This window comes from Rhodococcus sp. NPDC003383 (genome assembly GCF_053589115.1).
On sequence record NZ_JBSFRG010000001.1, the window covers coordinates 57,672 to 115,202 of the forward strand.

The 57,531-nt window shown below is 70.2% G+C and carries 54 protein-coding genes (2 of these 54 running past the window's edge); 22 read left to right on the forward strand and 32 right to left on the reverse strand.

The features are described from left to right. Positions 1–553: the 5' portion of an MFS transporter gene (locus tag ACWDTS_RS00210; protein WP_450117283.1), read on the reverse strand. 923 nt of this gene lie to the left of the window's left edge; the window shows 553 of its 1,476 coding nt (coding positions 1–553); the start codon lies at positions 551–553; its stop codon lies beyond the left edge, outside the window. A 37-nt stretch (positions 554–590) separates the two neighbouring features. On the opposite strand from ACWDTS_RS00210, the gene ACWDTS_RS00215 reads away from it, so the two are divergent. Continuing rightward, entirely contained in the window at positions 591–1,271 is a 681-nt protein-coding gene (locus tag ACWDTS_RS00215) for a GNAT family N-acetyltransferase (protein ID WP_450117284.1), read from the forward strand. A 32-nt stretch (positions 1,272–1,303) separates the two neighbouring features. Next, on the forward strand, positions 1,304–2,347 hold the full coding sequence (locus tag ACWDTS_RS00220) for a glutathione S-transferase family protein (protein ID WP_450110047.1): 1,044 nt from the start codon (positions 1,304–1,306) through the stop codon (positions 2,345–2,347). On the opposite strand, the gene ACWDTS_RS00225 is transcribed toward ACWDTS_RS00220, so the two are convergent. After that, positions 2,317–2,736, reverse strand: a complete 420-nt coding sequence (locus tag ACWDTS_RS00225) for a VOC family protein (protein ID WP_450110069.1) — start codon at positions 2,734–2,736, stop codon at positions 2,317–2,319. The two genes, ACWDTS_RS00220 and ACWDTS_RS00225, sit on opposite strands and share 31 nt — an antisense overlap. 11 nt (positions 2,737–2,747) lie before the next feature. After that, a complete protein-coding gene (locus ACWDTS_RS00230; protein ID WP_450117285.1) occupies positions 2,748–3,605 on the reverse strand; it encodes a helix-turn-helix domain-containing protein in 858 nt (285 codons plus the stop codon). Positions 3,606–3,744: 139 nt separating this feature from the next. Here ACWDTS_RS00230 and ACWDTS_RS00235 point away from each other — a divergent pair, with 139 nt between their 5' ends. The 6 genes from ACWDTS_RS00235 (at position 3,745) to ACWDTS_RS00260 (ending at position 15,131) form a co-directional block, all read left to right on the forward strand. Next, complete coding sequence (locus ACWDTS_RS00235) at positions 3,745–4,473, forward strand: hypothetical protein (protein WP_450117286.1); 729 nt, start codon at positions 3,745–3,747, stop codon at positions 4,471–4,473. 1 nt (position 4,474) lies between these two features. After that, positions 4,475–5,314: an alpha/beta fold hydrolase gene (locus ACWDTS_RS00240; RefSeq protein WP_197256035.1), complete on the forward strand. Its 840-nt coding sequence runs from the start codon at positions 4,475–4,477 to the stop codon at positions 5,312–5,314. Positions 5,315–5,355: 41 nt separating this feature from the next. Then, positions 5,356–6,573 (forward strand): ATP-binding cassette domain-containing protein, encoded by a 1,218-nt coding sequence (locus tag ACWDTS_RS00245; RefSeq protein ID WP_450117287.1) that lies wholly within the window; start codon positions 5,356–5,358, stop codon positions 6,571–6,573. Then, complete coding sequence (locus ACWDTS_RS00250; protein WP_197256031.1) at positions 6,570–7,361, forward strand: ABC transporter permease; 792 nt, start codon at positions 6,570–6,572, stop codon at positions 7,359–7,361. The genes ACWDTS_RS00245 and ACWDTS_RS00250 overlap by 4 nt, the downstream gene beginning before the upstream one ends. 93 nt (positions 7,362–7,454) lie before the next feature. After that, positions 7,455–11,312, forward strand: a complete 3,858-nt coding sequence (locus ACWDTS_RS00255; RefSeq protein ID WP_450117288.1) for an ABC transporter ATP-binding protein — start codon at positions 7,455–7,457, stop codon at positions 11,310–11,312. Positions 11,313–11,420: 108 nt separating this feature from the next. Continuing rightward, positions 11,421–15,131 (forward strand): multifunctional oxoglutarate decarboxylase/oxoglutarate dehydrogenase thiamine pyrophosphate-binding subunit/dihydrolipoyllysine-residue succinyltransferase subunit, encoded by a 3,711-nt coding sequence (locus tag ACWDTS_RS00260; RefSeq protein ID WP_450117289.1) that lies wholly within the window; start codon positions 11,421–11,423, stop codon positions 15,129–15,131. A 226-nt stretch (positions 15,132–15,357) separates the two neighbouring features. On the opposite strand, the gene ACWDTS_RS00265 is transcribed toward ACWDTS_RS00260, so the two are convergent. Beyond that, the gene (locus tag ACWDTS_RS00265) at positions 15,358–15,984 is read right to left on the reverse strand and encodes a TetR/AcrR family transcriptional regulator (RefSeq protein ID WP_450110043.1); all 627 of its coding nucleotides are present in this window, start codon (positions 15,982–15,984) and stop codon (positions 15,358–15,360) included. Between the two features lie 72 nt (positions 15,985–16,056). On the opposite strand from ACWDTS_RS00265, the gene ACWDTS_RS00270 reads away from it, so the two are divergent. The 3 genes from ACWDTS_RS00270 to ACWDTS_RS00280 are packed head-to-tail and all read left to right on the forward strand — an operon-like array spanning position 16,057 to position 19,396. Continuing rightward, positions 16,057–17,646, forward strand: coding sequence for a flavin-containing monooxygenase (locus ACWDTS_RS00270; protein WP_197257397.1), 1,590 nt, complete (start codon positions 16,057–16,059; stop codon positions 17,644–17,646). Then, the gene (locus ACWDTS_RS00275; RefSeq protein WP_450110041.1) at positions 17,643–18,470 is read left to right on the forward strand and encodes an SDR family NAD(P)-dependent oxidoreductase; all 828 of its coding nucleotides are present in this window, start codon (positions 17,643–17,645) and stop codon (positions 18,468–18,470) included. The genes ACWDTS_RS00270 and ACWDTS_RS00275 overlap by 4 nt, the downstream gene beginning before the upstream one ends. A gap of 8 nt (positions 18,471–18,478) precedes the next feature. Next, complete coding sequence (locus ACWDTS_RS00280) at positions 18,479–19,396, forward strand: alpha/beta hydrolase fold domain-containing protein (RefSeq protein ID WP_450117290.1); 918 nt, start codon at positions 18,479–18,481, stop codon at positions 19,394–19,396. Here ACWDTS_RS00280 and ACWDTS_RS00285 read toward each other — a convergent pair. The 4 genes from ACWDTS_RS00285 to ACWDTS_RS00300 all read right to left on the reverse strand — a co-directional run bounded on the left by ACWDTS_RS00285 (position 19,355) and on the right by ACWDTS_RS00300 (position 23,311). Then, positions 19,355–20,296: a glycine betaine ABC transporter substrate-binding protein gene (locus ACWDTS_RS00285; RefSeq protein ID WP_450117291.1), complete on the reverse strand. Its 942-nt coding sequence runs from the start codon at positions 20,294–20,296 to the stop codon at positions 19,355–19,357. The two genes, ACWDTS_RS00280 and ACWDTS_RS00285, sit on opposite strands and share 42 nt — an antisense overlap. 91 nt (positions 20,297–20,387) lie before the next feature. Then, on the reverse strand, positions 20,388–21,581 hold the full coding sequence (locus ACWDTS_RS00290; RefSeq protein WP_248674314.1) for an NAD(P)-dependent malic enzyme: 1,194 nt from the start codon (positions 21,579–21,581) through the stop codon (positions 20,388–20,390). Between the two features lie 414 nt (positions 21,582–21,995). Further along, entirely contained in the window at positions 21,996–22,460 is a 465-nt protein-coding gene (locus ACWDTS_RS00295) for a hypothetical protein (protein ID WP_450117292.1), read from the reverse strand. Continuing rightward, the gene (locus ACWDTS_RS00300) at positions 22,457–23,311 is read right to left on the reverse strand and encodes a PHP domain-containing protein (protein ID WP_197257407.1); all 855 of its coding nucleotides are present in this window, start codon (positions 23,309–23,311) and stop codon (positions 22,457–22,459) included. The genes ACWDTS_RS00295 and ACWDTS_RS00300 overlap by 4 nt, the downstream gene beginning before the upstream one ends. Positions 23,312–23,420: 109 nt before the next feature. On the opposite strand from ACWDTS_RS00300, the gene ACWDTS_RS00305 reads away from it, so the two are divergent. Continuing rightward, a complete protein-coding gene (locus ACWDTS_RS00305) occupies positions 23,421–24,476 on the forward strand; it encodes a magnesium and cobalt transport protein CorA (protein ID WP_450117293.1) in 1,056 nt (351 codons plus the stop codon). Continuing rightward, positions 24,467–26,272, forward strand: coding sequence for a hypothetical protein (locus tag ACWDTS_RS00310; RefSeq protein ID WP_450117294.1), 1,806 nt, complete (start codon positions 24,467–24,469; stop codon positions 26,270–26,272). Before ACWDTS_RS00305 ends, ACWDTS_RS00310 begins: the two co-directional genes overlap by 10 nt. Before the next feature lie 31 nt (positions 26,273–26,303). Here the strand turns inward: ACWDTS_RS00310 and ACWDTS_RS00315 are convergent, their stop codons facing one another. From ACWDTS_RS00315 to ACWDTS_RS00325, 3 genes are all read right to left on the reverse strand, one after another. After that, positions 26,304–27,131, reverse strand: a complete 828-nt coding sequence (locus ACWDTS_RS00315; RefSeq protein ID WP_197257413.1) for an SDR family oxidoreductase — start codon at positions 27,129–27,131, stop codon at positions 26,304–26,306. Positions 27,132–27,214: 83 nt separating this feature from the next. Next, a complete protein-coding gene (locus ACWDTS_RS00320; RefSeq protein WP_197257415.1) occupies positions 27,215–27,811 on the reverse strand; it encodes a suppressor of fused domain protein in 597 nt (198 codons plus the stop codon). A gap of 44 nt (positions 27,812–27,855) precedes the next feature. Next, entirely contained in the window at positions 27,856–28,968 is a 1,113-nt protein-coding gene (locus ACWDTS_RS00325) for a winged helix DNA-binding domain-containing protein (RefSeq protein ID WP_450117295.1), read from the reverse strand. Between the two features lie 79 nt (positions 28,969–29,047). Here ACWDTS_RS00325 and ACWDTS_RS00330 point away from each other — a divergent pair, with 79 nt between their 5' ends. Next, on the forward strand, positions 29,048–30,571 hold the full coding sequence (locus tag ACWDTS_RS00330; protein ID WP_450117296.1) for an MFS transporter: 1,524 nt from the start codon (positions 29,048–29,050) through the stop codon (positions 30,569–30,571). Positions 30,572–30,601: 30 nt separating this feature from the next. On the opposite strand, the gene ACWDTS_RS00335 is transcribed toward ACWDTS_RS00330, so the two are convergent. The 5 genes from ACWDTS_RS00335 to ACWDTS_RS00355 form a co-directional block, all read right to left on the reverse strand. Continuing rightward, complete coding sequence (locus tag ACWDTS_RS00335) at positions 30,602–30,967, reverse strand: DoxX family protein (protein WP_450110032.1); 366 nt, start codon at positions 30,965–30,967, stop codon at positions 30,602–30,604. 160 nt (positions 30,968–31,127) lie between these two features. Then, on the reverse strand, positions 31,128–31,988 hold the full coding sequence (locus tag ACWDTS_RS00340; RefSeq protein ID WP_450110031.1) for a hypothetical protein: 861 nt from the start codon (positions 31,986–31,988) through the stop codon (positions 31,128–31,130). A gap of 4 nt (positions 31,989–31,992) precedes the next feature. Further along, entirely contained in the window at positions 31,993–32,808 is an 816-nt protein-coding gene (locus ACWDTS_RS00345; protein WP_450117297.1) for an NAD(P)H-binding protein, read from the reverse strand. Positions 32,809–33,012: 204 nt separating this feature from the next. Continuing rightward, positions 33,013–33,501: a general stress protein gene (locus ACWDTS_RS00350; RefSeq protein WP_450110029.1), complete on the reverse strand. Its 489-nt coding sequence runs from the start codon at positions 33,499–33,501 to the stop codon at positions 33,013–33,015. Between the two features lie 115 nt (positions 33,502–33,616). Continuing rightward, on the reverse strand, positions 33,617–34,573 hold the full coding sequence (locus ACWDTS_RS00355; RefSeq protein ID WP_197250214.1) for an HpcH/HpaI aldolase/citrate lyase family protein: 957 nt from the start codon (positions 34,571–34,573) through the stop codon (positions 33,617–33,619). 205 nt (positions 34,574–34,778) lie between these two features. Here ACWDTS_RS00355 and ACWDTS_RS00360 point away from each other — a divergent pair, with 205 nt between their 5' ends. From ACWDTS_RS00360 to ACWDTS_RS00380, 5 genes are all read left to right on the forward strand, one after another. Then, positions 34,779–36,053 (forward strand): magnesium transporter MgtE N-terminal domain-containing protein, encoded by a 1,275-nt coding sequence (locus ACWDTS_RS00360; RefSeq protein WP_197250213.1) that lies wholly within the window; start codon positions 34,779–34,781, stop codon positions 36,051–36,053. Next, on the forward strand, positions 36,046–36,573 hold the full coding sequence (locus tag ACWDTS_RS00365) for a DUF1003 domain-containing protein (RefSeq protein ID WP_197250212.1): 528 nt from the start codon (positions 36,046–36,048) through the stop codon (positions 36,571–36,573). The genes ACWDTS_RS00360 and ACWDTS_RS00365 overlap by 8 nt, the downstream gene beginning before the upstream one ends. Before the next feature lie 187 nt (positions 36,574–36,760). After that, positions 36,761–37,711 (forward strand): hypothetical protein, encoded by a 951-nt coding sequence (locus ACWDTS_RS00370; RefSeq protein ID WP_450117298.1) that lies wholly within the window; start codon positions 36,761–36,763, stop codon positions 37,709–37,711. A gap of 162 nt (positions 37,712–37,873) precedes the next feature. Then, a complete protein-coding gene (locus ACWDTS_RS00375; RefSeq protein ID WP_450117299.1) occupies positions 37,874–38,749 on the forward strand; it encodes a lytic transglycosylase domain-containing protein in 876 nt (291 codons plus the stop codon). 25 nt (positions 38,750–38,774) lie between these two features. Further along, positions 38,775–39,908, forward strand: coding sequence for an Mrp/NBP35 family ATP-binding protein (locus tag ACWDTS_RS00380; RefSeq protein ID WP_450110025.1), 1,134 nt, complete (start codon positions 38,775–38,777; stop codon positions 39,906–39,908). A 28-nt stretch (positions 39,909–39,936) separates the two neighbouring features. Here the strand turns inward: ACWDTS_RS00380 and nhaA are convergent, their stop codons facing one another. The 5 genes from nhaA to sigE form a co-directional block, all read right to left on the reverse strand. Further along, positions 39,937–41,820 carry a Na+/H+ antiporter NhaA gene (gene nhaA, locus ACWDTS_RS00385; RefSeq protein WP_450117300.1) on the reverse strand — a complete coding sequence of 628 codons (1,884 nt, stop codon included), beginning with the start codon at positions 41,818–41,820 and terminating at the stop codon, positions 39,937–39,939. A gap of 25 nt (positions 41,821–41,845) precedes the next feature. After that, on the reverse strand, positions 41,846–42,217 hold the full coding sequence (tatB, locus tag ACWDTS_RS00390) for a Sec-independent protein translocase protein TatB (protein WP_197250207.1): 372 nt from the start codon (positions 42,215–42,217) through the stop codon (positions 41,846–41,848). Between the two features lie 82 nt (positions 42,218–42,299). Further along, the gene (locus ACWDTS_RS00395) at positions 42,300–43,841 is read right to left on the reverse strand and encodes a trypsin-like peptidase domain-containing protein (RefSeq protein WP_450117301.1); all 1,542 of its coding nucleotides are present in this window, start codon (positions 43,839–43,841) and stop codon (positions 42,300–42,302) included. 127 nt (positions 43,842–43,968) lie between these two features. Beyond that, positions 43,969–44,322, reverse strand: coding sequence for a zf-HC2 domain-containing protein (locus tag ACWDTS_RS00400; RefSeq protein ID WP_450117302.1), 354 nt, complete (start codon positions 44,320–44,322; stop codon positions 43,969–43,971). 16 nt (positions 44,323–44,338) lie between these two features. Beyond that, complete coding sequence (gene sigE, locus ACWDTS_RS00405; RefSeq protein ID WP_231609761.1) at positions 44,339–45,016, reverse strand: RNA polymerase sigma factor SigE; 678 nt, start codon at positions 45,014–45,016, stop codon at positions 44,339–44,341. Between the two features lie 275 nt (positions 45,017–45,291). Here sigE and ACWDTS_RS00410 point away from each other — a divergent pair, with 275 nt between their 5' ends. Beyond that, a complete protein-coding gene (locus tag ACWDTS_RS00410; RefSeq protein WP_197250096.1) occupies positions 45,292–45,927 on the forward strand; it encodes an O-methyltransferase in 636 nt (211 codons plus the stop codon). A 15-nt stretch (positions 45,928–45,942) separates the two neighbouring features. Here the strand turns inward: ACWDTS_RS00410 and glgC are convergent, their stop codons facing one another. Continuing rightward, positions 45,943–47,157, reverse strand: a complete 1,215-nt coding sequence (gene glgC / locus ACWDTS_RS00415) for a glucose-1-phosphate adenylyltransferase (RefSeq protein WP_197250097.1) — start codon at positions 47,155–47,157, stop codon at positions 45,943–45,945. A gap of 106 nt (positions 47,158–47,263) precedes the next feature. Here glgC and glgA point away from each other — a divergent pair, with 106 nt between their 5' ends. Next, complete coding sequence (gene glgA / locus ACWDTS_RS00420) at positions 47,264–48,433, forward strand: glycogen synthase (RefSeq protein WP_450117303.1); 1,170 nt, start codon at positions 47,264–47,266, stop codon at positions 48,431–48,433. Between the two features lie 90 nt (positions 48,434–48,523). On the opposite strand, the gene ACWDTS_RS00425 is transcribed toward glgA, so the two are convergent. The 10 genes from ACWDTS_RS00425 to dapE form a co-directional block, all read right to left on the reverse strand. Next, positions 48,524–49,378 carry a putative RNA methyltransferase gene (locus tag ACWDTS_RS00425; protein ID WP_450117304.1) on the reverse strand — a complete coding sequence of 285 codons (855 nt, stop codon included), beginning with the start codon at positions 49,376–49,378 and terminating at the stop codon, positions 48,524–48,526. Positions 49,379–49,466: 88 nt separating this feature from the next. Next, complete coding sequence (locus ACWDTS_RS00430) at positions 49,467–49,634, reverse strand: DUF3117 domain-containing protein (protein ID WP_006554284.1); 168 nt, start codon at positions 49,632–49,634, stop codon at positions 49,467–49,469. Positions 49,635–49,782: 148 nt separating this feature from the next. Then, on the reverse strand, positions 49,783–50,355 hold the full coding sequence (locus ACWDTS_RS00435; RefSeq protein WP_450117305.1) for a DNA-3-methyladenine glycosylase I: 573 nt from the start codon (positions 50,353–50,355) through the stop codon (positions 49,783–49,785). Then, positions 50,352–50,987, reverse strand: a complete 636-nt coding sequence (locus ACWDTS_RS00440; RefSeq protein ID WP_450117306.1) for a DivIVA domain-containing protein — start codon at positions 50,985–50,987, stop codon at positions 50,352–50,354. Before ACWDTS_RS00440 ends, ACWDTS_RS00435 begins: the two co-directional genes overlap by 4 nt. A gap of 28 nt (positions 50,988–51,015) precedes the next feature. Then, positions 51,016–51,969: a glucosyl-3-phosphoglycerate synthase gene (locus ACWDTS_RS00445; RefSeq protein ID WP_248676145.1), complete on the reverse strand. Its 954-nt coding sequence runs from the start codon at positions 51,967–51,969 to the stop codon at positions 51,016–51,018. Next, the gene (folP, locus tag ACWDTS_RS00450; protein WP_231609762.1) at positions 51,966–52,934 is read right to left on the reverse strand and encodes a dihydropteroate synthase; all 969 of its coding nucleotides are present in this window, start codon (positions 52,932–52,934) and stop codon (positions 51,966–51,968) included. The genes ACWDTS_RS00445 and folP overlap by 4 nt, the downstream gene beginning before the upstream one ends. Positions 52,935–53,023: 89 nt before the next feature. Beyond that, the gene (locus tag ACWDTS_RS00455) at positions 53,024–54,802 is read right to left on the reverse strand and encodes a long-chain-acyl-CoA synthetase (protein WP_450117307.1); all 1,779 of its coding nucleotides are present in this window, start codon (positions 54,800–54,802) and stop codon (positions 53,024–53,026) included. A gap of 96 nt (positions 54,803–54,898) precedes the next feature. Beyond that, complete coding sequence (locus tag ACWDTS_RS00460) at positions 54,899–55,492, reverse strand: LOG family protein (RefSeq protein WP_374068486.1); 594 nt, start codon at positions 55,490–55,492, stop codon at positions 54,899–54,901. Beyond that, complete coding sequence (locus tag ACWDTS_RS00465; protein WP_197250103.1) at positions 55,486–56,286, reverse strand: LOG family protein; 801 nt, start codon at positions 56,284–56,286, stop codon at positions 55,486–55,488. The genes ACWDTS_RS00460 and ACWDTS_RS00465 overlap by 7 nt, the downstream gene beginning before the upstream one ends. A gap of 10 nt (positions 56,287–56,296) precedes the next feature. Beyond that, positions 56,297–57,373 (reverse strand): succinyl-diaminopimelate desuccinylase, encoded by a 1,077-nt coding sequence (gene dapE / locus ACWDTS_RS00470; protein ID WP_248676143.1) that lies wholly within the window; start codon positions 57,371–57,373, stop codon positions 56,297–56,299. A gap of 76 nt (positions 57,374–57,449) precedes the next feature. Between dapE and dapD the strand changes: the two genes are divergently transcribed. Continuing rightward, positions 57,450–57,531, forward strand: partial view of a 2,3,4,5-tetrahydropyridine-2,6-dicarboxylate N-succinyltransferase gene (gene dapD / locus ACWDTS_RS00475; protein WP_248676142.1) — the 5' portion only. Its footprint extends 872 nt past the window's final position; the window shows 82 of its 954 coding nt (coding positions 1–82); it begins with the start codon at positions 57,450–57,452; its stop codon lies beyond the right edge, outside the window.

Here is a 57,531-nt window from a genome sequence, read left to right on the forward strand (position 1 = left end):
GCACCAGCCGCACCGCCATCACGAACGCGAGGACGCCGACGGGGACGTTGACGAAGAAGATCCACTCCCAGCCCAGACCGTCGACCAGACCACCGCCGGCGAGCGGCCCGACGAGGCTCGCGACACCGGCCACGGCACCCCACATGCCCATCGCGGCGCCGCGCCGGTCCGGCGGGAAGATGCGGGTGATGATCGCCATCGTCTGCGGCGACATCAGTGCCGCACCGAGTCCCTGGAAGACCCGCGCCAGGATCAGGACCGCGATGGTGCCGGACAGACCGCACCACAACGACGCGGCGGTGAACAGCACCAGACCCGCCAGGTAGATGCGTTTGGGACCGAAGCGATCGCCGAGGCGGCCGGTGACGAGCAGCGGCACCGCGTACGCCAGCAGATACGCGCTCGTCACCCACACCACGGAGTTGATGTCCGCGTCGAGCTCTCGCATGATCACGGGGTTGGCGACGGCCACGATGGTGCCGTCGACCATGATCATGAAGAACCCGAGGCACAGCGCCCACAGCGCGGGCCATTCTCCGGATCTGGTGTTCACGAACGCTCCTTCCACTACGCGGGTCTACGGTAGCCGCGTGGAACGACATCTCCTGGACATCGTGCAGTTGGCGTGGTGCCGTGAACTCGCTCTCGACGACCACGCGCTCAACGCGGGTGGGCGTGTGGTGCGCGTGGACGATACCGCCGACCGGCTGCAGGTTCTGCGTCTGGGTGAGACGACGGCCGTCGTCGGTCCCGGTGACGCGGTCGCGGCCGTCGACCGCATTCCCGCCGAAGCGCTCGACGCGGCGACGGTCCGGGAGGCGACGGGCGGGCACGGCGCCCGGAGCCACGTGCTGCACTACTGCGCGGACTGGATCGATGCGAGCCGGGTGCGGGATCCGCTGATCTCGCACGACGCCCGCGACCTCGCCGAACTGCGGCGGCGCTGCCCGCCGGACGACACGATCGATGCCACCCCCGCCGACGGCGACCGCGTGTTCGTCCTTCTCGACGACGACCACCGGCCGCTGTCCGCGGCCGGATACGGCGAAGTCCACTCGATCCTTGCCGACGTGGTGGCGCTGACCGTCCCCGAACATCGGCGGCTGGGTCTGGCCTCGACCGTCGCGACCCTGGCGACACACGAGGCCCTGGACGCGGGACTGATTCCGCAGTGCCGGGTCCGCCGCGACAATCTCGCCGGGCGCGGTCTGGCGGCGGTACTGGGATACGAGGAGTGCGGAAGCCACCTGACGGTGCAGCTGCGGCGCTAGCGTGTAGTCAACTCCGCAGGGAAGGAAATCCCGTGACCGAACACTCCGATTCCCGCAGCAGCAGCTACGTCGAAGCCGGTGAGTTCAACCGCGACACCCGCTACGTGACGACGCGGATCACCGCGGACGGCCGGGACGGATATCCGGTCGAGGCCGGGCGCTATCGGCTGATCGCGGCGCGGGCCTGCCCGTGGGCGAACCGCGCGCTGATCGTGCGACGGCTGCTGGGACTCGAGGATGCGTTGTCGCTGGGACTGTGCGGTCCGACGCACGACCGGCGCAGCTGGACGTTCGATCTCGATCCCGGAGGGGTCGACCCGGTGCTCGGCATCGAGCGACTCCAGGAGGCGTACTTCGCGCGGGACCCCGAATATTCGCGCGGCATCACCGTCCCGGCGATCGTGGAGGTGAGCACCGGGCAGGTCGTCACCAACGACTACGCGCAGATCACCCTCGACCTGTCCACCGAGTGGACCCGGTTCCACCGGCCGGGCGCCCCCGACCTGTATCCGGAGGCACTTCGCGCCGAGATCGACGAGGTCGCCGAACTGGTGTACCGGGACGTGAACAACGGGGTCTACCGGTGCGGTTTCGCCGGATCACAGCACGCCTACGAGGAGGCGTTCGACGCCCTGTTCGCGCGGCTCGACTGGCTCGAGGACCGGCTCACCACGCGCCGGTACCTGGTGGGCGACACCATCACCGAGGCGGACGTGCGGCTGTTCACCACCCTCGCCCGGTTCGACGCGGTCTATCACGGGCACTTCAAGTGCAACCGCAACCCGCTCACCGCGCTCCCCGCGCTGTGGGCGTATGCGCGGGACCTGTTCACCACACCCGGGTTCGGCGACACGATCGACTTCGTGCAGATCAAGCAGCACTACTACCTCGTGCACACCGATATCAACCCCACCGGGATCGTGCCGAAGGGGCCGGACCTGTCCGGCTGGCTCACCCCGCACGGGCGCGAAGCGCTCGGTGGCCGGCCGTTCGGGGACGGCACACCGCCGCTCCCTCCCCAGCCGGCCGAACAGGTCCCGAGCGGTCACTCGCCGCTGGCGGCCTCACCCCTGTAGGTGCCGAAACTCCAGTGGACGCCCTGCGGGTCGCGGCATGTGAATCCGTGCGATCCGAAGTCCTCGTCGCGGATGCCGCGCGTGACGGTCGCGCCGTGCGCGACGGCCCGGTCGTACAGAGCGTCGACCTTCGCGTCGTCGGGCACGACGAGATAAGCCGCGCCGACGCCGGCGGGCAGCTCGATCGCACTGTCGTCGCGGCCGGCCGAGCCGAGCATGATGCCGCCGCCGTACGGCCAGGTCAGTTCCGCGTGGTCGACGCGGTCGCCCTCGCCGTACACGGCCGTCTCGACGAACCCGAACGCGTCGACGAGGAAGCGGATGGCGCCGCGTGCGTCGTCGTAGGTGAAGCAGGGAAACACTGCTGTCGTGGTGGTTGTCGTGGTCATGTCTTCGGTGGTCATGTCACAGATCCTCCGTCCGTCGACGGTTCCCCGTCTTGGACGATTGGGAACACCTCGTCGTCCATCCACTGCGACGGGGGTACCCCGGCGAGGTCGCGCCAGTCGCGGGCCAGGTGCGCCTGGTCGTAGAAGCCCGCGCGCACCGCGACGTCCGCGAGGCGGTGCCGGCCGGGGGTGCGCAGCAGCATGCGGGAGCGGTCGAACCGCGCCAGCCGCGCCGCGTCCTTGGGCCCGACCCCGTATTCGGCGGTGAATCGGCCGGTCAGGTGGCGGCGGCTCCACCCGATGTCGTCGGCGACCGCCCCCACCCCGGCGCTTCCGGGGGAGGTCAGCTGCTGCCACGCCCGCGCGAGGCGGGTGTCGACGCCGCCGGCGCGACGGTCGCGGCGTGCGAGGCGGCCGAGCACGTCGTCGAGCACCGCGAACCGCTCCGGCCATTCGTCGGCCGCGGCGATGCGGTCCTGCAACTCCCGCGCGTCGGCGCCGAGCACGTCCTCCAGGTCGACGACCCACGCGCCGAGTGCCCCGGCCGGGACGCCGAGCAGGGCGCGGGCACCGGCCGGGGTGAGCGCCAGCTGGATGCCGTGCTGGTTGCCGTCGTGCGCGATCGTCACCGGTGACGTCGTGAGGCCGCCGGCGAGTGCCCGGAACCGGCCCGGCTGCTGTCCGGGAGCGGCGGCGCGGGCGAGGTCGAGGGGTTCGCCGATCGTCAGCACGACCGTCAGGTCCTGCGACGGCAGTCCCAGATGCTCGCCTGCGGGGAAACCGGTGAGGCGGTAGCCGTCGTACCAGCGCACGTACGGCCGCAACGGCGGCGCCGGCCGCCGTCGCGCTCCGTCGGAGACCCCCGGCACAATCGCCAGCGTAGGCGCGGTCCGGTCGCAATCCCACCGGCTTGTCGCCGGAAATATCTATAGTCGGCCGTGCACCCCCGGATGTGCCTCCGCGACACGAAGACGGCGACACACAGGGGGCGACACGAAAGGCGAACCGATGAGCGAAAAATCCGGGCCGATCGAGAAGTTCCTCGTCACGCTGCTCGACAACGGCAGCAGGCTGCAGGGCCCCGCGGTGGCGAAGTACGTCGACCGGGTCCGCCGGGCGCATCCCGACGAGTCGCCCGCGCAGATCATCGAACGTCTCGAGAAGATGTTCCTGACCGGCGTCACGGGCAGCGGATCCGCGGTCGGGGCGACCGCCGCGTTCCCCGGAGTCGGAACCCTCACCGCGGTCGGGGCGGTCGGCGCCGAGACGATGTTCTTCCTCGAGGCGTCGGCGCTGCTGACCCTCGCCGTCGCGTCGGTGCACGGCGTCCACCCGCAGGATCACGAGCAGCGTCGCGCGCTCGTCCTGGCCGTGGCCCTCGGTGAGACCGGCATGGAGGTGGTGAGCAAGGCGACCGGCACGACGATGAAGAACTGGACGTCGGCGCTCACCGGGAAGATCCCCGGCTCCCAGCTGAGGATGCTCAACAATTCGCTGGTCAAGAAGTTCATCCGCAAGTACTTCGCCAAGCGCAGCGCGCTGATCCTCGGCAAGCTGGTGCCCGCCGGGATCGGGGCGGTCATCGGTGGCGCCGGTAACCGCGCGCTCGGCAAGCGCACCATCAGCAACGCCCGTACCGCGTTCGGTCCGCCACCCGCGCAGTGGCCGGATGCCCCCGCCGCGCTCGAACCCGGCACGGTGGGTGCCCTGCCGAGCGCCGCATCGACCGGTCCCTGACATGTCCGCGCCGTCGGTGTACGTCCGCGAGTCGGGTACCGGCTCACGGACCGTCGTGCTGTTGCACGGCTACTCCGATCACGGCGGCACATGGTGCAAGGTGGAACCGGAACTCGCCGAGCGGTACCGGGTGCTCACCGTGGATCTACCGGGGTTCGGTCGCAGCTACGCGCAGTGGCGGGCACCGGTGTTCGACCACTACGTCGACACCGTCGCGGATCTCGTCGCGGACCGCACCGAACCGGTCGCGCTGATCGGCAACTCGCTCGGTGCGGTCACGGCGCTGGCGTTCGCGTCGGTGCATCCGAAACGAACCGACCGGGTGGTGCTGTCGGACATGCCGGGCCTGGCCGGAATTCCGCGGGTCTGGACGGAGAGCGCGCGGCTTCCCCTGGACCTGATGTCCCGGATGATGTCCCGGCCGGTTCCGATGCCGGTGATGCAGCGGATGATCGGCGAGCTGTACACGCGGGCGGCGCTGCACCGGCCGGAACGGATGGATGCGGCCACGCTGTCCGCGTTCACCGCGAACTTCGCCGACCGGCGGCGGATGGACACAATGCTGAGGGTCGGCCGGACCGCGGTGCGTGAACTCGGGAGACTCCCGATACCGGAGATGGTGCACGCGCTGACGATGCCGACGCTGTTGCTGTGGGGTGCGCACGATCGGCTCACGCCGGCGCGGGCGGCTCGCCGCGTCGTCGGCGGACCGGACCGGCGGGTGGTGATCATCCCCGACGCCGGGCATTGCCCCCAGCTCGAGGCACCCACCGAGTTCCTCGGCGCGGTGCTGCCGTTCCTCGAGCACCGGCGTCTCGCCGCCGGGGAGGCGGGCACGTAGGCTCGCGACGACCACGTGGACCGCAGAGACGGGGGAAGTTCTTGACCGCACAGTTCGCGCAGGCGCCCGATGCGTTCCCCGGTTCCGGGCCGCCGCCGGGCATCGCCGTGCAGGGGCTGACCAAGACGTACAGGAACATTCCGGCCGTCTCCAACCTGTCGTTCACGGTGCCGCCCGGATCGATCACCGGTTTCCTCGGGCCCAACGGATCCGGGAAGACCACCACGCTGCGGATGCTGCTGGGCCTGGTGCGCCCGACTGCGGGAATCGCGCTGATCGACGGCGTCCCGTACTCGTCGTTGCCGCAGCCGGGGCGGGTCGTCGGTGCCGTCCTCGACGCGCAGGGCGCGCACCCGAAGCACACGGCGCTCACCCATCTCGAGGTGTACTGCACGGCGATGCGGGTGCCGCTCTCGCAAGCGCGGGCGTCCCTCGACCTGGTCGGCCTGGGTTCGGTCGCGACCCGGCGCACCGGCGAGTTCTCCCTCGGGATGCGCCAACGGCTGGCGCTGGCGACCGCGCTGCTGGGGCAACCCCGCTACCTGGTCCTCGACGAACCGGCGAACGGCCTCGATCCGGAGGGCATGGCCTGGCTGCGCGAATTCCTGCAGTCGTATGCCCGATCCGGCGGCACGGTGCTGGTGTCGAGCCACATCCTGCGGGAGGTCGAGCAGATGGCCGACCACCTGGTGATCGTCTCCAACGGCACGCTCGTGCATCAGAGCAGCACCGCGGATCTGCGCAACGCCTACCGTTCGCGTGTCCTGGTGGCCTGTTCCGACCCGGCCCGTCTCGCGGCGGCCCTGGCGGCCGCCGGCATCACGGACGCGCAGATCCAGGGCGACGGGCGGCTCGCGGTCGTCGGGGCCGATCCCGAACGGATCGCGGCGCTCGCGGCCGAGCAGAAGGTCACGATCTTCGGCACGCACGTCGAACACGTCGATCTCGAGCAGGTGTTCCTGTCCATGACCAGCGGTCGCTACGCCGCGACGCACGGCTACCACCAGCCGGGACCGCCTGCGTCGGGCCAGGTCCCGCCCGGATATGCGCCGCCGATCCCCCAGTCGCCGCAGCAGCACCCGCAGGACCGATACCCACCGCAGCACTACCCTCCGCAGCACTACCAGCAGGCCGGCCAGGCGGCCCCGCCGTATCCCGCCCAGCCGTACCCCGTCCAGCAGCCTCCGGCCCAGCAGTACCCGCCGGGCGTGCCCGCACCTCACCAACCGCCCTTCGGACCGGGAGGATTCCAACGTTGACCGCGCTTCTGAACGCCGAGGTCCGCAAGGTCCTCGGGTTGCGCTACTGGTGGATCCTCGGGATCGCGCCGGTCGTGGTGGGGCTGTTCACCGGTGCCCTGACCCTGCCGCTCGCCCGTCAGGTCGAGGACATCGTCGGTGAGGGTTTCGCGTCGACCGTGTCGGCGGCGATCGGCATCGCGCTGGCGTTGGCGCTGGTGTTCCTGTTCGCGGCCGTGTTCGGCGCGGTGAACGGCGGCACCGAATTCCAGCATCGGACGATGGCGACGACGTTCCTGACCACCCGCGGTCGCGACGGGGTGGTCGCCGCCAAGTACGTCACCGCCGCGGCGTTCGGGCTGCTGTACTGCGTGGTCGTGGAGATCGCGGCCGTTCTGACCGTCCTGATGTTCGCCGGCGGCGACAGCGGCCCGTCCAGCGGATCCGATTTCGGCCAGCTCGCGGCAGTCCTCACCACCGGCATGCTCTGCGCCGCGCTGTGGGCCCTCATGGGGTCCGGGCTCGGTCTGCTCACCGGTTCGACGGTCGGCAGCGTGCTCGCGATCTCCGCGTGGGTGCCGTTCGGTGAGCTGATCGTGTCGCTGATCCTGCACGGCCTCGGGCTGGGCGCGGTCGCGGACCTGCTTCCCGTCCAGCTCACCTGGTACACGATCGTCGGGGTCATCGACATTCCCGAAACCGGCGACATGGCCGTTCGCTGGCCGGGGGCTCCGCTGGCGCTGATCGGCTGGACGCTGCTCGTCTGCGCGCTCGGCTGGTGGCGGGTCCGCAGCCGCGACGTGGGCTGACCGGGCGCTTCGCGCCGGTGTGCCTTTGTGGCGGTCCCCACCGCTACAAAGGCACACCGGCGCCGTCGGCGCCTGGCGCTAATGTCGGCAGCGATGCAACACGACTCGCAGTCCCCCGGCTGGATCCGCCGACTGAGCACCGAATCCTTCCGTCACCGTGCCGTCGCCATCGGCGCACTGGTGGCGACGGTCGTCGCCGCGCTCATCGACATCGGCTTCCCGCTCCTGACGAAACTCGCACTCGACAGCGCCACCCACCCGCAGGGCGCCGACCTGCACCTGATCGGGGTCGCCGCTGCGGGAATCGCCGGGGGTGCACTGGTCCGGTTCGGCTGCCAGTACGGGCGCCGGATGCTCGCCGGACAGCTGTCGTTGAACGTCCAGCACGACCTGCGGCTGCGGCTGCTCGGGTCGCTGCAGCGGCTCGACGGACGCGGCCAGGACCAGATCCGCACCGGACAGGTCGTGTCCCGCTCGATCACCGATCTGCAGCTCGTCCAGGGACTGCTCGCGATGGTGCCGATGTCGGCGGGCGCCCTGCTGCAGTTCGTATTGGCGCTGGTCATCATGGCGGTACTGTCGCCGCTGCTCACCCTCATCGCCGTCGTGACCGTGCCGGTCATCGCGCTGATCGTCCGGACCGTGCGGCCGAAACTGTTCGCCGCGACCTGGTCCGCGCAACAACGCGCCGCCGACCTGGCCCAGCACGTCGAGGAAACCGTCACCGGTGTGCGCGTCGTCAAGGGCTTCGGCCAGGAGGACCGCGCGGTCGACCAGCTCGAACGGCACGGCCTGGCGCTGTACGCCGAACGGATGCGAGCGGCCCGCGTCAATGCCCGGTTCACCGCCCCGATGGGCGCGATCCCGCAGCTCGGCCTGGTCGCGACCATCGCGCTCGGCGGGTGGCTGGCGCTGCACGGCACCGTGACGGTCGGCACGTTCCTCGCGTTCACCGCGTACCTGGCGACGATGAGCGCGACGACCCGCACCCTGTCGTCGGTGATCATCATGGCGCAGCTCTCGCGCGCCGCCGTCGAACGCGTCTACGAGGTGATCGACGCCGAACCCGACGTCGCGGACCCGCCGCACCCGGTGCCGCTGCCCGCCGGTCCGCTCGGGCTGGCGCTGCGCGACGTCACCTTCGGGTTCGAACCCGGCCGCGACGTGCTGCGCGGCGTGGATCTCGAGGTGACTCCCGGCGAAACCGTCGCCGTGGTCGGCCCGGCCGGGTCCGGCAAGACTGCCCTGTCGCTGCTGCTGCCGCGCTTCTACGCGCCGGACGGCGGGTCGGTGAGCCTGACCGGCGACGACTTCGAACTGGACGTGCGCTCGCTGCGCAGCGACGAGCTGCGTGAAGCCGTCGGCCTCGTGTTCGACGAACCCTTCCTGTTCTCCGACACGATCGCCGCGAACATCGCGCTGGGCCGGCCCGACGCCACCCCCGACGAGATCCGGGCCGCCGCGGTCGCGGCCCGCGCGGACGAATTCGTCGAGAACCTGCCCGACGGATACGACACCGTCGTCGGGGAACGCGGCCTGACCCTGTCCGGCGGGCAGCGGCAGCGGGTCGCGCTGGCCCGGGCGCTGCTGCTGGATCCGCGGGTGCTGATCCTCGACGACGCGACCTCCGCCGTCGACGCCGAAACCGAGGCCGCGATCTTCGCGGCGCTGCGCGCACAACGCGGGCGCACCACCCTCGTACTCGCGCACCGCCGCTCGACCCTGTCGCTCGCGGATCGGGTGGCGGTTCTCGACGAGGGTCGCATCGTCGACGTCGGGACCGCCGAGGAACTCGAGGAACGCAATGCGCTGTTCCGGGCGCTGCTCACCGGCACCGGCGACGACGACCCCGACACCGCTCCCCTCGCCTCCGGTCCCGAACCGTCGGCCGAGCAGCTGTGGCCGGAGGTGACGTCCGACCCGGACGAGGCCGGCAGGTCCCCCGCCTCTCCTGCCCTGGCAGGTCCCGGCGGTGGTCCGGGCGGCGGCGGCCCGGGTGGTGGCGGACGCGGTGGCGGCGGCCCGATGAGCGGGGCGCTCGGTTCCGTCGCACCCACCCCGGAACTCCGGGCCGCGGTGGCGGCGCTGCCCCCGGCCACCGAAACCCCGGGCCGGCATCGCGACCTGCAGTCCCGGGCGCTGCGCCGCCCCGATCCGAGGTTCCGGCTGTGGACGACGCTGCGGCCCGTCCGGTTGCTGCTCGGCGCGGTCGTGCTGTGCCTGATCGTCGAATCCCTCACCTCGATCGGGTTCCCCTCGATCGTGCAGTACGCCGTCGACCAGGGCGTCACGCCCGGCGATCCCGCCCGGTTGTGGGCCGCGGTCGGCGCCGGGGTGCTGCTCGCGCTGCTCGGCTGGGCGGTGGTGGCGGTGCTGACGGTGCTCACCGCCCGGGCCGGGGAACGGGTGCTGTTCGGGTTGCGGGTGCGCAGCTACGCGCATCTGCAGCGGCTCGGACTCGACTACTACGAGCGGGAACTGTCCGGGCGGATCATGACCCGGATGACCACGGACGTCGACGCACTGTCGTCGTTCATCCAGACCGGTCTGTCGACCGCGGTGGTCAGCGTGCTCACCGTCACCGGCATCTCCGTGGCGCTGCTGGTCACCGACGTCTCGCTCGGGCTGGTGGCGCTGGCGGTGGTGCCGCCGCTGCTGATCGCGACCTTCTGGTTCCGGAAGGTGTCGTCGTCGGCGTACGCGATCTCGCGCGAGCGCATCTCGATCGTCAACGCGGATTTCCAGGAGAACGTCACCGGTCTGCGTGCCGCGCAGGCCTATCGGCGGGAGGCGTTCGCCGCGCAGCGGTTCGCCGAACGCGCCGACGCCTACCGTCGCAGCCGCATGCGCTCGCAGCGGGCGATCTCCCTGTACTTCCCGTTCATCACGATGCTGTCGGACCTGGCGCTGGCTGCGGTCGTGTACGTCGGCGCCCGGGAGGTCGCGGCGGGTGAGGCGACGCCGGGTGTGCTGGTGGCGTTCGTGCTGTACCTGAGCCTGCTGTTCGGCCCGATCCAGCAGCTGTCGCAGGTGTTCGACGGCTATCAGCAGGCCCGCGTCGGGCTGCGCCGCATCGGCGACCTGCTGCGCACCGAGAGTTCGCTGGAGGCCGGTCCGCCCGGCTCGGTGCCGGTGACCGGGCACCTGCGCGGCGACGTGCACCTCGACGACGTCGGTTTCCGGTACGCCGGCGCCGAGACCGACGCGCTCACCGACGTCGAACTGCACATCCCGCCGGGTACGACGGTCGCACTCGTCGGCCGCACCGGCGCCGGCAAGTCCACCGTGGTCAAGCTTCTCGCCCGCTTCTACGATCCGACCTCCGGTTCGGTGCGCGTCGACGACGTCGACCTGCGCGACTATCGGCTCGCCGACTACCGCGGCCGGCTCGGTGTCGTGCCGCAGGAGGCCCACCTGTTCACGGGCACCGTCGCGAGCAACATCGCGTACGGCCGTCCCGACGCGGACCGCGCCGACATCGAGGCCGCGGCCCGCGCGGTCGGTGCGCTGGGCATGATCGCGACCCTGTCCGGCGGAATGCACCATCCGGTCGGCGAACGCGGCCAGGGCCTGTCCGCGGGCCAGCGGCAGCTGGTCGCGCTGGCCCGCGCCGAACTCGTCGATCCCGACCTGCTGCTTCTCGACGAGGCGACCGCGACCCTCGATCCGGGCACCGAACGGGCCGTTCTCGAGGCCGGCGAGAAGGTCGCGCGTTCCCGGACCGCCGTGGTGGTCGCGCATCGGCTGGGAACCGCGGCCCGCGCCGACCGCGTCGTGGTGGTCGACGGGGGGCGGATCGTCGAAACCGGGCCGCACGCGGAGCTGCGTTACGCGGGCGGCGTATACCAGACCCTCTGTGATGCGGCCGAAACCCGCGCAGGGAATAATCGGTCGTCGAGAACCGTCATCGATGGAGACCCCGTCGAAGTCGAAGCACAAATTGTGAGGTAGATCTCGCCGCATGTTCGATCAATTACGATCGCCGCACGCACGGGATAGCCTCATGAATACAGGCGCTCCGATCGGGTACCGAAGAAAGAAACGAGGCGAACAACTGCCGTGAGCAGCAGCTCTACATCACAGTTCGGTCAGAACCAGTGGTTGGTTGACGAGATGTACCAGCGCTTTCAGGACGATCCTTCGTCCGTGGACGCGAGTTGGCACGAATTCCTGACAGATTATTCCCCCGAAACAGCGGTCGCAGGTGGTGCAAACGGCATCGAGACCGCCACCGCCAGCGCTCCGACCGCCACTGCGACGGCTCCCGCCCCGACGCCCGCACCGGCTCCCGCACCGAAGGCAGCACCCGCTCCGAAGGCCGCGGCTCCGGCCGCCGCGCCGGCGAAGCCCGCAGCTGCTGCTCCGAAGCCGGCTGCACCCTCTTCCGACAAGGCCGCCGCCGAGGAGAAGAAGGTTCTCCGCGGTGCCGCTGCCGCTGTCGCGAAGAACATGAACGCCTCGCTCTCGATCCCCACCGCCACCAGCGTTCGCGCCATCCCTGCGAAGCTGATGTTCGACAACCGGATCGTCATCAACAACCACCTCGCCCGTACCCGGGGCGGTAAGGTCTCGTTCACGCATCTGCTCGGTTACGCCCTGGTCCAGGCGGTCAAGGCGTTCCCGAACATGAACAACCACTACGCCGAGATCGACGGCAAGCCGAACCTGGTGACGCCGGCGCACACCAACCTCGGTCTCGCGATCGACCTGCCGGGCAAGAACGGACAACGTTCGCTCGTGGTCGCCGCGATCAAGAACTGCGAAACCATGAATTTCGCACAGTTCTACTCGGCGTACGAGGACATCGTCCGCCGCGCCCGCGACGGCAAGCTCACCGGTGACGACTTCTCCGGTGTGACGATCTCGCTGACCAACCCCGGCGGCATCGGCACCGTGCACTCGGTGCCGCGCCTGATGGCCGGTCAGGGCGCCATCATCGGCGCCGGCGCGATGGAGTACCCGGCCGAGTTCCAGGGTGCTTCCGACGAGCGCATCGCGGAACTGGGCGTCGGCAAGCTGCTGACCCTCACCTCGACCTACGACCACCGGGTCATCCAGGGCGCCGAGTCCGGCGAGTTCCTCAAGACCGTTCACGAGCTGCTGATCTCCGACGATTTCTACGACGAGATCTTCCACACCCTCCACATCCCTTACGAGCCGGTCCGCTGGCGCAAGGACGTGCCGGAGGGCGCGGTCGACAAGAGCACCCGCGTGCTCGAGCTGATCGCGGCGTACCGCAGCCGCGGCCACCTCATGGCCGACACCGACCCGCTGCAGTTCGTCAAGGACAAGTTCCGCTCGCACCCGGACCTCGACGTCACCACGCACGACCTGACCCTGTGGGACCTCGACCGCGAGTTCAACGTCGGCGGCTTCCACGGCCAGCAGCGCATGAAGCTGCGCGACGTGCTGTCGGTGCTGCGTGACGCGTACTGCCGCCACGTCGGCATCGAGTACACGCACATCCTCGAGCCGGAGCAGCAGCAGTGGCTGCAGGAGCGGGTCGAGGCGCATCACGTCAAGCCGACGGTCGCGCAGCAGAAGTACATCCTGAGCCGCCTCAACGCCGCCGAGGCGTTCGAGACGTTCCTCCAGACCAAGTACGTCGGCCAGAAGCGGTTCTCGCTCGAGGGCGCCGAGTCGGTCATCCCGATGATGGACTCGATCATCGACCAGGCCGCCGAGCACCAGCTCGACGAGGTCGCCATCGCCATGCCGCACCGCGGTCGCCTCAACGTGCTCGCCAACATCGTCGGCAAGCCGTACTCGAAGATCTTCACCGAGTTCGAGGGCAACCTGAACCCGGCCGCCGCGCACGGCTCCGGCGACGTGAAGTACCACCTCGGCGCCGAGGGCACCTACATCCAGATGTTCGGCGAGAACGACATCAAGGTCTCGCTGACCGCGAACCCGTCGCACCTCGAAGCCGTGAACCCGGTCCTCGAGGGCCTGGTCCGCGCCAAGCAGGACATCCTCGACAAGGGTGAGGACGGCTTCACCGTCCTGCCGCTGCTGCTGCACGGCGACGCCGCGTTCGCCGGTCAGGGTGTCGTCGCCGAGACGCTGAACCTGGCGCTGCTGCGCGGGTACCGCACCGGCGGCACCGTGCACATCGTCGTCAACAACCAGGTCGGCTTCACGACCGCGCCGGAACACTCGCGGTCGTCGGAGTACTGCACCGACGTCGCGAAGATGATCGGCGCGCCGATCTTCCACGTCAACGGCGACGATCCGGAGGCGTGCGTCTGGGTTGCGCAGCTCGCCGTGGACTTCCGCGAGAAGTTCCACAAGGACGTCGTGATCGACATGATCTGCTACCGCCGCCGCGGCCACAACGAGGGCGACGACCCGTCGATGACGCAGCCGGCCATGTACGACGTGATCGACACCAAGCGCAGCGTCCGCAAGAGCTACACCGAGGCCCTCATCGGCCGCGGCGACATCTCGCTCAAGGAAGCGGAAGACGCCCTGCGGGACTACCAGGGCCAGCTGGAACGCGTGTTCAACGAGGTCCGCGAGCTCGAGAAGTACAAGCCGGAACCGTCGGAGTCGGTCGAGCTGGACCAGACGCCGGCGCCGCGCCTGACCACCGCCGTGGACAAGTCGGTGCTCGAGCGCATCGGCGACCAGTTCGCGAACGTTCCCGAGGGCTTCAACGTGCACCCGCGCGTCAAGCCGGTCATCGAGAAGCGCCGCGAGATGGCGCGCGAGGGCAACATCGACTGGGCCTTCGCGGAACTGCTCGCGTTCGGTTCGCTCGCCGAGCAGGGCGCGCTGGTGCGCCTGGCCGGTCAGGACTCGCGCCGCGGCACGTTCACGCAGCGTCACTCGGTGCTCATCGACCGCAAGACGGGCGACGAGTACAACCCGCTCGCCACGCTGGCCGCGCAGGCCGGCAACGGTGGTCGCTTCATGGTGTACGACTCGGCGCTGACCGAGTTCGCGGGCCTGGGCTTCGAGTACGGCTACTCGGTGGGCAACCCCGACGCGCTGGTGCTGTGGGAGGCGCAGTTCGGTGACTTCGTCAACGGTGCGCAGTCGATCATCGACGAGTTCATCTCGTCCGGTGAGGCCAAGTGGGGCCAGCTCTCCGACGTCGTGATGCTGCTGCCGCACGGCCACGAGGGTCAGGGCCCGGACCACACGTCCGGCCGTATCGAGCGCTGGCTGCAGCTGTGCGCCGAGGGTTCGATGACCGTGGCGGTTCCGTCGACTCCGGCCAGCTACTTCCACCTGCTGCGTCGTCACCACCTCGACGGCATCCGCCGCCCGCTCGTGGTGTTCACGCCGAAGTCGATGCTCCGCAACAAGGCCGCGGTCAGCAACGTCGAGGACTTCACCCAGGGCAAGTTCCGCTCGCTGCTGGAAGAGGTCCCCTACGAGAACGGCACCGCCGACCGCACCAAGGCGACCCGCATCCTGCTGACCTCCGGCAAGCTCTACTGGGAGCTGCTCGCGAAGAAGCAGAAGGAGAACCGCGAGGACATCGCGATCGTCCGCATCGAGCAGCTGTACCCGGTGCCGCGTCGTCGCATCGCCGAGACCCTCGACCAGTACCCGAACGCCACCGAGTTCTTCTGGGTGCAGGAAGAGCCGGCGAACCAGGGTGCGTGGCCGTTCCTGGGCCTGGCGCTGCCGGAACTGCTGCCGGAGAAGCTCACCGGCATCAAGCGGGTGTCGCGTCGTTCGATGTCCGCGCCGTCGTCGGGCTCGAGCAAGGTCCACGCGGTCGAGCAGCAGGAGATCATCGAGAAGGCGTTCGCGCGGTAACCCGCACCTTCTCGGCACACCCCGCCTTTCTACGAAAGACGGTTCTCATGCGAGCCGGGTCGTGCCTGCCCTTCGGGGCGGGCCGGCCCGGTTCGCGCCGTTCTGCGGCCTGCCCTCTGCGGCCTGCGCTCCCCCTCCGACCCCCTCCCCTGGCGAGCGAATGTATCGTTCGGTCGATCCAAGGAGACGAGGGATACATTCGCTCGGAACAACCGGGGTGGGGCGGCTACGACGGGGAGGCACCCGCCGGCGCCCCGGCGACCATGACCACCGCGGGCAGGGCGCCGACCGCGAGCTCGATGAACTCCTCGCGGGTGATCTGCGGATCGCGCAGCCATTCGATGGTGGTGTCCTCGACGAACGCGATCCATCCGCGCACCGCGAGATGCACGGCGGGGGTCACCTCGATCCCCAGCATCGGCAGGTGCGCGGCGGTGCGCTCGACCATCGCGGTCCGGGTCCGTTCGAAGACCTCGGTCATGTCGGGGTCGCTGCTGGCGGCCCCGCGCAGCATGGACACGTAGGTGTCGCGGCGTTCGGTGACGTAGTCGACGTAGGCGACCAGGGTGCCGCGCAGCATCGCGATCGGGTCGAGACTCTCGTCCGGCGCGGTGCGTTCGAGCATGTCACGGCTGATGTGCCGGACGATCTCGACGTGGAACTCGTGTTTGCTCGAGAAGTAATGGAACAGCAGGCCCCGGGACACCCCGGCCTGATCGGCGATGTCGTCGACGGAGATGTGTTCGAGCGGCCGCTCCGACAGCATCTGCACACCCAGATCGATCAACTGCGCACGGCGCTGGTCCGGGCTGAGCCGGGTGCGTTTGGGGCCGGAGTTCTTCACAAGTGCCATGCAAGCACCTCTGTTGAATTAGAGTCAACAATGCTATTGACCATCCCTCAATAGGGACCTACGCTCGGATACATGAGTCTTCCGGTTACAGATATCTCCGCTGCCGGCGCCGCCGTGCGGCAGGTCGAGACCTTGATCATCGGCAGCGGGTTCGCCGGACTCGGGGCCGCCATCCGCCTCACCCGCGCCGGTAAGGACTTCCTCGTCCTCGAACGCGGCACCGAGGTCGGCGGCACGTGGCGCGACAACACCTATCCGGGTGCCGCGTGCGACGTGCCGTCGAATCTCTACTCGTACTCCTTCGCCCTCAACCCGGACTGGACCCGCTCGTTCTCGCCGCAGTCGGAGATCCAGCGCTACATCACCGGGGTCGCCGACAAGTACGACGTGCGGCGCCGCACGGTGTTCGGGTGCGACGTGCTCGGCGCGCGCTGGAACCCCGCGACCTTCCGCTGGGACGTGCACACCACCACCGGTGACTACAGCGCGAAGGTGCTCGTCTCCGCCGTGGGTGCGCTGTGCGAGCCGTCGCTGCCGGACATCCCCGGCATCGACAGCTTCGACGGCGAGATCTTCCATTCGGCACGCTGGAACCACGACGCCGACCTGACCGGCAAACGGGTCGCGGTGATCGGCACCGGCGCCTCCGCGATCCAGATCGTGCCCGCGATCGCCGGCCGCGTCGAATACCTGGACGTGTACCAGCGCACCGCGCCGTGGATCCTGCCCCGCGCGGATCGCGAGTACACGACCGTCGAACATCTCGCGTTCAAGTACGTGCCGGGCGCCCAGCGACTGTCGCGCGCCCTGCAGTACCTCACCCGCGAGACGCAGGTGGTGGGCCTGGCCAAGGCCCCGATCTTCATGAAACCGCTGGAGTTCGCGGCCCGCCGGCACCTGCGCCGGCAGATCCCCGATCCGGAACTGCGCCGCAAGGTCACTCCGAATTTCCGGATCGGCTGCAAGCGCATGCTGATCTCCAACAACTACTACCCCGCGCTGACCCGCCCGAACGTGGACCTCGTCACCGACGGCATCGCCGAGGTGCGTCCCGACGCCGTCGTCACCCGCGACGGCACGGTCCGGAAGGTCGACGCGATCGTCGTCGCGACCGGCTTCCACGTCACGGACTCCCCGACCTTCGCAGGCATCGTCGGCAAGGACGGCCGCTCGCTGGCAGAGGTGTTCGACGAGACCGGCATGCAGGGTTACAAGGGCAGCGCGGTCGCGGGCTTCCCCAACCTGTTCTTCCTCGTCGGCCCGAACACCGGCCTGGGCCACACCTCGATGGTGTACATGATCGAATCGCAGCTCAACTACGTCGTCGACGCGGTCGAAACCCTCGACCGGCACCGCATCGGGACGATCGAGGTCCGGCAGGAAGCCCAGGACGAGTACAACCGCAAGCTGCAGGCCGCGCTGAAGAACAGCGTGTGGAACAACGGCGGTTGCGCGAGCTGGTACCTCGACAAGCACGGCAACAACACCACCCTGTGGCCCGGCTTCACGTTCGAATTCCGGCGCCTGACCAAGAAATTCGATCTCGACGCGTATCGTGGCGTCGCGGCCGCGGACCTCGTCCCACCGGCCGCAGCGATCGACCCCGCGGTGACCACCACCGAGCAGACCGAGCGCAGCAGCGGAAAGGCGGCAGTGCGATGAGTGAATTCGCAGGCAGGGTCGCCGTCGTCACCGGCGCCGGCTCGGGTATCGGCCGGGCACTGGCCGTGGCGCTCGCCGCGAAGGGCGCGCGGCTCGCCCTGTCCGACGTGGACACCGTGGGCCTGGCCGAAACCGTCCGGCGGGCAGAGGATCTCGGCGCCCAGGTACACTCCACCCATCTCGACGTCACCCAGCGCGAGGCGGTCTTCGCGTACGCCGACGCGGTGCTCGAACGGTTCGGCACGGTGAACCAGGTCTACAACAACGCGGGCATCGCATACCACGGCGAGTTCGAACGCACCGAGTTCAAGGACATCGAACGCATCATGGACGTCGACTTCTGGGGCGTCGTCAACGTCAGCAAGGCGTTCCTGCCGCACCTGATCGCGTCCGGCGACGGCCATCTGATCAACGTCTCGTCGCTCTTCGGCCTGCTCTCGATCCCCGGCCAAAGCGCTTACAACGCAGCGAAATTCGCGGTCCGCGGATTCACCGAGTCGCTGCGGCAGGAGATGCTGATCGCCGGCCACCCGGTGCGGGTCACGTGCGTGCATCCGGGCGGCATCAAGACCGCGATCGCCCGCAACGCGACCGTGCCCGACGGTGTCGACCAGGCGAGCTTCGCCCAGTTCTTCGACAGCAAGCTCGCCCGCACCTCCCCGGAGGACGCCGCGAAGACCATCGTCGACGGCGTACGGAAGAACCGCGCCCGGGTGCTCATCGGCGGCGACGCGAAACTGCTCGACGCGTGGGTGCGGCTGCTCGGACCGTCCTACCAACGAGTGGTCGCGAACATCGCCGGCCGCGTGCTGCCGAAGGGGTAGATACCGACATGCCACAGTTCCCGCTGCCGCTCGTGCGCGCGGCCCTGCGTCCGATGTACCGGCTCGTGCTGAGCCCGCGGCTGTCGTATCCGATGCAACGACGGCTGCTCGGGCTGGCGGCACCGATCCAGACGTTGCCGAAGGGCACGGTGGTCCGGAAGATCACCCTCGCCGGCCGTCCCGCCGAACGGATCACGGTCGGTGCGACCGAGCGGCGCACCGCGGTGCTGTATCTGCACGGCGGTGCGTTCACGACCTGCTCCCCGGCCACGCACCGGTCGCTCGCCGCGCACCTGGCCGCGGCGACCGCGTCGGCCGTGTACGTCCTGGACTACCGTCTCGCCCCGGAGCATCCGTATCCGGCGGCGCTCGACGACGCGGTCGCCGCGTATCTCGAGCTCGTCACCGCACACGGTGTGGACGCCGCGAGCACACCGATCGCCGGGGACTCCGCGGGTGGCGGGTTGGCGGTCGCGGCCGCCCTGCGGCTCACGGACCGGCACGGGGTGACGCCCGCCGCGCTGGGCCTGCTGTCGCCGTGGGTGGATCCGGGCTCCCGCGCGGTGCCGTTCGACCGCGACACCGTGCTCTCGACCGGATGGCTGTTCCCGTCCGCCGAGGCGTATCTCGGCGACGGCGACCCGGCCGATCCGGGATACGCGCCGATGCACGCCGACCTGCGCCCGCTGCCGCCGACGCTGATCCACGTCGGCACGACCGAGGTCTTCTACCCGCAGGTCACCGAGTTCGCGCGGCGGTTGCGGGCGGCCGGTGTCGACGTGCAGGTCACCGAACAGCCGCGGCTGTGGCACGTCGCCCACCTGCAGGCGTCGCTGGTCCGCGAGGCCGCCGACGCGATCGTCGACCTGGGTGAGTTCCTGCGCTCACACATGCTCGCCGAGCCACGCGTCCGCGACGGCGGCTGAGTCCTCGCCGTCGTCCACCCGGGCGCGCATCTCGGCGAGGTCTGCGGTGGTGAGTTCTCCGGCGATCACACTCAGCGCATCGAGCTGACGTTCCCCGAACACGTCCCGCCGGAACAACGGGACGACGTTCTGGGCCGCGAACACCGGTGGCTGCGCGTCCTCGGCGGTCGCGTCCTCGGCGGTCGCGTCCTCACCGGGCGCGCGGTCCGGGGCGTCGGCCAGTGCGACGAGGCCGGCATCGACGAGCGCGGGTGAGGCCGTCGTGAGGGCGCCGAGCGCGCCGCGATCGGTCGCCGCGCGCACGGCGTCTGCGTCGGCGACCTGCTCGACGGCGGCGGGCACGCAGCCCGCGGCGGCGAGCGCCTCGAGGCCCCCGGTCGCGGCGAAGCCCGGCGTCGCCGCGACCGTGAGTTCCGCGCAGCGGCCGGTGATCTCGTCGACGCCCGTGACACCCAGCGCGGCCGCCGTCGCGTCGCTCAGCACGAGAACGGCGCGGTCCTGGGCGGTCGCGTAGTCGGCGACCGTCAGGTCGGTGGGCAGTGCCCGGCCGAGCGCGGTGAACACGTCCTCGGCGTCCGTCTGCGGTGCGGACGGGTCGAAGTGGCGCAGTAGCCGGCCCGTGTAGCCGGGGACGAGCGTGACCTCGGCGGCGTCCAGCGCGGCGAGGTCGCCCGGATCGCGGACCGTCACGTCGATCCCGGTGCGACGCAACGCTCCCGCATAGAGCTGGGCGAGCAGCTCGCCGTCGGTCCCGGTTCCCGTGCCGACGACCACGCCGGACGGTCCGGGGGCCTCGTCGAGGACCGGAGACGCGCACCCGGCGACCGCCGCGGCCGCGATCGCCGCCGTTGCGGCCAGGGTTCTTCCCGACCGTGTCGTGCGCTTCGAGTTCGTGGTCACCGTGCCATCCTCGCGCACCGTCCGCAACGCCGAACGCCCCGGTCCGGAAGCCTTGGTGCGGGCTCCGTCCGGGGCGTGCGGTGCGATGCCGCTAGTCGGTGACACCCTCGGCCCTCGCCGCGGCCGCGACGGCCTCGGCGACGGCGGGTGCGACGCGCGGATCGAGCGGGCTCGGAACGATCTTGTCCACCGCCAACTCATCGCCGACAACCGAGAGGATGGCCTCGGCGGCAGCGAGCTTCATGCCCTCGGTGATGCGGCGGGCACCGGCGTCGAGGGCGCCCTTGAACACACCGGGGAAGGCCAGCACGTTGTTGATCTGGTTCGGGAAGTCGCTGCGGCCGGTCGCGACGATTGCGACGTGCTTGCTCGCGACCTCCGGGTGGATCTCCGGGTCCGGGTTCGACAGCGCGAACACGATCGCGTCGTCGGCCATGGTCGCAACGATCTCCTCGGGCACGGTGCCGGCGGAGACACCGACGAACACGTCGGCTCCGTCGAGGGCCTCGATGAGCCCGCCGTGGCGACCGGCCGGGTTGGTGCGCTCGGCGAGGTCGGCCTTGATCGGGCCGAGCTCGGTGCGCTCACGCGAGACGATGCCCTTGGAGTCGAGCACGACGACGTCGGTGGCACCGGCGGCGAGCAGGATGTTGGTGCACGCGACACCGGCGGCACCGGCGCCGGAGACGACGATGCGCAGGTCCGCGATGTTGCGGTTCTGGACCTTGACGGCGCCCATGAGCGCGGCGAGCACCACGATGGCGGTGCCGTGCTGGTCGTCGTGCATGACCGGGCAGTCGAGGGCCTCGACGACGCGCTTCTCGATCTCGAAGCAACGCGGGGCCGAGATGTCCTCGAGGTTCACGGCGCCGAAGCTCGGACGCAGCCGGATCAGGGTCTCGACGATCTCGTCGGGGTCCTTGGTGTCGAGAACGAGCGGGATCGAGTTCAGGCCCGCGAACTTCTTGAACAGCGCGGACTTGCCCTCCATCACCGGCAGCGAGGCGCGCGGCCCGATGTCTCCGAGACCGAGCACGGCGGTGCCGTCGCTGACGACGACCACCAGGCGGTCGGTCCAGGTGTAGCGGGCGGCGAGGGTCTCGTCGGCGGCGATCGCGCGGCTGACCTGCGCGACACCCGGGGTGTACGCGATCGACAGGTCGCGCTGGTTCTCGAGCGGCGACGTGAGCTCGACGGACAGCTTGCCGTCGATGTGCGCGTCGAAGATCTCTTCGTTGGTCAGTTCGACCTTGCTGGGCGTTGGTGCGTCGGACACGATAGACACGATGACACTCCTGCTGGTTCCGTGACCACCCAGGTCGCGGTTACTGCGAAGTAGCTGCGACGATTTACCATTCGTTCGCAGGTGCTTCGCCAAGGACAAATTCTGTGAAGCATCCGGGCGCGATCACGATTACCGCTGTACTACGCTGTACGACTTCCGGAGCGTGATGGCGCCGTGGCTGGTGAGCCCTGGCGACGAGCCCTTGTACAGGGGTCTGCCATCGTCCGGCATCGGGGGGTATCTCCGGCGCCGGATTGGACGCAAGTTTGCCACCTTCACAACGGAACAATCAAATCGCCACACATTGCGAAGCTCTCACTTTTCGAGCGTCCCACCTGTGAGTTTCGACGAAACCGGGGGTCTTGTCCACGTAACGGACGAATTACTCACGGGTAGCAGGGAAGATACGGGGCGTCATCCCCACCACTGCGTGAACATCAGGAAAGCCGCAGTGACAAACACCACAGCGGAACCGGGTAGAGCGGACAGCCCGCGACGGCGATCCGCGGATATCTGAGCCGCGATCACGACGATCGCGGCCACCACGTGAGCCGCCACGGATTCGACGCCCGGCCCCGGCACTCCCCGATTCCCGGCGAGGTACTGGGCGCCGCCCACGACCAAGGCGAGTATCACGACCGCGCCGCACACCAGTCCGGACAGCGTCCGCACCGCGCGCACGGCGACGTTGTCCCGCCGGCCGGCACGATCGAACACCTCCGTCGGCGAATCCGACACATCGTAGTACTCATCGCCGTAGTGTTCATGACTGTAGTACTCATCGTCGTAGTACTCGGTGTCGTCATTGCCCGCGGCGTAATACCGGTCGTCGTAGTCGTCCCCGTACGACTCGCGGCCCCGCCGGCCCCACGCACTCATCCGACGACCACCTCGACACCCGAGGTCCGTGCGATCAGTTCCTCGAGCGCCGCCGGGTGCGTCGTGAATCGGCCGATGCCGATGTCCTTGTTCGCGCCGTGGTAGTCCGACGACCCGGTGACGAACAGCCCGAGGTTCGCCGCCATGTCCCGCATCAGCCGCACGTCCGCGGCGTCGTGATCGGGATGCTCGGCCTCGAGCCCGCCGAGCCCGTGGTCGACGAGTTCCTCGACGTGGTCGAGCGCCAGCAACCTGCCGCGCGCCCGCGCGCGGGCGTGCGCGAGCACCGTCACTCCCCCGGCCGCCGTCACCATGCGCACCGCATCCTCGAGGGCGGTGTCGTCCTTGGGCACGTAGTAGCGGCCCCGCGGCGACAGCAGATCGGTGAAGGCCGCACCGACCGTCGGAACCACCCCGGCCTCGACCAGCGCCCGCGCGAGGTGGGGGCGTCCCGCCACGGGCCCCGCCGCCTCGACGACGCTCTCCGGATCCGGCAGCAGGCCGTCCTCGGCCATCCGGTACGCCATCGCACGGATCCGCCCGACCCGCTCGGTACGGAGTCGTTCCCGTTCCGCTGCGAACACCGGGTCGGCTGGATCGAACAGGTACGCGAGCAGATGCACCGCGACCGGATGCCCGTCCTCACCGCGGCCGGTGCACGACATCTCCATCCCGCGCACCAGTGTCATCCGGGACGGCAGCGCCGCGACCGCCTCGTCCCAGCCCGCGGTCGTGTCGTGATCGGTGAGCGCAACGACGTCCAGCCCCGCCGTCGCGGCGGCACGGACCAGGTCCGCCGGCGTGTCCGTTCCGTCGGAGGCCGTCGAATGGGAATGCAGATCGATGCGCACCCCTCCAGTTTGTCAGGCGCCGGCCGCACACAGCTCGAGGCAACGCCCCGGGCGGCGTCCGCGGGCGGGTTAGCATGGCCGGGCCGAGCTGCCGCGCGGAAGGGAACCGATGCCGAACCTGCCGTCCCGCCGCGACGCCGACTCCCGAGCCGTCCCCGTCCCCGCCGAAGAGGCCGTCGTCGACTGCGCGGTCTACATCGACGGCAGGCGCCTGCCCGGCCGGTACACGCACTCGGACGCGCTGGCCGAGGTGCGCAGCCGCGGCGAGGGCTTCGTCTGGTTGGGACTGCACGAACCCGACGAACACCAGATGACGAGCGTCGCCCGGACGTTCGGCCTGCACGAGCTGATGGTCGAGGACGCGGTGCACGCGCACCAGCGGCCCAAGCTCGAGCGGTACGACGACGTGCTGTTCCTGGTGCTGCGCACCGTCAACTACGTCGAGCACGAATCGGTGACGACCACCAACGAGATCGTCGAGACCGGGGAGATCATGATCTTCACCGGCCCCGACTTCGTGGTGAGCGTGCGGCACGGCGACCATTCCGGGCTGTCCGATGTCCGGCACCGGCTGGAGCAGTCACCCGGCCGGCTCGCGCTCGGGCCCGCGTCGGTGCTTCACGCCGTCGCCGACTACGTGGTGGACAGCTATCTGGCGGTGACCACCCTGGTCGAGCCGGACGTCGACGACCTCGAGGAACTCGTGTTCACGCCCAGCACCCGCATCGCCGTCGAACAGATCTATCTGCTCAAGCGCGAGATCGTGGAGCTGCGCCGCGCGGTGGTCCCGCTCGCCACGCCGCTGCAGCAGCTCACCCGGGGATCGGGCCACCCGATCCCGAAGGACGTGCGCCGCTACTTCCGGGACGTCGCCGACCACCACACCACCGTCGCCGAACGCATCGCGACGTTCGACGAAACGCTCAGCACCCTGCTCGACGCCGCGATCGCGAAGGTCACCGTGCAACAGAACACCGACATGCGGCGCATCTCGGCGTGGGTCGCGATCGCGGCCGTCCCGACGATGATCGCCGGCATCTACGGCATGAACTTCGACCGGATGCCCGAATTGCACTGGGAATACGGCTACTACCTGGTCGTCGGGGTGATCGTGGTGATCACCGTCGCCCTGTTCCTGACGTTCCGGCGCAACAAGTGGCTGTGAGAACAGCACTCCTCGACCGTGCCTCCACGGTGCCTGCGGACCGGCGGGATCGTGTGCGCCTGGTCCTCGGGGTCGGGTTCGCGCTCGTCGCGGTGCAGGTGGCGATCCGCGCGGCCGTCGCCGCGGTCGGCGAACTCTACTGGGACGACCTGATCCTGATCGGCCGCGCGGGAACCTATCCGCTGTGGTCCGCGGAGCTGCTGCTGCACGACCACGACGGCCATCTCATGCCGGGCGCGTTCGCCGTGGCCGCGCTCGCCGACGCGGTCGCGCCCCTGCAGTGGTGGCCCGCCGCGGTGTCGCTGGTGGTCGGGCAGGCGGTGGCGTCGCTCGCGGTGCTGCGGGTGTTGTGGCTGTTGCTCGGCCCACGCCGGGTCCTGTGGGGACCGCTGCTGTTCTACCTGTTCGCACCGCTGACGCTGCCGGCGTTCGCGTGGTGGGCGGCGGGGCTCAACGCGCTGCCGTTGCAGGCGGCGCTGGCGTGGGTCGCGGGGGACGCGCTGCTGCTGGCCCGCACCGGGCGGCGCCGCTACGCGGTGTCCGCGACCGTGGTCACCGCGCTCGCCCTGCTGTTCTTCGAGAAGTCGATCCTGGTGCCGTTCGTCGCGTTCGCGACCGTCGCGCTCGCGTACCGGGTCGACGGGCGCGCCCGGCCGGTGCGGCTCGCGGCGCGCCGCGGGCGGGTGCTGTGGATCGCCTCGGCGGCGCTGCTCACCGGGTGGGCCGCGTGCTATCTCACGTTCGTCGAATCCCGTTTCGGGATACCCGATCTCGCGATGGTGTCCGGGCTGACGCATCACGGGCTGTCGTACGGGCTGGTGCCGACGTTGCTCGGCGGACCGTGGCAGTGGGAACGCTGGAACCCGAGCCCGCCCTGGGCGACGCCGCCGATCGCGCTGGTCGTCGTGAGCTGGGCGGCGGTGATCGCGGCGCTGGTGTGGAGCGTGCGGCGACGCCGGCGGACGGGATGGGTGTGGGCCGCGGCCGCCGCCTACGTGCTCGCCTCCCTGGCGGCGATGATCAGCACCCGGTTCGGCGCCGAGACCACCTACGAACTCGCGCAGACCCTGCGCTACTTCGCGGACTCGGCGGTGATCGGCGCGATCGCGGCCGCCCTGGTGCTGCGCGCTCCCGCACGGGGTGCACCGGCCCGCATCTCCCCTGTCGTCGCGGCGATCTGTGCGGTCGCGTTCACGGCCGGTTCGCTGTGGTCGACGGTGACGTTCACGCGGAGCTGGGTGGACAATCCGACCGGCGACTATCTCGCCACCGCCCGGGTCGCGCTCACCGCCCACCCGGACGTGCCGATCCTGGACCACCCGGTGTCGGTGTGGGTGCTGCTGCCGGTCACGCATCCGCACAATCTCATCGGATCGGTGTTCTCCGCGCTGCCCGGTCGCGCCGAGATCACCGACAGCGCCGAGGATCCGGCCGTGCTGGACGACTCCGGCGCGCTCGTCGAAGGAGCCCTGTTCGCCGTGCGGTGGGTGCCGCCGGGACCCGAGCCGGACTGCGGGTACCTGCTCTCGCCCGGCACGACCGTCGCGCTGCCGCTGGACGGCCCGATGATGGAACTGGACTGGACCGTGCAGCTGAACTATTTCGCGTCGCAGCCCGGGCGGATCGAGGTCGGGTTCCCGGGCGCCGACCCCACGCAGGTTCCGGTCGGGTCCGGTCCGGGCACCGTCTACGTCCGGGTGCCGGGCGGTGGCAACGGCCTGCAGGTGCGCTCCCCCGCGACCGGACCGACCGTGTGTTTCGGCGGCGGTCCGGTCGGGGTGATCACGCCGAAATAACCGGATTCGGTCGGCCCGGCCGCGCCCGGCGTCAGCCGGCCCACCCGGCGGCACGCACCGCGGCGACGGCACCGCCGTCGACGAGCAGATCGGTGCCGGTGACGAAACCGGCCTGCGGATCGAGGAGGAACGCGACCGCGGCGGCGATGTCGTCGGGCGTGCCGAGGCGACCGGTCGCGGACATCTCGACCATCGCGCGCATGTTCGCGCCGGACTCGCCGGCGAGTTCCTCCTGGCCCATCGGGGTGGAGATGACGCCGGGGCTGATCGAGTTGATGCGGGCACCCCGCGCGCCCCACGCGGCGGCCGCCGCCTGCACGCGCAGAGCGTTCGCGCGCTTGGCGACCACGTAGGCCATCGCGGGATGCCCCAGCGTTTCCGGTGCGAGGAACGGCAGGTCGAGCAGTTCGCCGGTCGGGGTGGTCGCGAGCGCCTTCTCCTGGTCGGCGGGCAGCCCGCCGGACATGTGCCCCGCCATGCTGGCGATGACGACGCCCGCACCGCCGGACGCGACGACGCGCGCGAACTCGTCGAGGACCAGGGCGACACCGAGCAGGTCGACGCGCAGGATGGCCTCGGTGGGCGCCTGCACGGGCGAGAGCCCCGCGGTGTGCGCGATGTGGGTGACGCGCCCGAGTCCGGCGGCGGCGTCCGCGAGGGCGACGACCGAATCGCGTTCGGAGACATCGACTGTCCGTTCGGTGACGTCGTGGCCCTCGCCGCGCAGTGTCGCAGTCGCTGCCGCGAGCGTGGTCTCGTCGAAATCGGCGAGCAGCACCTTCCGGCCGCTGCCGAGGCGGCGGGCGATCGCCAGTCCCATGCCGCCTACGCCGATGACGACGACGACGTCCTTGTCCATCCGTGCCTCCCGTGGTGATCGGATGGACGCGACTGTAGAGCAGGGGCGACCCGGATCACATCACGCAGCAGGAGTGGATCGCGTCACATCCGCGGCTGGCCCCGGTTCGGGTCGCGCACGTCGATGCCGGCTTCGGTCCACGCGTCGCGCAGCGCACCGGCGCCGCGCAACCGCTTCCACGCGGCCTCGGTGCCGGTGAGCGGAACGGCGTCGAAGAACCGGACCGGATCGGCGGGTTCGGGCAGCTCCAGGTCGGGAATGTCGCTGGGTCCGAGCAGCACCGCGGTGAACGGCGCGTTCTCCCACAGTGGTTCACCGAGATCGAGCAGTGCGTCGTCGGTCAGGACGACACCTTCGACGGCGGGCAGCGCCGCGAGGATCGCGAGGGTGCGGTGAACACCGGCGGTGATGCCCTCCGCATTCCGCAGGCTCAGGACCAGCTCGGCGCGGGGGCCGCGGGTGGGATCGGCGACCATCGCCGTGGGATCGCCCATGGGATGCCGCGAACAGCCGAGCGTGACGAACCGGGTGACCCCGGAGTCCGTCGACCGGAACCGCAGCACCTCGATGGGTTCGAGACCCAGGAACGTCACCGATGCCGATTCCGGGTCGGCACCGGACGCACCGGCGACATGCTCGGTGAGGTGGGCACGGACTGCAGGGAGTACAGCGTCGGTCACCCCTGCAATGTACGCCGCGCGCGGCATTCGTCCCGGGTGGCGGGTCAGCGGTCGTCGTCGACGAATCGCACCCGGTGGTCGGCGGTCGCCGGGGCCGCGAAGTCCAGCAGCCGCAGCCCTTCCGCTTCGAGCGCGGACCGGTTCGCGGCCGTGAGCCTGCGCCACGGTGTGATATCCAGTGCCGCAGCATGTTTCGTAATCCTCAGGTCGGCGATACCCGAGACGGTCCCGCCGACGAGCACGGCCGGCTTGACGATGCCGTTCTGCGTCATGATGCGGCGCCGGTTCTCGTCCGAGATCAGCCGCGACCGGTCGGCATGCGAGAGCAGCACGTTGTCGTAGGGCGCGAGGATGCGCGCCGGGGCGGGGGTCGCGGGATCGGGGCGCGGTGCGTCGGGCAGGTCGAACAGTTCGACGCCGCGCTCGTCGCGGAAGACCTCGAGCCGCGGCCGCAGCCGCTCGAAGACCTCGCCGAGCCGGGTGAGCCCGCACCACGCCTGCGCGTCCCGCACGCTCGCGGGCCCGAACGCCCCGAGGTAGCGCAGCAGCAGCGACTCCGGGTCCGGTGCGACCGGCGGGTGACCGGCCCACTCGTCGAGCACGGCCAGCCGCGGCTGCCCGGACCTGCCCCACAGACCGCGCGGCGGCACCTGCACCATCGGCACGAGTCCGCGCACCCCGTGCGCGAGGGCTTTCGGATCGCGGCCCGGGAACCGTTCGGCGAGCAGCGGTTGCAGTTCCTGCTGACTGCGCGGCACGTCGCGGACCAGTTCGCGTCCGGCGGCGGCGAGCGCGTCCCGATCCACCCCGGCCAGCGCGGCGGCGTAGGCGGTGTTGGTGTCCAGGTCGCGGTCGAGCAGCGGCTGCACCCACGGACGCAGCGCGGCCGCGTCTGCCGCCGAGACCGCGAAGATCGTGCCGCGCATGAGGACGATCCGCACGACCGCGCGGGCGGCGATGAGGCCGGAGAGGGACTCGGGTGCGAATCGCCGGATCCGGCTCCACAACGCGAGATAGGGCGGGAGGGGTGCCTGCGCCTGCAGACCCAGCAGGTGCTCGATCATCGGCAGCGGACCGAGGTCGCTGCGGCGCAGCAGGTGCTGGCGCGCGAGGGTCGCGCGGCCGAGCTCACGGTTCGTGAGGGTGCGGGGCGTCACCGACCCACCTTCGCACCCCGGTGTCCTGCGTGCCGGTCGCTCGCACGCTGTCGTGGTTCGTCACTGCTACGGTCGGCTGATGGCGAGATCGGACACGTTGCGTACCCGACTGTTGTTGCCCGCACTGTGTCTCGTCGTCACCACCGTCGCGGTGATGCAGACGGTCGTGGTGCCCATCGTCGGCACCATCCGCGCACAACTCGGCGTGAGCACCACCGCGTCCGGCTGGCTGCTCACCGCGAACCTCCTGGCCGCGGCGGTCGCGACCCCGGTTCTCGGGCGGCTCGCCGACCTGCGCGGCAAACGCTCGATCCTCCTCGGAATCCTGTGGGTGGTGCTGGCCGGGTCTCTGCTGTGCGCCGTCACCGATTCGTTCGCGCTGCTCGTCGTCGGCCGCGTGCTGCAGGGCGCGTCGTTCGCGTTGTTCCCCGTGGGCATCGCGGTGCTCCGCGACGAGATCGCCCCGGATCGGCTCGTCGGCGCGATGGGACTGCTGTCCGGAACGATGGGCGTCGGCGGGGCGATCGGCATGGTTCTCACCGGCACGACCGTGTCGGGCGACACCGATTACCGGCGGGTGTTCTGGCTGTTGGTGCTGTTCAACCTGGCCGGGCTGGTGATGACGTTCGCCGTCGTCCCGAAGCGCACTGCCGCGGCGCACGGCCGGATCGACTGGGCCGGGGCGGTACTGCTGTCGATCGGACTGGCCCTCGCGCTGCTGGCGCTGTCGGAGGGCGGCACGTGGGGCTGGGGTTCACCGGCGACGCTGCTGTGCGCGGCCGGCGGCCTGATCGTGCTCGCCGGCTGGTTCGCGTTCGAACGACACGTCGACGAACCGCTCGTCCCGCCGCGCATGCTCACCCACCGGCCCGTGCTCGTGCTGCACCTGGCGGCACTGCTCGTCGGGGTCTCGATGTTCGTGAACTTCCTCGCGACGTCGTACTTCGTCCAGACACCGCCGGCCGCGGGCTACGGATTCGGCGCGACGGTGCTCGAGGCGACCGCCGTGTACATGCTGCCGGGCGCGCTGGTCGGGGTGATCGCCGCGGCACTGGCGGGCCGTCTGGTTCATCGCTTCACCGCCAAGTTGGTCCTCGGGGTGTCCTGCGTGATCGGCACGGCCGGGTTCGTGCTCATCGCCGTGCTGCACGACCGGAGCTGGCACATCATCGTCTCGGGCATCCTCGTCTCGGTCTTCGTCAGCCTCGCCTACGCGGCGCTGCCCGCGCTGCTCGTCGCGGAGGTCCGGCCCGACGAGACCGGTGTCGCCAACAGCATCAACTCGATCGCCCGGACCGTCGGCAGTTCCCTGAGCAGCGCGCTGGTCACCACGCTGCTCGCGACGCTCGTCGGCGCGGGCGGATTCGCGAAGCAGTCCGCCTTCGTCGCCGCGTTCGGGCTCGCCGCGGTCGCCGCGACCGCCGCCGCGGTCCTGGTGTTCGTCACGGTGCGGGCGCCCTCGCGGCCGCTCACCGACGTCGAGGAGGACGAGGTCGAGGCGACGGCGCTGGCCGCGGAATGGGCCGTGGTCGACGGGCTCGCCGGCGGCCGGGTCCCTACTACCGGCAGAACCGATCTCGCGGGTACGCCGGAGCACCCGTAACGGGAATTCCCCGTGTAGGTCCGGCCCCGATCACCACGGGGCGTGATACAGCACGCTCGACACGAGGGCAGCGACCGCGAGGGCGAGGAACGTCAGGACGTTCGCGAGCCGCCCCGGATCGTGGTCGCGCACCCGTATGTGGGCGCCGACGGCGGCGAGGAAGTACAGCACGAGAGCGACCGCCGTGACCACGCCGAGCACGGGGACCGCGAATCCCACGATCAGCCCGACCGCACCCGCTCCCAGGAGCGCACCCAGTCGCGGCACCCACGAGCGGGGCAGCTCCACGACGTCGGCTGCGGCCACGACGAGCCGGTGCCGAACCAGGCTCAGCGTTGCGGCACTCGCCATCGCGACGGCGGCGAGGACGGTGATTGCGATGTATGAGGTGTCCATGAGCTTCTCCGTCCGATAGTCCTGTCGTCTGTTCGACGTTTCGGACGCCCGGATCGTGACTCCCGCATCGGGCTCGTCCCCATCCACGACGCGTTTCGGAATCCGCCACGCTGCAGCGTGGGCGGATTCGCATTCACCGCGTCGATCGTCGGGGCTTCGGTCACTCACCCCGCAGACGGCTGACCGCTGCATTCGCCGCCGAGGCCGCGCGCTCGGCCTCCTTCGCGTCCTGCGCCGCGGCTTTGGCGGCACTGCGCGCGAACTCGCGCTGCTCTTCGGCGTGCTGGAGTTGTTCGCGCAGCTCCCGCACCCGCGTCTCGTGGCGAGTGAGTTCCTGCTCGGCTCGTTCGGTCGCGGCGCGGGCCTCGACGACCGCCGCGTGGGCGTCTTCCGCGTCGGCGATCGCGCGTTTCAGTTCGGCCGCGCGGGCCTTCTCCTTCTCCTTCTCTGCGGCGCGCGCCTGCTCGTCCTCGGACTCCTCGGTCGCGGTGTCCTTCGCCCGATCGCGGACGACGTGCAGCGGAGCCGCACCGGTGTCTCCGAATCCGCTGTATTCGAGCGAGGTTTCGAGCCGCCCGGCACGCACCCGTTCCTCGATGTCCGGGTCGGCGAGAGCGGCGTTGAGGGTCTGCCCGACCTCACGCAGCGCCGCCTCGCTCACCCGGCGTCCGCGCGCGACGGCCAGACGGCCCGCCTCCCGTTCGAGCGCCCCGACCGCGTGCCGACGCTGGTTCGACAGCTTGCGCAGATCGCTGCCGGACAGGCGGCGTTGGGCCTTGCGCAGGGCCTCGCCGAGGTCGAGCAGCGCGGCGAGTTCGTCGGCGCGGTCGCGGGCGAGCAGATTCACCAGCCACGCCGCGACCGTCGGTTTGCGCAGCCTGCCGATCGCCGCTGCCGTGTCCCGATCGCCTGCCTTGCGGGCCTGCGCGACGTATTCGTCCCTGGCCGCGACGAAGTCGTTCGGGTCGAGGCCGTACAGCTCGTCGGCGATCTCCTCGGGATCCACGTCTGCGTCCGCCACCGCGTCACCGGAACTCGTCGACGTGGGCGTGCGCCCACTGGGCGAAGGTCGTGGCCGGTCGGCCGAGAACGTCCTCGACGGTCCGCGTGACCTGCTGCGGACGACCGATCATGGATGCTCTGCCGTCGAGATACCAGCCCGCGTACTCCCCCATCGACCGCTGCAGCAACGTCTCCGCCTCTTCGCGGCTCACCTCGCGGAACGGCACCTCACGGCCGAGCACCCGGCCGATCTCGCGGACGATGTCGGGGTGGGTGAGCGACTCGGGGCCGGTCAGCTCGTAGGTACGGCCCGCATGGGCGTCGTCGAGCAGTGCCCGGGCAGCGACCGCCGCGATGTCCTCGAGGGCGATCGGGGCGGTCGCCGCCGTCGGGTACGCACCGCGCACCTCGCCGGTGGTGCGGATCTGTTCCGCCCAGATCAGGGCGTTCGACATGAACTCCCCCGGCTCGAGATGCGTGCAGGCCAGTCCGGATCGTTCGACGTCGGCCTCGATGCCGTGCCAATCCGAGCCTTCCCCGCCGGTCAGCGTCACGATCCTGCGCACACCGGCGTCCCGGGCCAGCTGCGCGACCGCACCGGCCACGGCCGGCACCGGCGCCAGGTAGAGGACGTCGACGTCGTCGAACACACCGTCCAGGGACTCCGGCCGGCCCACGAATCCCTTCGCGACCTCGACCCCGTCGGGCAGCGCGGCACGAACCGGGTTCACCGTCAGCGCCCGGATCGGGGGAACGGACCGTTCGGTCCCGGTGCGCACGAGCTCGTCGACGACCAGCCGCCCCACATTGCCCGTGGCTCCGGTCACGAGGATCGCCATGGGGCGAGACTACGTCGATCCCGCCCCGCAGGGAGCCGGTCCAGGGCGTGTCTCCTGATCCCTCTCGGATGCACCTGGCGAAACAATCGTCGTCCTGCAAGGCGGAGGAGAAGCCGATACCGGGGTTGTATCGGCGCCGACGACAACGCAGCAGGGCGGCGATTGGGCGACTGGTGCGCCGAAATGGGGATTGGGAGACATGCCCTAAATGGCCAGCTTGGCGAGCAGGTCGCGGGCCCGTTCGGCGGTCTTCGGTTCGCACAGCACGTCGTAGCGGCCGGCGACCAGCTGCATCGTCGACGAGAAGTCCCGCTGGCCGCGTGTCGCGGCATACGGGATGGTCGCCGAAATCAGACCGAACACGATGCCACCGACCAGGCCGACGAGCAGCGGACCGAGGAAATCGGTCGAGAAGATTCCCAGCAGGAGACCGAAGAACAGGCCGAGCCAGGCACCCGACACGATTCCCCCGCCGATGACCTTCGGCCACGTCAACCGGCCGGTGACACGCTCGACCTGCATGAGGTCGACACCGACGATCGTGACGTCCTGAACCGAGAAGTTCTGGTCGGACAGGTAGTCGACGGCGTGCTGGGCCTCGGCATAGGTCGCGTACGAGCCGACCGGCCAACCACTCGGCGGGGTCGGCAGACCCGGGGCGGGTCGGCCGGGCTGTCCGAGAGGGTTCGTCATGGGCATGAACTCCTTTTTCGCGGGGCGACGCGCACGTCGCTTCGCAGTCGGGGGCGGCGCACAGCTCCGGCTGTGCGCACGTGTCCATTCTGCCCGGTTGACGACTCCCGCGTGGCTACTGCGGCGGGTCGAACACCGTGGTGCGCGTCATGCCCGCCGCGCGGCCCTTCGCGGAGATCACCAGAGCCATCTTCCGGCTGGCCTCGTCGATCATCTCGTCCCCGAGCATCGCCGCGCCGCGCGCGCCGCCGGCGGCCGAGGTGTGCCACTCGTAGGCGTCGAGGATCATCTCGGCCTTGTCGTAGTCCTCCTGCCGGGGGCTGAAGACCTCGTTGGCCGCGTCGATCTGGCTCGGGTGCAGCACCCACTTGCCGTCGAAACCGAGGGCGGCGGTGCGCTGCGCCGATCGGCGGAACGCCTCGACGTCGCGAATCTGCAGGTAGGGACCGTCGATGGCCTGCAGCCCGTGGGCGCGGGCAGCCATGAGGATCGTCATCAGGATGTGGTGGTAGGCGTCCCCGCGGTCGTACCCGTCGGGCTGTTCGCCGACGACGAGGGTGCGCATGTTGATGCTGGCCATGAAGTCGGCAGGACCGAACACGAGCGTCTGGACGCGCGGGCTGGCCGTCGCGATCTCGTTGATGTTGGTCAGGCCGATGGCGTTCTCGATCTGCGGTTCGATACCGATCGCGCCGACCTCGAGGCCGTGCGCCTTCTCCACCTGCGTGAGCAGCAGATCCAGGGCCTTGACGTGGCTCGCGTCGGGCACCTTGGGCAGCAGGATCGCGTCGAGGTGCGCGCCCGCGCCGCCGACGACGGACGTGACGTCGAGGTAGGTGGCGTCGGTGGTCCAGTCGTTGACGCGCACGACCTTGAGCTGCTCGCCCCAGCCGCCCTCGTTGAGCGCGTCGACGATGTTCGTGCGGGCCTCTTCCTTCGCCAGCGGCGACACCGCGTCCTCGAGGTCCAGGAAGATCTCGTCGGCGGGCAGGCCCTTCGCCTTCTCGATCATCTTCCGGCTGCTTCCGGGGACGGCGAGTACGGATCGACGCGGCTTGTACGAGAACGACATGAGCTGGACGGACCTCCCGTTTGCAGTTTCGGCGCCCCCACGCCCTGACCCGGCCATCATGTCAGCAGTGACCGAACCCTGAACGACCACCCGTCTGTGGCGTGGATTTCACGGCGGGGGCGCGGGGCCGGGCGGTGCGGCGTGACCGGCGGGGGCCGCTCTTATGCTTGGCTGGTCCGGCACCGAATTCGTGGGGAGTGACCACTTGGCAGCAGTGAGCAAGGTGTTCGCGGCCAGGCTTGCGGGCCTGGTCGTTCTCGGACCCGACGGCGAATCGATCGGTCGCGTCCGCGACGTCGTGCTCACCATCCGGATGGGACGCCAGCAGCCGCGTGTCATCGGCCTCGTCGTCGAGCTGCCCACCCGGAGGCGGATCTTCGTGCCGATGCTGCGCGTCACCGCGATCGAGCCGGGCGCGGTGACCCTCACGACCGGAAACGTCAGTCTGCGCCGATTCAAACAGCGTCCGACCGAGATCCTCGCCCTCGCCCAGGTGCTCGATTCGAAGGTCCGGGTCGACGACCCGGAACTGCCCGAGCTCGCGGGGGTCGACGCGGTCGTCGTTGATCTCGGCATCGAGCTGACCCGCACCCGCGACTGGCTCGTCACGCGCGTCGCGGTACGGCAGCACCGGGGCCGGCTCGCCCGGCGCTCGGCGATCCACGTCGTGCGGTGGCAGCACATCTCCGGGCTCACCGCGGCAACGCTGGCCATGCCCGGCCAGGGCGTCTCGCAACTGCTGCTGCAGTTCGAGGACATGCGCCCGGCGGACGTCGCGCTGGCGCTGCGGGAACTGCCCGAGAAGAGACGCAACGAGGTCGCGGTCGCGCTGGACGACGAACGCCTCGCCGACGTCGTGCAGGAGTTGCCCGCCGACGACCAGACCGAGCTGCTAACCAGCCTCGGTGTCGATCGCGCCGCCGACGTGCTCGAGGCGATGGACCCGGACGACGCGGCCGACCTGCTCGGTGAGCTCCCCGAAACCGAAGCCGAATCGCTGCTGCAGTTGATGGACCCCGAGGATTCGGAGCCGGTGCGCCGCCTGCTCGAGCACTCGCCCGACACCGCCGGTGGTCTGATGACCCCGGAGCCGGTCGTGCTCACCCCGGCCACGACTGTTGCGGAGGCGCTTGCGCGGGCACGCAACCCGGACCTGACACCGGCGCTGGCGTCGATGCTGTTCGTCGTGCGGCCCCCCACCGCGACCCCCACGGGCCGCTACCTCGGCTGCGTGCACCTGCAGCAGTTGCTGCGCGAACCGCCCGCGAGCCTGGTCGGCGGCATCGTCGACAACGACCTGCCCCGGCTCGATCCCGGCGATTCCCTGACGGCCGTCACCCGGTACTTCGCGACCTACAACCTGGTGTGCGGTCCGGTGGTCGACGACGAACAGCATCTGCTCGGCGCGGTCACGGTCGACGACGTGCTCGATCACCTGCTGCCCGAGGACTGGCGTGAAGAGGAGACCGACGATGAGTGACCGCACCACTCTGGCCAGCCAGCGTCTCGACACGCCGCGGTCGTCCCGGTTCCGGCTCAACTTCGACGCGGAGGCCGTCGGCCGGGTCAGCGAGTCGATCGCGCGCTTCCTCGGGACCGGCCGCTATCTGCTGATCCAGACGATCATCGTCGTGGTGTGGATCTCCCTGAACATCCTCGCGGTGGACCTGAAGTGGGATCCGTACCCGTTCATCCTGCTCAACCTGGCGTTCTCGACCCAGGCGGCGTACGCGGCACCGTTGATCCTGCTGGCACAGAACCGTCAGGAGAACCGCGACCGGGTCTCGCTGGAGGAGGACCGCGCGCGGGCCGAGCAGACGAAGGCGGATACCGAGTTCCTCGCACGGGAACTCGCCGCCCTGCGGCTCGCGGTCGGCGAGGTCGCGACCCGCGACTATCTGCGCCGCGAACTGGACGACCTGCGTGCCCTGCTCGTCGACACCGAGGACGAGTCCGCCCGGTCCGGGAGCCAGGCGAAGGCGCGCAGCGCGCGGCGCTGACGCCACCCGGTGCGCGGCGCTGACGTCATCCCGAGCGAGCACTCGGCTCGACTGTTCTGTAATCTCCGTCACAGACATGCCGGGTCGGGCGGCGTGGGGGTCCGAGTTCGTGACTTGTGCGGGGAATGCTGTGCAACGCAATGCTGTGCAACGCAATGCTGTGCAACGCAATACAAGGGGTGGTCGTGTGCGGTGGCAGGGTCTGATCGCGGTGCCGGTGATTCTCGCGGCGGGATATGCGGCCGCATCGTCGTCGGCAGCACCGTTGACCGAACCGGCTGCCGCGGCCGAGGAAGCCGTGACGACCACGGCCGGGGCCGTGGGGATCGTCCCGGGCACTCCCGCGCCGGGTACCCCGCCACGCGGCCCGGCGGCCGCCCCCGCGGGCATTCCCACCGACCCGCTGGCGCAGTTCCCGCCGGATGTCACGGTCCAACCCGGCCAGCCGTCCCCCGTGCTCGCGGCGGAGGGTCCGCTCGCGGTGCCCGAACTCGTCTACTACGCGTATCGCGCTGCGGAGATGCAGTTGCAGATCGACACGCCCGGGTGCGGGCTGCCGTGGAATCTGCTCGCGGCGGTCGGGCGGCTCGAATCCGGGCACGCCGAGGGCGGCCGTACCGATGTGCTCGGCACACTGAGCACCCCGAAGGTGTCGCCGAACGGTGAACTCGGCCCGATGCAGCTGCCGGCGGCGGTGTGGGACCAGTACGCGGTGGACGGCAACGCCGACGGACGCACCGATCCGCAGAACGTGTTCGACCAGTCCCTCGCGGCGGGCCACTGGATGTGCGCGAACGAGGCGAACCTGCGGGAGCCGGAGGGTCGCGCCCGGGCGATCGCACTGTTCGACCCCCGCCCGGAATACCGGGTGAACGTCGAGGCGTGGTCGGCTGCGTACGAGAAGGGTGCGGCCACGTCGCCGGGCGTGATCACCCCGCCGCCGATGCCCACGACCACGGTCCGGCCGGTTCCCGACGCCGCGGATGTCGCGGCCCCCGAGCCGGTGGCACCACAGCCGGTCGCATCCCAGCCGGTCGTCGTGGAGGAGCCGGCCGCGCCTGCTCCGGAGGCTCCGGCTCCCGCTTCCCCGGCCCTGCCGGAAATCCCCTGCCTGGTTCCCGCGCTCTGCCAGCAGTAGTCGGTGTGCCTTTGTGGCGGCCCCAGCCGTCACAAAGGCACACGGGCGCGCAGCGCACCCTGTTACATCACGTTTGAATAACGGAATAATTTCAGATCGTGTTATCGTCGGTCGGCCAGATAACGGAGGCATCTCGCAAGGGTGCCCGAGGGAAGGTAGCGAGTGGGCCGGCACAACAAAGTTACGACGTCCAAGTTGCGACGGAATTCCGTCATCGCAGTAACAGGACTCGTACCGGTGGGCCTGGTCACCGCGGCCGCCGCCACCGCGGGCGCGACCTCGAAGAGCTTCCTCGGTATCCACCAGACCGCCGGCTCCGCCGAGGCCGAAACCGCTGCCGCCGACACGACTCCCGCCGAGGTCGTCCAGTCCGTCGCGCCGGTCGCCGACCTGATGGTGGCGCCGGAACCCGCAGCCGCACCCGCCCCGAAGGCCGCGCCGGCACCCGAACCGGAACCGGCCGCACCCGTCGTCCGGCAGCAGGGGCCGCTCGGGATCCCCGCGGTGAACTTCGCCGCCTACCAGAACGCCGAACGCATCCTCGCCGCCGAGAACCCCGGCTGCGGCATGTACTGGACGCTGCTCGCGGGCATCGGCCGTGTCGAATCGGGCCACGCCAACGGCGGACGCGCCTCCGACGACGGCAAGCTCTTCGATCCCGTCATCGGGCTTCCCCTCAACGGCAGCCTGCCCGGCCAGGCCACCATCTACGACACCGACGGCGGCGCCCTCGACGGCGACACCGTCTACGACCGCGCGGTCGGCCCGATGCAGTTCATCCCCACCACCTGGAACCAGTACGCGGGCGACGGCAACGGCGACGGCGTCGCCGATCCGCAGAACCTGTTCGACTCCACCCTGACGACCGCCAAGTACCTGTGCGACGGCGGCCTCGACATGCGCAACGTCGCACAGGCCACCAAGGCCATCCACCGCTACAACAATTCGATGGCCTACGTCGCGAACGTCCTGGCCTGGTCCGCGGCCTATTCGACCGGCATCGAGCCCAGCCCCGTCGACCTGCCGCGCATCCACTGATCCGTACCCGCCTACGATGGGCGCCATGGCAGTGAGTGAATCCGAAATCCGCAGTGCCCTCTCCCGGGTGCAGGATCCGGAGATCCGCAAACCCATCACCGAACTCGGGATGGTCAAGAGCATCGACATCGACGCCGACGGAAACGTCGCCGTCGCCGTCTACCTCACCACCGCCGGGTGCCCGCTGCGCACCGAGATCACCGAACGCGTCACCAAGGCCGTCGCCGACGTCGCCGGGGTCGGTGCCGTCGACGTGACCCTCGACGTGATGAACGACGAACAACGCACCGAACTGCGCAAGTCGCTGCGCGGGGACTCCACCGAACCGGTCATCCCGTTCGCCCAGCCCGGATCGCTGACCCGCGTCTACGCGGTCGCGTCCGGCAAGGGCGGGGTCGGCAAGTCGTCGGTCACGGTCAACCTCGCGGCCGCGATGGCCGCGCGCGGTCTGTCCGTGGGCGTCCTCGACGCCGACATCTACGGTCACTCGATCCCGCGCATGCTCGGCACCGACGCCAAGCCCACGCAGGTCGAGCGCATGATCATGCCGCCGATCGCGCACGACGTGAAGATGATCTCCATCGCCCAGTTCACGCAGGGCAACACTCCGGTCGTGTGGCGCGGGCCGATGCTGCACCGCGCGCTGCAGCAGTTCCTCGCCGACGTGTTCTGGGGCGACCTGGACGTGCTGCTGCTCGACCTGCCGCCCGGCACCGGTGACGTCGCGATCTCCGTGGCCCAGTTGATCCCGGGCGCCGAGATCCTCGTCGTCACCACCCCGCAGCAGGCCGCTGCGGAGGTCGCCGAGCGGGCCGGGTCGATCGCGCTGCAGACCCGTCAGCGCATCGCCGGTGTCGTGGAGAACATGTCGTGGCTCGAACTGCCCGACGGTACCCGCATGGACGTCTTCGGCACCGGCGGCGGCCAGGCCGTCTCCGAACGGCTCACCCGCGCGGTCGGCGCGCAGGTCCCCCTGCTGGGGCAGATTCCGCTCGACCCGGCGATCCGGGAGGCCGGCGACGCCGGAACCCCGATCGTGCTCAGTGCCCCGGATTCCGCCGCCGGAACGGCGCTGCGCGAGATCGCCGAGAAGCTCGCGGTGCGGCGCCGCGGCCTGGCCGGCATGTCGCTGGGTATCGACACCACCCGTCACCTCTGAGCGTCACGGCCGGGCCCCATACCGGGGCTCAGCCGGCGCCGACACCCGATTCACCCCGTCGCCGCGCCTCCTCGAGCCGCCGGATCAGGGTCGCCGCGTCGAACGGTCCGGTGTGCCGGAGCAGATCCTCCCCGGACACGCCCAGATAGAACGTGGGGGTCTGGGTGATCTCGCCGACCTCGGCGTCGACGGCATCGTCGACGACCCGCAACCGCGTGGCACCGGTCCGCAACGTCTCCTCGAAACGCTCCAGGTCCACACCCAACTCGGCCGCGTAGCCGTAGATGTCGTCCTCGCCGAGGCGGTCGGCGTGCGCGAACAGCTGATCGTGCATCTCCCAGAACAGGTCCTGCTCCGCCGCGGCCTCGCTGGCCTCGGCGGCGAACCGCGCGTTCGGGTGCGCCTCGTCGCGCGGAAGGTGCCGGAACACGTACCGCACCGCGTCCCCGAAATGCGCGTGCACGTCTCGGATGCTACCGGTGGCCCGGCTGCAGAACGGGCATTCGAAGTCGCCGTACTCCACGAGCGTCAGCGGCGCGTCGACCGGGCCGCGGATGTGGTCCCGCCCCACCTCGACCGGGCGCGGCAGGAACCGGCTCGTCACCGGGACCGGGCCGCGCCGCCGGTCGTCGATGCGGAACAGCACCCACCCCACCACGGTGGAGACGACGGCGGCGGCGAGCACCGCGACCCGCGCGTCGTTCGCGAGGGTCGGCGACGGGATCGCCAGATCCACGATGAACAGGGAGATGGTGAACCCGATCCCGGCGAGCGCGCCGCCACCGGCGATCTGCGACAGCGTCAGCCCCGGCGGCAGCGCCCCCGGACGCATGCGGGTGAACAGCGCGACCGCGCCGGTGATGCCGACGAACTTGCCGACCACCAGACCGAGCAGGATGCCCCACGCGAGCGACGACCGCACCGCGGCACCGACCGCCTCCGCGCTCAGCACCACCCCGGCGTTCGCCAACGCGAACACGGGTACGACGAGAAACGACGTGTAGGGGCCGTAGAGCCGCAGCAGGCGCTCGTTGACGGACACCGCGCGGAGCACACCCAGCTGTGCCGCCCGCGCATAGTCCGAGTTCGGTGACTGCCGGAACGCACGGGCGAGTTCCCCGGCCCTCTCGACCTCGCTGCGCCGGGGTGGATACACCGGAAGTATCAGCGCGATCAACACCCCGGACAGAGTCGGGTGGACACCGGACTCGTAGAACGCCACCCAGGTGGCCGCCGCCACCAGGAAGTACACGACGCCGCGCCAGACCGCGAGGCGACGCAGCAACGCGATCCCCAGCAGCCCGATCGCGCCGAACACGAGAGGCCCGACCCGCAGATCGTCGGTGTAGAACAACGCGATCACGCCGAGCGCCCCGATGTCGTCGGCGACCGCGAGGGTGAGCAGGAAGATCCGCAGCCGGGCCGGGCACCGCGGGCCGACCAGCGCGAGCGCGCCCATGACGAACGCCGTGTCCGTGGAGATCACGACACCCCACGCTCCGGCCGCCTCACCGCTCGGGTTGAGCAGCAGGAACAGCACGACCGGCACCGCCAGCCCGGCGACCGCCGCGACGACCGGGACCGCGGCCCGGGTCCGATCGGTGAGCTCGCCGATGGTCAGCTCACGCTTGACCTCGAGCCCCACGACGAAGAAGAACAACGTCATCAGCGCGTCGTTGACCCAGTGCTGCAGGTCCATGCCGATGCCGTAGTCGCCGATCTGCACGGTCAGCGGCAGATGCCAGAACGCCTCGTAGGAGTCGCCGAGGTTCGCCCAGATCAGCGCCGCCACGGTCGCCGCGAGCAGAAACGCCGCCGACGCCGAATCCTCGTCGGTGATCTCGCGGATGCCGGCGAGCCGGGCCGCGAGACGGCCGCGCCGCACAGGGGTTCGGACCTCCTGTGCTGCCACGGCTATCCGATCAGATCCCGCGCGCTCAGGTCGCGTCGGTGTCGATCGGGGGCAGCTCCCCCGCTCCGAGCGGTTTCGCCGCCGGCGGTTTCGGTGCCGGCTTGTCGAAGTTGCCGGTGAGGATCGAATCGTCGCCGTCGAGCAGATGCTTGGTGATGACGGCCTTCGGGGTCATGCCCCGCAGTTCGTTCAGCTCGGACAGCGGCTTGCGCAGGTCCTCGAACTCCGGTCCGAGTTCGTCCTTGAGCTGCTGGCGGGCGCCGGACGCGTAGTCGCGCACCTGACGCAGCGACTTCGTCACCCAGGAGACCGCGCCGGGCAGCCGCTCGGGTCCCAGGACCACGAGCGCCGCCACGAGGAGCACCATGAACTCGCCCCAACCGATGTTGCCGAACACCGTTCCAGAGTACGTGGTCGGATACCGGGGCGTGCGGTTGACGTGCGCAGATCACAACCGGTGCCGAGAGGCTCCCGGCCGGTCAGTCCGATTCGGGGGTCACCTGCACGTCGACGAGACGGCCGCTGCGCACGAGCTGGACGGTCACCGGTTCCCCGATCCGCTGCTCGTGAACCGCCACGACCAGCTCGTCCGCGCTGGTCACCGTGCGGTCGCCGACCTTGACGATCACGTCGCCCTCGACGATCCCGGCACGCTGGGCCGGGCTGTCGGCCTGCACGTTCGCGACCTCCGCCCCACTTGCGGCGTCGTTGACGACCGTGCGGGCGTTCACCCCGATCTCCGGGTGGTGCATCTCCCCGCTGCGGATCAGTTCCTGGGCCACCTGCGTGACCGTGTCGATGGGAATCGCGAAGCCGAGCCCGACCGAACCGCCGGTCTCCGTCTTGATCGCCGAGTTGATGCCGATCACGCGACCTTCCGCGTCGACGAGCGGACCACCGGAGTTGCCGGGGTTGATGGACGCATCGGTCTGCACGGCGTCGATCACGGCGTCGGTGTCGGTGCCCTGCCCGCCCAGGCGCATCGGCCGATGCAGGGCGCTGACGATGCCGCGCGTGACGGTCTTGCTCAGGCCGAGCGGCGAGCCGACCGCGATGACGTCCTCACCGACCTGCACGTCGGCGGACCGTCCCAGTTCGGCGACCGTCAGGTTGTCGACGTCCTCGACCGCGAGCACCGCGAGGTCGGTGTGGATGTCGCGGCCGACGATCGAGGCGGGCACCTTGGTGCCGTCGTTGAAGGTCACCTGGATCTTCGCGTCGGGGCTGCTCGCCGCCATCGACACGACGTGGTTGTTGGTGACGATGTACCCGGCGCCGTCGATCACGACCCCGGAACCGGTGCCGGCCTCGTCGCCGAGCGTCACCTGGATCGACACGACCGCCGGGAGCACCGCGTCGGCGACCCGCGCGACCTGCCCGGTGGGCAGTTCGTCGTCGCCGGCGATCTGCGAGAGCGAGACACCGCGGCTGGTCAGGGATCCGTTGTCGGCGGTCACCAGCGCGACGATCAAGCCGCCCACCATGCCGATCGCGACGGCGACCGCCGCGAGGGTCGCGAGAGCGCGCGGTTCGACGCGACGGTCGAACAGCACCTCCCGCAGGGTCAGTTTCCGTCCGGGCGGCAGAACCTGCTCACCCGCCTGCTGCGCGGCGGGTCCGAGCCGTACCGGGGTCGACGGATCGCGCCAGGGATCGGGTTCGGGGGCCTCGTTTCCGGCATCGGCGCCGGCTGCGGCGGGCGGTCGCTGCAGGGTTTCGGGGGCGTCGTCGGGCCGGCCGAACGCCTCGGCGAGGACCGGGTCGGCGGGCGGGACGTGCGCTACCGGGGGTTCGGCGGCGCGGGCGCGGGCGGCGTCGGTGAACGATCCGGCCGTTCCCGAGGGCCGGCCGAAGACCCGCGCGGCGGCGGGGTCGACCGCGGGCCGGTACACCGGGCGCGGTTCCAGGCGTGGCGCATCCGCCGGACGTTCGATCGCCGGGGACGCGGCGGCGGGGCCTGCCGGCTCACCGTCGGTGGCTTGCCACCCGGACTGCTGCACTGATTCCGCTTCCGCCGTCACGCGTGTCCGTCTCCCCCGTCGTGGTCACTCACGGTGCCCAGTATCACCGATGGGGCCCGGTATCTCCGACGGGCCCGCGTATTCGGGTGGGGCAGCATGTTCAGGTAGATCAGCGTATCCGGGTGGGTCAGCGGCGCCGGCGGATGGACCAGCGGCGTGCCCCCGGCCACATCTGTTCCAGCCCGGGCAACAGCGACTGCGGTGCGTGCGCGGGGGAATCCTGGAGATGGGTGGGGATGTTGCTGAGCGCACCGAGCAGGGAACTCGGCATCTGCGGTGCCCGACGGGCGGCGTTGCGCAGCGCGTGACGTGCCTGCTGCTGGGCCTCCACCTCGGCTGCGCACTCGGGGCACATCGCCAGGTGCTGGGACGCCCGCAGGTACGCGTTCATCCGCAGTTCGCCGTCGACGTACGCCGCGACGGCTTCGCTGGCGAGATGCTCAGTGGAGCCGAACTGTCGGGGCGGGAACCCCATAGTCATCAGACCCTCCTGGCGGCTACCCCGCACGGACTCGACCGGACTCGTTCTCCGCATTCTGACGGAGATGCTCGCGCAGTGCCTGGCGACCCCGGTGGATGCGGCTGCGCACCGTGCCGAGTTTGACGCCGAGCGTGGCACCGATCTCCTCGTACGAGAGTCCTTCGATGTCACACAGCACCACAGCCGCACGATACTCCGGCGCCAGCGAATCGAGCGCGGACTGCAGGTCTGCGTCGAGACGGGCGTCGTGGTAGATCTCCTCCGGGTTCGGCCCCTCGGCGGGAACCCGGTCGTAGTCCTCGGGCAACGCTTCCATGCGGATGCGGTTGCGGCGGCGCACCATGTCCAGGAACAGGTTCGTGGTGATGCGGTGGAGCCAGCCCTCGAACGTGCCGGGCTGGTAGTTCTGGAGGGACCGGAACACGCGGATGAACGTGTCCTGGGTGAGGTCTTCGGCGTCCTGCGCGTTGCCGGACAGCCGGTAGGCCAGCCGGTACACGCGGTCGCCGTGTTCGCGGACCAATTCGTCCCACGACGGCATCGCCCCACGATCGCCCGTGGCGTCGAAGACCGCCGTGCCGCTCAGCTCGGCGACCGCGTCACCGTCGGTGCTGCCGTCGAACACGTCGGAACCGGTGAGGGCCCCGCCGGAGGCGGTTAGGGCACGAGTAACGCTCGTGGGGGTATCGACCATGTGGATCGCTGGATCCTCCTCTTCGGGACCGCCGATCGAGAACTGTCACGTACCCTGTCGAACGCTCGGGGCGGCCGGATTGTTCCCCGACCCGTGTGACATCCGTCGACCGTTGCAGCGCGGTCTGCGCCGCGCAGTCTGCTCTGCGTGTGGCTACACCCTCCCCTTTCCCCATGTGCCACCCCTATGAGTAACCTGAGGCGGAGCTGAGAATTCATCCCCCGGGTCGTGCGCGCCTGCCTGCGCGGACGCGATCTCGACGCTAGCCTCGACCCGTGCAGACCAATGCCGAACGGATTCTGGCCCACGCCGAGAACGTCGTCGTCGAGGACGAGCTGCTCGTCGCGGCGCGCGAACGTGCCCTCGACCTGGGCGCCGATCCGATCCCGCCCTCCGTCGGCGCCGCGCTCGCCCTTTTCGCCCGGATGCTCGACGCGAAGACCGTCGTCGAGATCGGGACCGGCGCCGGTGTCAGTGGACTGTGGCTGCTGCACGGCCTGCGCGAGGACGGCGTGCTGACCACGATCGACAGCGAGCCGGAGCATCAGCGGGCCGCGAAGGAGGCGTTCCGCGATGCCGGGATCGCGGCCTCGCGCACCCGGCTCATCAACGGACGCGCCCTCGACGTGCTGCCGCGGCTGGCCGACTCCGGCTACGACCTGATCTTCGTCGACGCAACCCCCGCCGACCACCCGCACTACGTGCGCGAGGGTGTGCGTCTGCTGCGCCCCGGTGGGGTCCTGGTCCTGCACAACGCGCTGCTCGGCGGACGGGTCACCGACCCGAGCGAACGGGACGCGACCGTCCTGTCGGTCCGGGACGCGGCCCGCGCGGTCTCGGCGGACGACCGCCTCTCCCCGGTGGTGCTGCCCCTCGGCGACGGGCTGCTGTGCGCGGTGCGGATCAGCTGATCCGGGACTGCTCCGTCAGATCCACACACCCTTGCCGATGGCGACGACCCCGCCGTTGCTGACCGCGAACCTCTGACGGTCGCGTTCGAGATCGACACCGATGATCTCGCCGTCGCCGACCACGACGTTCTTGTCGAGGATCGCGCGACGCACCACCGCGCCCTTGCCGATGCGCACGCCCGGCATCAGAACGCTGCCCTCCACGGTCGCTCCGTCCTCGACCATGACGTTCGAGCTGAGCACCGAGTTGCGGACGGTCGCGGCGGACAGGATGCTGCCCGCCCCGACGATCGACTCCTGCGCGAGTCCGCCCTGCACGAACTTCGCGGGCGGCAGGTTCTCGGCGGCGCCGCGGATCGGCCAGCGCTTGTTGTAGAGGTTGAAGATCGGGTGCACGGACACCAGGTCCATGTGGGCGTCGTAGAAGGCGTCCAGCGTCCCCACGTCCCGCCAATAGGCGCGGTCGCGTTCGGTGGCGCCGGGCACGACGTTGTCGTTGAAGTCGTAGACGTGGGCAGCACCCTGGGCGACCAGCGCCGGGATGATGTCGCCGCCCATGTCGTGGTCGGAATCGGAATTCTCGGAGTCCGCCCGCAACGCCTCCACCAGCACCTTGGTGGTGAACACGTAGTTGCCCATCGACGCGAACGTCACGTTCGGGTCGTCGGGAGTTCCGGGCGGGTGCGCGGGCTTCTCCAGGAACTGGGTGATGCGGCCCTGTTCGTCGCTGTCGATGCAACCGAACGCGTACGCTTCGCTGCGCGGCACCCGGATCCCGGCGACGGTGACGCCCGCACCGGATTCGATGTGCTGGCGCACCATCTGCTCCGGATCCATGCGGTAGACGTGGTCCGCGCCGAACACGACGATGTACTCGGGATCCTCGTCGTACACCAGGTTCAGAGACTGCAGGATCGCGTCGGCGCTGCCGGTGTACCAGCGCGGACCGAGCCGCTGCTGCGCGGGAACCGGCGTGATGTATTCGCCGGTGAATCCGGACAGCCGCCACGTCTGGGAGATGTGACGGTCCAACGAGTGGGACTTGTACTGCGTCAGCACGCAGATGCGCAGGTAGCCCGCGTTCACCAGGTTGCTCAGCACGAAGTCGATCAGACGGTATGCGCCGCCGAACGGCACGGCAGGCTTGGCGCGGTCGGCCGTCAGCGGGTACAGGCGTTTGCCCTCGCCGCCGGCGAGCACGATTCCAAGCACATGTGGCTGGCTCCTCACACAGTCAACCTATCCGCCACCCCACAACGCCGCCAGCGATGCGCAACATCGACACGCAGAGGTGACCCCGGTAGCCGGAACATCGCGAGCCGGATAGTTTGAGCGGGTGCGGGTGGCAATGATGACGCGGGAGTACCCGCCCGAGGTCTACGGCGGAGCCGGAGTGCACGTCACCGAGCTCGTGGCGCAGCTGCGACGGCTCTGCGACGTGGACGTGCACTGTATGGGTGCGCCCCGCGAGGGCGCGTTCGTCCACGACCCGGATCCGGCGCTCGCCGGCGCGAATGCCGCGCTGACGACGCTGTCGGCCGAGCTGCGGATGGCGCACGCGGCGAGCGGCGTCGACGTGGTGCACTCGCACACCTGGTATTCCGGCCTGGCCGGGCACCTGGCGGCCGAACTGTACGACGTGCCCCACGTGCTCACCGCCCACTCGCTCGAACCGCGGCGGCCGTGGAAGGCCGAGCAGCTCGGCGGCGGTTACCGCATCTCGTCGTGGTCCGAACGCAACGCCGTGCAGTACGCCGACGCGATCATCGCGGTCAGCGCCGGGATGCGGCTCGACGTCCTCGACGCGTACCCGTTCGTCGATCCGGCGAAGGTGCACGTGGTCCGCAACGGAATCGACACCGGGGTGTGGCATCCGGGACCGGCGGAAGGGCCCGAATCGGCGCTCGACCGGCTCGGAGTCGATCCGGACCGGCCGATGGTCGCGTTCGTCGGCCGCATCACCCGGCAGAAGGGTGTCGGCCACCTGATCGCGGCGGCGCACCATCTCGACCCGGACATCCAGCTGGTGCTGTGCGCGGGCGCTCCGGACACCCCCGAGATCGCCGCCGAGACCGAACGCGCGGTCGCGGAACTGCAGGAGCTGCGCGGCGGCGTGTTCTGGGTCCAGGAGATGCTGCCCACCGAATCGGTCCGCGAGATCCTCTCGGCGGCACGGGTGTTCGTGTGCCCGTCGGTGTACGAGCCGCTCGGGATCGTGAATCTCGAGGCGATGGCCTGCGAAACCGCCGTGGTCGCGTCCGACGTCGGCGGTATCCCGGAGGTCGTCCAGGACGGCATCACGGGACGTCTCGTGCACTACAACTCGTACGAACCGCAGACCTACGAGCGTGCGCTCGCCGCGGCGGTGGACGAAATCGCGCTCGACGCGGATCTCGCCGCCCGGATGGGCCATGCCGGGCGCGATCGCGCGGTCGCCGAGTTCTCGTGGGCGCAGATCGCCCGGCAGACGCTCGCGGTCTACCAGGACGTCGCCGCGCGCCGGTGAGCCGGCAGGCGCGGTCGAGCGCTGCGCCGGCAGGCGCGGTCCAGCGCTGCGCCGGCAGGCGCGGTCCAGCGCTGCGCCGGTAGGGGCGGTTCAGTCGCGCCGGGTCCACACCGAGACGGTGACGGCCGCCGTCACCGGGAACGGCTCGGGCAGCTCCGCCAGCAGCGCCGCGCGGCGATCCGCCGTGATGTGATGGGCGGACGGTCCCATTCCCGCGAGCAGGGCGAGCTCGTCGTGGCCCAAAGCCATCGCGAATCGGAGCTCGCGGCGGTCCGTGCGGTCGAAGGCCCCGGACAGGGCCGCCCCGAGGCGTTCGGTCTTGCGGTCGTCGACCTGCACCATGCCGGGTAGCGCGACCAGTTCCTGCAGGTGCTCGGTCGTCGGGGTGACGACGACGAGCCGCCCGCCGGGTTCGAGCACCCGATGGGTCTCCTCGGCGTTGCGCGGGGCGAAGATCGACAGGACGTGACTGAGCGACCCGGTGCGCACCGGCAGCTGCCGCCACACGTCGGCGAGCACGGCACCGACGCGAGGATGGCTGCGGGCGATGCGGCGCACCGCGGGTTTGGAGACGTCGAGGCCGATGCCGCGCGAGTCCGGTAGCGCGTCGAGCACGGTGGCGAGGTACTGGCCGGTGCCCGCACCCACTTCGAGGATGCGCGCCGCCGGGGGGTTGTCGCCGGCCGGCGGAGTCTCGGCGCACGCACGGGCGACGGCGTCGCGGATGGGGTCGTAGTGTCCGGCGCCGAGGAAGTCTCCCCGCGCGGCGATCATCTCGGCGGTGTCCCCGGTGAAGCGGGTCGCGGCGCCGGTGAGAAGCGTGACGTAGCCCTGTTTCGCGACGTCGAAGTTGTGTCCGCTCTCGCACAGCAGGGCGGAGTCGTCGAGGTCCATGCCGAGTCCGCACTGCGGGCACGCGAGCAGATCGGTCACCGCGTCGAGCACCGGTGCTCCTCACAGATGGGGTCGTGGAACGAGTCCGGGCCCCGCGCATCGAGGAGCGCAGGGCCCGGATCGTCCGAAATCGGACAGATCAGCTGGTAACACTCTTGAGTTCGTCACCGAGGGCAGCAGCCTCTTCCGGCGTGAGCTCGACGACCAGACGTCCGCCTCCCTCGAGTGGAACCCTCATGACGATTCCTCGTCCCTCTTTGGTTGCTTCGAGGGGACCGTCCCCGGTCCGGGGCTTCATGGCCGCCATCCTCTGCTCCCTCCAAATCTGCGCTCAACGACTGAGCGCCTGGGTTACCGTTGTGCCCGGACAGTTTATCGGCGGGCTCGCCTTCCCATTCTTCCCTATCCGGGCATGGACCGGGTAGCTGACTCCTCGGTCACATCACATTTTCTGGTCAAGCGTCCATTTGGACCCAGCAGTCCGCGACGTGATCGTCGACCATTCCGGTGGCCTGCATCAGCGCATACGCCGTGGTCGGGCCGACGAATCGGAAGCCGCGGCGCTTGAGCTCGCGGGCCATGGCGGTGGATTCCGGGGTGACGGCGGGGATCTGCGCGACCGTCGCGATCCGCGCCGGGCGGCGCGGTGGCGCGAACGACCACAGCAGCGTGTCGAGGTCCGTGTCGGCCAGATCCAGCACAGCGCGGGCGTTGGCGATCACGGCGTCGATCTTGCGCCGGTTCCGGACAATTCGGGCGTCGGTGAGCAGGCGGTCGACGTCGGCGTCGCCGAACCGGGCGACCGCCTCGACGTCGAAACCGGCGAAGGCCTCTCGGAACGCCTCCCGCTTGCGCAGGATCGTCAGCCACGACAACCCGGACTGGAACGCCTCGAGGCAGAGGCGTTCGAACAGTTCGTCGCGGCCGTGCAGCTCCCGGCCCCACTCGATGTCGTGGTAGTCGCGGTACAGGGTGGAGCCGGGCGTGTCGACCGCCCACGGGCACCGCACCCGGCCGTCGCCGCTCACCGCTTCTCCCCCGGTCCGGGCTCCGAGTCCCAGGCTTCGCCCGTTTCGGCGTCCCCTGTTTCGGTGCGCGCGGCTTCGGTGCGCGCAGCCTCGGCACGGGCGACGACGGCGTCGGTCGCGATCGCTTCGGTCTCCGCGTCGGCATCGGCCTCGTGCGCGAACTCCTCCGCCGGACCCTCGTCCGTGTCGGCGTCGGTATCGGCGGGCTCGAAATCCTCGAATTCCCCGGTCTCGAACTCCCCGGTCTCGAATTCTCCCGCCTCGAATTCTCCCGCCTCGAATTCTCCCGCCTCGAATTCTCCCGCCTCGAAGTACCGCTCGCCGCCGTCGGAGGCGACCGGTACCCCGGCGCGCTCGTATTCGGCGACGCGGGCCCGCAGCCCGTCGATCTCCCGGGCCAGCCGGTCCAACGCCCAGTCCACCTCGGACGTCTTGTAGCCCCGGACCACCTGCTGGAACCGCAGATTGTGCACGTCGACACCGGTGACGTCGGTGGCGGGCAGCACGGTCGCCGTGGTCCCCTGGGGGATCGGCGCCAGGGCCTCTCCGCGGCCGAACACGGCACTCGCGGCGGCGAACAACGCCGCGCCGACGACCACCATGACGACGACGTACAGCAGAACCGTCAGCATGACCCGATCTTGGCACGGGCCGCCGACATCAGCTCCCGGGCCTACCGATCAGCGTGTTCATCGGCGGCCGGTCGGTCAGCTCGACGTGGCGTTCGACCGGCACGAAGGAGTCCCCGTCGACGAGGAACTGGGTCAGCGGCGCCCCGGAGTCGGGGATGCCGCAGCGACGCAGCATCGTGCCGATGATCTGCCGGCTCATGAGCCCGAGATCCGCCAGCGGCCGGTTCCGGTGCTTGCGGACACCGAGGTTGACCTGCGCGATGGCGCCGAGCCCGAGCCGATCGTAGGTGTCCAGGAGCAAACCGATCTCGACCCCGTAACTGGGCGCGAACGGCACCGCGGTCAGCAGTTCGCGGGTCCCCGCGTACTCGCCGCCGAGCGGCTGCAGCACGCACGTGAGTTCGGGACGCAACGCCGCCAGCAGCGGACGCGCCACCAGCTCGGTCACGCGACCGCCGCCGTTCGCGTCCTCGGTGCCGCTCACCCGCAGCGGGCGCCGGTAGTAGCCCTTGACCAGGTGCACGCCGTCGCCCAGCAACAGCGGGCCGAGCAGTTTCGGCACGAACGCCGGGTCCGGCTTGATCAGATCGGAGTCGACGAACACGATCAGGTCGCCGGTGGTGGCGGCGAGCGACCGCCACAGCACCTCGCCCTTGCCGGGCACCGGGTCGATGCCCGGCACCGCCTCCTCGCGGGTCAGGACCTGCGCACCGGCGGCGCGTGCGCGTTCGGCGGTGGCATCGGTCGATCCGGAATCCAGCACGATCAGTTCGTCGACGAGGCCGCCGAGGAGCGGGTGGATCGTGTCCACGACGGCTCCGACGGTCTTCTCCTCGTTCAACGCCGGCAGCACCACCGAGACGGTGCGTCCGGCCTTGGCGCGCTCGAGTTCGGCGACCGTCCAGCTCGGTTGGTCCCAGCTGTTCGTCTCGCCCCATCCTCGGGCCGGGGCGTCCGTTCCGACGCGGACCGGGGCGCTCATGCCAGCCCCCGGGTCGTGCGTGCGGGCGGGCGGGTGCCCGCGATGGCAGCGACCATGTCGACGACCCGGCGGGTCGCTGCGACCTCGTGAACCCGGAACATTCGCGCGCCTGCCGCGGCGGCCAGTGCTGTCGCTGCCAATGTGCCCTCCAACCGGTCGGCGAGTTCCACTCCCAGAGTCTCCCCGACGAAGTCCTTGTTGCTCAGCGCCATCAGCACCGGCCACCCGGTATTTACGAGAACGTCCACCCGACGCAACAACTCGAGCCCGTGATAGGTGTTTTTTCCGAAATCGTGGGTCGGGTCGATGAGGATCGAGTCCGCCGCGACCCCGGCCCGGGCGGCGTTCTCGGCCGCGGCCACCACCTCGGCGGTCACCTGCCCGACGATGTCGGCGTAGCGCACCCGGTGCGGGCGGGTGCGCGGCACCGCGCCGCCGGTGTGCGAGCAGACGATGCCGGCACCGAGTTCGGCGGCGACCGAGACCAGGTCCGGATCGGCTCCCGCCCAGGTGTCGTTGATCAGGTCCGCACCCTCGGCGACCGCGCGGCGCGCCACGTCCGAGCGCCACGTGTCGACGCTGATGATCACCTCGGGGTAGCGCGCCCGGATCGCGGCGACGAACGGCACCACGCGCCGGGTCTCCTCGGCGTTGTCGACCACCTCCCCCGGTCCCGCCTTGACCCCGCCGATGTCGATGAGGTCGGCGCCCTCGGCGACGGCACGGTCGACCGCGGCCAGGGCCGCCTCGTCGGTGAACGTGGCGCCACGGTCGTAGAACGAGTCGGGGGTCCGGTTGACGATGGCCATCACCAGCGCCCGGTCGGTCGCGACGGGCCGTCCGCACAGCGTCGGCAGCGGACCACCCGGTGCCTGCGCCGGGGCGCCGGAGGCCGGACGGGCGCCCTCGGGCACGGGGTCAGCGCAGCGACTCGGGTGGTCGCCGGAGGTGGCAGGGCCGATCATGAGCCCATCCTGACACGCACCCCGAACACGCGGAGCCGAGGACCGGGCGCCGCGGCGGGAACCGGCGGTCTCCGGAGCCGCGTCCGGTGTCAGCGCGTCGAAGGCAGCTCGCCTCGCGCGACGGCCTCGACGTACCCGTCGTAGGCGGGCCGGTAGCCGCCGGACCGGCCCTCGAGGACGTACAGCGGGTCGTCGCCGGTCTTCGAGAATCCCTCGTCGCGCAGTTCCACCTTGCGGCTCTTGAACGTGCTGGTGTGTTCGAGTTCGTCGACGATCCGCACGAAGAGCGGCACCGCGTACGGCGGCAGCGACGCGAACAGGTCCCGGGCAAGCCGCACGCCGTCGAGCTCGGCGTCCGGATGCAACGTCACGGCGGCCATGCCGGCGCGGCCGTCGGCGCCAGGGACCTCGACGCCGTAGACGACGGCCTCGGAGATCGCGTCGTGCGCGGAGAGCGCGCCTTCGACCTCGGTGGTCGCGACGTTCTCACCCTTCCACCGGAAGGTGTCGCCGAGCCGGTCGACGAACGCGACGTGCATGTAACCCTGGCTGCGCACGAGGTCGCCGGTGTCGAACCAGGTGTCGCCGTCGGCGAATCCGTTGCGCACCAGCTTCGCTTCGGTGGCCTCGGGGTCGGTGTATCCGTCGAACGGCGCCCGGTCGGTGACCTTGGCGAGCAGCAGGCCCACCTCGCCGGTGCGGACGCGGCGCAGTCGGCCGTCCGCGCCGCGGCGGGCCTTGCCGGTGTCCTGGTCGTATTCGACGACCGCGTACGGCAGGGGGCACACCCCGGCGGTGTGCGTCTGGTTGAGGGCGTTGATGAAGGCGATGTTGCATTCGCTGGCGCCGTAGAACTCGGCGACCCGGTCGATGCCGAACCGCTCGGTGAATTCGGTCCACAGTTCGGGGCGCAGCCCGTTGCCGACGACGAGCCGGATGCCGTTGTCGTGGTCGTCGGGGCGCGGCGGCTGGTTGAGCAGGTAGCGGCAGATCTCGCCGATGTAGATGAAGGCGGTCGCGCCGTTGCGCTTCGCGTCCGCCCAGAATCCCGACGCCGAGAACTTGCGGCCGAGCGCGAGGGTCGCGCCGGAGGCCAGCACCGACGACAGCGCGACCGTCAGGGCGTTGTTGTGGTACAGCGGCAGACAGCAGTACAGGGTGTCGTCGCGGCGCAACCGGACGCCGAGGCTGCCGAGCCCGGACATCGACTTCAGCCAGCGGAAGTGGGTCATCCGGCTGGCCTTGGGCAGGCCGGTCGTGCCGGACGTGAAGATGTAGTACGCGGTGTGACGGGCGTGCAGCCGCTCGGTGACCGCGGGGTTCGCGGAGTCGGCGTCGGCGGCCAGTGCGTCGAGTTCCCCGACCCGCAGCGGGGACGTGCCGAGGGCTGCCGGATCGATCGACGCCAGGGCGTCCTCGCATTCCTCGCCGACGATCAGGATGCGGCTGTCGATCAGACCGAGGCTGTGCACGAGGACGTCGCCGCGCTGGTTGTGGTTGAGCATGCCCGCGGCGGCACCGAGTTTGACGGCGGCGAGGGTGATCAGCAGCGCCTCGGGCCGGTTCTTCATGAGGATCCCGACGACGTCACCGGTCTGCACCCCACGCTGCGCCAGGACGCTCGCGTATCGGTTGACCTGGGCGTTGGCATCCCCGTAGCTGATCGAGTCGCCTTCGAACCGCAGGAACGGGCGGTCCGGGCGGCGCTCGGCGACACGCTGGAAGACCAGACCGATCGATTCCCGGGCGTCGGGACGGCGGGTCATACCCAGCGCACCGCGCAGCAGGCTGGGCAGGTCCGGCAGCATCGCCGGAAGCTGGCCGGCAAGGCCCGACAGGGAAACGGTCGATTTGTGCTCGGTGGTCACTGGCATCCTCTCGGAAGGTCTGCACACAGCGTCGAAGAACAGCGTCGACCACCAACCTACTCGAGGGTAAGCACGCTGGCGAGGGTTCGGGGTGCGCTAGCTCACAACACCGATCGCACAGCGATCCAGGGCGTCCGCGACCTCCGCGGTGACCTGGAGTCCGTCCAGTGCTCGCTGCGCGACGAATCCCGTGCCGACCATCGAGCGGAGCCACTCGAGCAGCCCGGTGTAGTGCCCGACCGGGTCGAGCAGCACCACCGGCTTGTCGTGCATGCCCAGGTACCCGGCCGTCCACGTCTCGAACAGTTCCTCGAGGGTGCCGATACCGCCGGGCAACGCGATGAACGCGTGCGCCCGATCCTCCATCACCTGTTTGCGTTCGCGCATGGTCTCGGTGACGATCAGCTCGTCGGCGTCGACGTCGGCGACCTCGCGATGGACCAGCGCTTTCGGGATCACGCCCACGGTGTGCGCGCCGGCGGCGCGGGCCGCCTCGGCGACCGCGCCCATCATCGACACGTTGCCGCCACCGGACACGAGCTGCCAGCCTCGCCGGCCGATCTCGGTCCCCACCGCCGCGGCCAGCTCCAGATACGACCCGTCGACCGGCCCGGACGCGCAGTACACGCACACCGACAACGCGATCGGCTGCCCGTTCACCGCGCCCGGTACCGGCGCTCCGTTCACCACGACGTGTTCTCCTCGTACAGCGTGTCCGCCTCTTCCCCGCGGTGGGCCTCGACGATGATGCGGACCGCCTCCTCGACGCTGTCGGTGACCGACAGCAGTTCCAGATCGCCGGGCGAGATCTTGCCGGCGCGCACCATGACGGTGCGGATCCAATCGAGCAGTCCCGACCAGTACTCGGTGCCGAGCAGCACGATCGGGAACCGGGTGATCTTGTGGGTCTGCACAAGGGTCACGGCCTCGAACAGCTCGTCGAGCGTCCCGAATCCGCCGGGCAGACAGATGAACGCCTGCGAGTACTTGACGAACATCGTCTTGCGGGCGAAGAAGTACCGGAAGTTCAGGCCCAGATCGACCCATTCGTTGAGGGCCTGCTCGAACGGCAGCTCGATGCCGAGTCCGATGGAGAACCCACCGGATTCGCTCGCGCCGCGGTTCGCGGCCTCCATCGCACCCGGCCCGCCACCGGTGACCACCGCGTATCCCGCCTCGACCAGTGCCGCACCGAGTTTGCGCCCGAGCGCGTACTCGGGATCGTCCTCCGGGGTGCGTGCGGAACCGAACACCGCGACCGCACGCGGGACCTCGGCGAGCGCGCCGAAGCCCTCGATGAACTCGCTCTGGATGCGAAGGACCCGCCACGGATCGGTGTGCACCCAGTCCGTGGGTCCGCGACGGTCCAGCAGACGCTGGTCCATCGTCGTCGTCTCGACCGCGCGGTCGCCGCGCAACTGCACGGGACCGCGCTGAACGATCTTGGCGCGGGACTTGCGCCGGCCGGATTCGGTGTCTGACATGGGGTTCACGCTATCGGGAGAGGTAGTCGCGCAGCACCGCGGCCACTTCGGTGATCTGCCCGACCGGGACGTGCTCGTCACGTTTGTGCGCGAGATTCGGATCGCCCGGCCCGTAGTTCACGGCGGGGATGCCCAGCGCGGCGAACCGCGAGACGTCGGTCCAGCCGTACTTGGCGCGGAACCGGCCGCCCGCGGCCTCGACCAGCGCGGCCGCCGCCGGATCCGACAGGCCCGGCAGGGCACCGGGCGAGGCGTCGGTGAGTTCGAAGGTGATGTCGAGTCCGTCGAAGACCTCCCGCACGTGGGCGACGGCCTGGTCGACGGTGCGGTCAGGCGCGAACCGGAAGTTGACGTCGACGTCGGCGGCGTCGGGCACCACGTTGCCGGCGACACCACCGGTGATACGCACGGCCGACAGCCCTTCCCGGTACACGCAGCCGTCGATGTCCACCGACCGCGCCTCGTACCGCGACAGCCGCTCGAGCACCGGGGCGAGACGGTGGATCGCGTTGTCCCCCAACCACGACCGGGCCGAGTGCGCCCGAACCCCGGACGTGGACAGCCGCGCCCGCAGCGTGCCCTGGCAGCCCGCCTCGATCTGCCCGGCCGTCGGCTCGCCGAGGATCGCGACGTCCGCGGCCAGCCAGTCCGGCAGTTCCTTCTCGATCCGGCCGAGACCGTTGAACTCGGCGGCGATCTCCTCGCAGTCGTAGAACACGAGGGTCAGGTCGTGCGCGGGGTCCGCGACCGTCGCCGCCAGGTGCAGGAACACCGCGTCGCCCGACTTCATGTCGACGGTGCCGCATCCCCACAGCAGATCGCCGTCGCGGCGGGACGGGACGTTGTCGGCGATAGGCACCGTGTCCAGGTGCCCGGCGAGCATCACCCGGCTGCCCAGACCCCGATTCGTGCGGGCGAGCACGGCATTGCCGCAGCGCACGATCTCGAAGCCGGAGGTCTGTTCGCGCAGCGCGGTCTCGACCGCATCGGCGATCACGGCCTCGTCGTGCGACACGCTGGGAATGTCCACCAGCGCAGCGGTCAACTCGACGGGATCGGCGTGCAGGTCCAGGCGTGGTACGGGCATAGGTGCACGATACGGAACGCGGGTTTTTCACAGGGCAGGCGCAGCCGGGCAATGCCCTCGCGTAATCTTCTCGACCGTGAGTGCACTCGGAGCATCGGCAGTAGGCATCGCGAACATCGCGGCGGACGGCACCGTCCTCGACACCTGGTACCCGGCCC

Coding starts and splice junctions, on each gene's coding strand:
- ACWDTS_RS00225 (WP_450110069.1), bottom strand. CDS start 2,736: ATGACCACGACAACCACCACGACAGCAGTGTTTCCCTGCTTCACCTAC.
- ACWDTS_RS00235 (WP_450117286.1), top strand. CDS start 3,745: ATGAGCGAAAAATCCGGGCCGATCGAGAAGTTCCTCGTCACGCTGCTC.
- ACWDTS_RS00240 (WP_197256035.1), top strand. CDS start 4,475: ATGTCCGCGCCGTCGGTGTACGTCCGCGAGTCGGGTACCGGCTCACGG.
- ACWDTS_RS00255 (WP_450117288.1), top strand. CDS start 7,455: ATGCAACACGACTCGCAGTCCCCCGGCTGGATCCGCCGACTGAGCACC.
- ACWDTS_RS00265 (WP_450110043.1), bottom strand. CDS start 15,984: ATGGCACTTGTGAAGAACTCCGGCCCCAAACGCACCCGGCTCAGCCCG.
- ACWDTS_RS00270 (WP_197257397.1), top strand. CDS start 16,057: ATGAGTCTTCCGGTTACAGATATCTCCGCTGCCGGCGCCGCCGTGCGG.
- ACWDTS_RS00275 (WP_450110041.1), top strand. CDS start 17,643: ATGAGTGAATTCGCAGGCAGGGTCGCCGTCGTCACCGGCGCCGGCTCG.
- ACWDTS_RS00280 (WP_450117290.1), top strand. CDS start 18,479: ATGCCACAGTTCCCGCTGCCGCTCGTGCGCGCGGCCCTGCGTCCGATG.
- ACWDTS_RS00295 (WP_450117292.1), bottom strand. CDS start 22,460: ATGAGTGCGTGGGGCCGGCGGGGCCGCGAGTCGTACGGGGACGACTAC.
- ACWDTS_RS00305 (WP_450117293.1), top strand. CDS start 23,421: ATGCCGAACCTGCCGTCCCGCCGCGACGCCGACTCCCGAGCCGTCCCC.
- ACWDTS_RS00315 (WP_197257413.1), bottom strand. CDS start 27,131: ATGGACAAGGACGTCGTCGTCGTCATCGGCGTAGGCGGCATGGGACTG.
- ACWDTS_RS00330 (WP_450117296.1), top strand. CDS start 29,048: ATGGCGAGATCGGACACGTTGCGTACCCGACTGTTGTTGCCCGCACTG.
- ACWDTS_RS00335 (WP_450110032.1), bottom strand. CDS start 30,967: ATGGACACCTCATACATCGCAATCACCGTCCTCGCCGCCGTCGCGATG.
- ACWDTS_RS00345 (WP_450117297.1), bottom strand. CDS start 32,808: ATGGCGATCCTCGTGACCGGAGCCACGGGCAATGTGGGGCGGCTGGTC.
- ACWDTS_RS00350 (WP_450110029.1), bottom strand. CDS start 33,501: ATGACGAACCCTCTCGGACAGCCCGGCCGACCCGCCCCGGGTCTGCCG.
- ACWDTS_RS00355 (WP_197250214.1), bottom strand. CDS start 34,573: ATGTCGTTCTCGTACAAGCCGCGTCGATCCGTACTCGCCGTCCCCGGA.
- ACWDTS_RS00365 (WP_197250212.1), top strand. CDS start 36,046: ATGAGTGACCGCACCACTCTGGCCAGCCAGCGTCTCGACACGCCGCGG.
- ACWDTS_RS00380 (WP_450110025.1), top strand. CDS start 38,775: ATGGCAGTGAGTGAATCCGAAATCCGCAGTGCCCTCTCCCGGGTGCAG.
- ACWDTS_RS00400 (WP_450117302.1), bottom strand. CDS start 44,322: ATGACTATGGGGTTCCCGCCCCGACAGTTCGGCTCCACTGAGCATCTC.
- sigE (WP_231609761.1), bottom strand. CDS start 45,016: ATGGTCGATACCCCCACGAGCGTTACTCGTGCCCTAACCGCCTCCGGC.
- ACWDTS_RS00430 (WP_006554284.1), bottom strand. CDS start 49,634: ATGGCGGCCATGAAGCCCCGGACCGGGGACGGTCCCCTCGAAGCAACC.
- ACWDTS_RS00440 (WP_450117306.1), bottom strand. CDS start 50,987: ATGCTGACGGTTCTGCTGTACGTCGTCGTCATGGTGGTCGTCGGCGCG.
- ACWDTS_RS00445 (WP_248676145.1), bottom strand. CDS start 51,969: ATGAGCGCCCCGGTCCGCGTCGGAACGGACGCCCCGGCCCGAGGATGG.
- folP (WP_231609762.1), bottom strand. CDS start 52,934: ATGATCGGCCCTGCCACCTCCGGCGACCACCCGAGTCGCTGCGCTGAC.
- ACWDTS_RS00465 (WP_197250103.1), bottom strand. CDS start 56,286: ATGTCAGACACCGAATCCGGCCGGCGCAAGTCCCGCGCCAAGATCGTT.
- dapE (WP_248676143.1), bottom strand. CDS start 57,373: ATGCCCGTACCACGCCTGGACCTGCACGCCGATCCCGTCGAGTTGACC.